The sequence below is a fragment of the Pseudomonas sp. BNK-45 genome, from assembly GCF_047456255.1.
In the GTDB taxonomy this organism is placed as follows: domain Bacteria; phylum Pseudomonadota; class Gammaproteobacteria; order Pseudomonadales; family Pseudomonadaceae; genus Aquipseudomonas.
The window spans coordinates 5,444,856-5,501,468 of the sequence record NZ_CP179909.1 but is presented as its reverse complement, the minus strand read 5'-3'; the positions used below and the strand labels follow the sequence as shown (position 1 = coordinate 5,501,468).

Annotated in this window: 49 protein-coding genes (2 of these 49 running past the window's edge); 30 read left to right on the top strand and 19 right to left on the bottom strand. The window is 61.7% G+C overall.

What is annotated here, in order from left to right; all coding sequences use genetic code 11:
- Positions 1–540, top strand: the 3' end of a protein-coding gene (pdxB, locus tag ACMGG8_RS24805) for a 4-phosphoerythronate dehydrogenase PdxB (RefSeq protein ID WP_414158621.1). The gene continues 603 nt to the left of window position 1, outside the view; only the last 540 of its 1,143 coding nucleotides appear in the window; its start codon lies beyond the left edge, outside the window; its stop codon occupies positions 538–540.
- Between the two features lie 75 nt (positions 541–615).
- On the opposite strand, the gene ACMGG8_RS24800 is transcribed toward pdxB, so the two are convergent.
- On the bottom strand, positions 616–795 hold the full coding sequence (locus tag ACMGG8_RS24800) for a PA1571 family protein (protein WP_011060254.1): 180 nt from the start codon (positions 793–795) through the stop codon (positions 616–618).
- A 259-nt stretch (positions 796–1,054) separates the two neighbouring features.
- On the opposite strand from ACMGG8_RS24800, the gene ACMGG8_RS24795 reads away from it, so the two are divergent.
- Positions 1,055–2,833 (top strand): ABC transporter transmembrane domain-containing protein, encoded by a 1,779-nt coding sequence (locus ACMGG8_RS24795; RefSeq protein ID WP_414158620.1) that lies wholly within the window; start codon positions 1,055–1,057, stop codon positions 2,831–2,833.
- A 123-nt stretch (positions 2,834–2,956) separates the two neighbouring features.
- On the opposite strand, the gene ACMGG8_RS24790 is transcribed toward ACMGG8_RS24795, so the two are convergent.
- The gene (locus ACMGG8_RS24790; protein WP_060838347.1) at positions 2,957–4,885 is read right to left on the bottom strand and encodes a transglycosylase SLT domain-containing protein; all 1,929 of its coding nucleotides are present in this window, start codon (positions 4,883–4,885) and stop codon (positions 2,957–2,959) included.
- A gap of 213 nt (positions 4,886–5,098) precedes the next feature.
- Here ACMGG8_RS24790 and ACMGG8_RS24785 point away from each other — a divergent pair, with 213 nt between their 5' ends.
- Positions 5,099–7,021, top strand: coding sequence for an ATP-binding cassette domain-containing protein (locus tag ACMGG8_RS24785; protein ID WP_060838348.1), 1,923 nt, complete (start codon positions 5,099–5,101; stop codon positions 7,019–7,021).
- Positions 7,022–7,100: 79 nt separating this feature from the next.
- On the opposite strand, the gene ACMGG8_RS24780 is transcribed toward ACMGG8_RS24785, so the two are convergent.
- Complete coding sequence (locus tag ACMGG8_RS24780; RefSeq protein WP_016964862.1) at positions 7,101–7,538, bottom strand: universal stress protein; 438 nt, start codon at positions 7,536–7,538, stop codon at positions 7,101–7,103.
- A gap of 101 nt (positions 7,539–7,639) precedes the next feature.
- Here ACMGG8_RS24780 and ACMGG8_RS24775 point away from each other — a divergent pair, with 101 nt between their 5' ends.
- The 10 genes from ACMGG8_RS24775 (at position 7,640) to ACMGG8_RS24730 (ending at position 18,807) form a co-directional block, all read left to right on the top strand.
- Positions 7,640–8,077 (top strand): hypothetical protein, encoded by a 438-nt coding sequence (locus ACMGG8_RS24775; RefSeq protein ID WP_108544856.1) that lies wholly within the window; start codon positions 7,640–7,642, stop codon positions 8,075–8,077.
- Between the two features lie 562 nt (positions 8,078–8,639).
- Positions 8,640–10,787 carry a fatty acid oxidation complex subunit alpha FadB gene (fadB, locus tag ACMGG8_RS24770; protein ID WP_414158619.1) on the top strand — a complete coding sequence of 716 codons (2,148 nt, stop codon included), beginning with the start codon at positions 8,640–8,642 and terminating at the stop codon, positions 10,785–10,787.
- 28 nt (positions 10,788–10,815) lie between these two features.
- A complete protein-coding gene (gene fadA, locus ACMGG8_RS24765; protein ID WP_016964860.1) occupies positions 10,816–11,991 on the top strand; it encodes an acetyl-CoA C-acyltransferase FadA in 1,176 nt (391 codons plus the stop codon).
- A 99-nt stretch (positions 11,992–12,090) separates the two neighbouring features.
- On the top strand, positions 12,091–12,327 hold the full coding sequence (locus tag ACMGG8_RS24760) for a DUF1653 domain-containing protein (protein WP_019093731.1): 237 nt from the start codon (positions 12,091–12,093) through the stop codon (positions 12,325–12,327).
- 114 nt (positions 12,328–12,441) lie between these two features.
- Positions 12,442–15,054, top strand: a complete 2,613-nt coding sequence (topA, locus tag ACMGG8_RS24755) for a type I DNA topoisomerase (RefSeq protein ID WP_060838351.1) — start codon at positions 12,442–12,444, stop codon at positions 15,052–15,054.
- Between the two features lie 165 nt (positions 15,055–15,219).
- Positions 15,220–15,744 (top strand): DUF6586 family protein, encoded by a 525-nt coding sequence (locus ACMGG8_RS24750; RefSeq protein WP_414158618.1) that lies wholly within the window; start codon positions 15,220–15,222, stop codon positions 15,742–15,744.
- Between the two features lie 50 nt (positions 15,745–15,794).
- A complete protein-coding gene (locus tag ACMGG8_RS24745) occupies positions 15,795–16,838 on the top strand; it encodes a hypothetical protein (RefSeq protein ID WP_414158617.1) in 1,044 nt (347 codons plus the stop codon).
- The gene (locus ACMGG8_RS24740) at positions 16,838–17,854 is read left to right on the top strand and encodes a hypothetical protein (RefSeq protein ID WP_414158616.1); all 1,017 of its coding nucleotides are present in this window, start codon (positions 16,838–16,840) and stop codon (positions 17,852–17,854) included. The genes ACMGG8_RS24745 and ACMGG8_RS24740 overlap by 1 nt, the downstream gene beginning before the upstream one ends.
- 3 nt (positions 17,855–17,857) lie before the next feature.
- Positions 17,858–18,415, top strand: a complete 558-nt coding sequence (locus ACMGG8_RS24735) for a LemA family protein (protein ID WP_060838355.1) — start codon at positions 17,858–17,860, stop codon at positions 18,413–18,415.
- A 158-nt stretch (positions 18,416–18,573) separates the two neighbouring features.
- Complete coding sequence (locus ACMGG8_RS24730; protein ID WP_011060267.1) at positions 18,574–18,807, top strand: hypothetical protein; 234 nt, start codon at positions 18,574–18,576, stop codon at positions 18,805–18,807.
- 107 nt (positions 18,808–18,914) lie between these two features.
- Here ACMGG8_RS24730 and sulA read toward each other — a convergent pair whose 3' ends face one another.
- Complete coding sequence (sulA, locus tag ACMGG8_RS24725; RefSeq protein WP_060838356.1) at positions 18,915–19,388, bottom strand: SOS-induced cell division inhibitor SulA; 474 nt, start codon at positions 19,386–19,388, stop codon at positions 18,915–18,917.
- A 10-nt stretch (positions 19,389–19,398) separates the two neighbouring features.
- A complete protein-coding gene (gene lexA, locus ACMGG8_RS24720) occupies positions 19,399–20,004 on the bottom strand; it encodes a transcriptional repressor LexA (protein WP_060838357.1) in 606 nt (201 codons plus the stop codon).
- Positions 20,005–20,255: 251 nt separating this feature from the next.
- Here lexA and ACMGG8_RS24715 point away from each other — a divergent pair, with 251 nt between their 5' ends.
- Entirely contained in the window at positions 20,256–20,963 is a 708-nt protein-coding gene (locus ACMGG8_RS24715) for a TetR/AcrR family transcriptional regulator (protein ID WP_060838358.1), read from the top strand.
- A gap of 183 nt (positions 20,964–21,146) precedes the next feature.
- Positions 21,147–22,145, top strand: coding sequence for a beta-N-acetylhexosaminidase (gene nagZ / locus ACMGG8_RS24710; RefSeq protein WP_414159981.1), 999 nt, complete (start codon positions 21,147–21,149; stop codon positions 22,143–22,145).
- Positions 22,146–22,197: 52 nt separating this feature from the next.
- On the opposite strand, the gene ACMGG8_RS24705 is transcribed toward nagZ, so the two are convergent.
- The 3 genes from ACMGG8_RS24705 to mfd are packed head-to-tail and all read right to left on the bottom strand — an operon-like array spanning position 22,198 to position 28,926.
- Complete coding sequence (locus ACMGG8_RS24705) at positions 22,198–24,888, bottom strand: DEAD/DEAH box helicase (protein ID WP_414158615.1); 2,691 nt, start codon at positions 24,886–24,888, stop codon at positions 22,198–22,200.
- A gap of 11 nt (positions 24,889–24,899) precedes the next feature.
- The gene (locus tag ACMGG8_RS24700; RefSeq protein ID WP_060838361.1) at positions 24,900–25,466 is read right to left on the bottom strand and encodes a CsiV family protein; all 567 of its coding nucleotides are present in this window, start codon (positions 25,464–25,466) and stop codon (positions 24,900–24,902) included.
- 10 nt (positions 25,467–25,476) lie between these two features.
- Positions 25,477–28,926: a transcription-repair coupling factor gene (gene mfd, locus ACMGG8_RS24695; protein ID WP_016967096.1), complete on the bottom strand. Its 3,450-nt coding sequence runs from the start codon at positions 28,924–28,926 to the stop codon at positions 25,477–25,479.
- Between the two features lie 354 nt (positions 28,927–29,280).
- Between mfd and ACMGG8_RS24690 the strand changes: the two genes are divergently transcribed.
- On the top strand, positions 29,281–30,744 hold the full coding sequence (locus tag ACMGG8_RS24690; protein WP_016967095.1) for a glyceraldehyde-3-phosphate dehydrogenase: 1,464 nt from the start codon (positions 29,281–29,283) through the stop codon (positions 30,742–30,744).
- A 101-nt stretch (positions 30,745–30,845) separates the two neighbouring features.
- On the opposite strand, the gene ACMGG8_RS24685 is transcribed toward ACMGG8_RS24690, so the two are convergent.
- Positions 30,846–32,138: an MFS transporter gene (locus ACMGG8_RS24685; RefSeq protein WP_060838362.1), complete on the bottom strand. Its 1,293-nt coding sequence runs from the start codon at positions 32,136–32,138 to the stop codon at positions 30,846–30,848.
- Between the two features lie 385 nt (positions 32,139–32,523).
- On the opposite strand from ACMGG8_RS24685, the gene ACMGG8_RS24680 reads away from it, so the two are divergent.
- The gene (locus ACMGG8_RS24680; RefSeq protein ID WP_414159980.1) at positions 32,524–33,444 is read left to right on the top strand and encodes an FAD:protein FMN transferase; all 921 of its coding nucleotides are present in this window, start codon (positions 32,524–32,526) and stop codon (positions 33,442–33,444) included.
- 200 nt (positions 33,445–33,644) lie between these two features.
- Complete coding sequence (sthA, locus tag ACMGG8_RS24675; RefSeq protein ID WP_016967736.1) at positions 33,645–35,039, top strand: Si-specific NAD(P)(+) transhydrogenase; 1,395 nt, start codon at positions 33,645–33,647, stop codon at positions 35,037–35,039.
- A gap of 42 nt (positions 35,040–35,081) precedes the next feature.
- Here sthA and ACMGG8_RS24670 read toward each other — a convergent pair whose 3' ends face one another.
- Together ACMGG8_RS24670 and ACMGG8_RS24665 are read right to left on the bottom strand one after the other, a co-directional pair.
- Positions 35,082–35,804, bottom strand: a complete 723-nt coding sequence (locus ACMGG8_RS24670; RefSeq protein WP_016967735.1) for a glycerophosphodiester phosphodiesterase — start codon at positions 35,802–35,804, stop codon at positions 35,082–35,084.
- Positions 35,805–35,855: 51 nt separating this feature from the next.
- Positions 35,856–36,443, bottom strand: a complete 588-nt coding sequence (locus ACMGG8_RS24665; RefSeq protein ID WP_060838364.1) for a PilZ domain-containing protein — start codon at positions 36,441–36,443, stop codon at positions 35,856–35,858.
- Between the two features lie 94 nt (positions 36,444–36,537).
- Here ACMGG8_RS24665 and ACMGG8_RS24660 point away from each other — a divergent pair, with 94 nt between their 5' ends.
- From ACMGG8_RS24660 to ACMGG8_RS24650, 3 genes are all read left to right on the top strand, one after another.
- The gene (locus tag ACMGG8_RS24660) at positions 36,538–37,788 is read left to right on the top strand and encodes a lipoprotein-releasing ABC transporter permease subunit (protein ID WP_060838365.1); all 1,251 of its coding nucleotides are present in this window, start codon (positions 36,538–36,540) and stop codon (positions 37,786–37,788) included.
- 7 nt (positions 37,789–37,795) lie between these two features.
- On the top strand, positions 37,796–38,479 hold the full coding sequence (gene lolD, locus ACMGG8_RS24655) for a lipoprotein-releasing ABC transporter ATP-binding protein LolD (protein ID WP_015634822.1): 684 nt from the start codon (positions 37,796–37,798) through the stop codon (positions 38,477–38,479).
- Positions 38,480–38,550: 71 nt separating this feature from the next.
- Positions 38,551–39,795, top strand: coding sequence for a lipoprotein-releasing ABC transporter permease subunit (locus ACMGG8_RS24650; RefSeq protein ID WP_060838366.1), 1,245 nt, complete (start codon positions 38,551–38,553; stop codon positions 39,793–39,795).
- Between the two features lie 70 nt (positions 39,796–39,865).
- Here ACMGG8_RS24650 and ACMGG8_RS24645 read toward each other — a convergent pair whose 3' ends face one another.
- Positions 39,866–41,227: a heavy metal sensor histidine kinase gene (locus ACMGG8_RS24645; RefSeq protein WP_060838367.1), complete on the bottom strand. Its 1,362-nt coding sequence runs from the start codon at positions 41,225–41,227 to the stop codon at positions 39,866–39,868.
- Positions 41,227–41,907, bottom strand: coding sequence for a heavy metal response regulator transcription factor (locus tag ACMGG8_RS24640; RefSeq protein ID WP_414158614.1), 681 nt, complete (start codon positions 41,905–41,907; stop codon positions 41,227–41,229). The genes ACMGG8_RS24645 and ACMGG8_RS24640 overlap by 1 nt, the downstream gene beginning before the upstream one ends.
- A gap of 154 nt (positions 41,908–42,061) precedes the next feature.
- On the opposite strand from ACMGG8_RS24640, the gene ACMGG8_RS24635 reads away from it, so the two are divergent.
- Both ACMGG8_RS24635 and queF read left to right on the top strand, forming a co-directional pair.
- The gene (locus ACMGG8_RS24635; protein ID WP_414158613.1) at positions 42,062–42,613 is read left to right on the top strand and encodes a plastocyanin/azurin family copper-binding protein; all 552 of its coding nucleotides are present in this window, start codon (positions 42,062–42,064) and stop codon (positions 42,611–42,613) included.
- 68 nt (positions 42,614–42,681) lie between these two features.
- Positions 42,682–43,512, top strand: a complete 831-nt coding sequence (gene queF, locus ACMGG8_RS24630) for an NADPH-dependent 7-cyano-7-deazaguanine reductase QueF (protein ID WP_060838370.1) — start codon at positions 42,682–42,684, stop codon at positions 43,510–43,512.
- Positions 43,513–43,574: 62 nt separating this feature from the next.
- On the opposite strand, the gene ACMGG8_RS24625 is transcribed toward queF, so the two are convergent.
- Complete coding sequence (locus tag ACMGG8_RS24625) at positions 43,575–43,838, bottom strand: DUF4404 family protein (RefSeq protein ID WP_016968042.1); 264 nt, start codon at positions 43,836–43,838, stop codon at positions 43,575–43,577.
- A 122-nt stretch (positions 43,839–43,960) separates the two neighbouring features.
- Positions 43,961–44,581: an HAD family phosphatase gene (locus tag ACMGG8_RS24620; protein ID WP_414158612.1), complete on the bottom strand. Its 621-nt coding sequence runs from the start codon at positions 44,579–44,581 to the stop codon at positions 43,961–43,963.
- A gap of 204 nt (positions 44,582–44,785) precedes the next feature.
- Between ACMGG8_RS24620 and ACMGG8_RS24615 the strand changes: the two genes are divergently transcribed.
- On the top strand, positions 44,786–45,472 hold the full coding sequence (locus ACMGG8_RS24615; RefSeq protein WP_060838372.1) for a VacJ family lipoprotein: 687 nt from the start codon (positions 44,786–44,788) through the stop codon (positions 45,470–45,472).
- 66 nt (positions 45,473–45,538) lie between these two features.
- On the opposite strand, the gene ACMGG8_RS24610 is transcribed toward ACMGG8_RS24615, so the two are convergent.
- Positions 45,539–45,838, bottom strand: coding sequence for a PilZ domain-containing protein (locus tag ACMGG8_RS24610; RefSeq protein ID WP_060838373.1), 300 nt, complete (start codon positions 45,836–45,838; stop codon positions 45,539–45,541).
- Between the two features lie 276 nt (positions 45,839–46,114).
- On the opposite strand from ACMGG8_RS24610, the gene rssB reads away from it, so the two are divergent.
- Positions 46,115–47,296, top strand: a complete 1,182-nt coding sequence (gene rssB, locus ACMGG8_RS24605; RefSeq protein ID WP_414159979.1) for a two-component system response regulator RssB — start codon at positions 46,115–46,117, stop codon at positions 47,294–47,296.
- A complete protein-coding gene (rssC, locus tag ACMGG8_RS24600) occupies positions 47,296–47,778 on the top strand; it encodes an anti-sigma factor antagonist RssC (protein WP_016968051.1) in 483 nt (160 codons plus the stop codon). Before rssB ends, rssC begins: the two co-directional genes overlap by 1 nt.
- A gap of 74 nt (positions 47,779–47,852) precedes the next feature.
- On the opposite strand, the gene tal is transcribed toward rssC, so the two are convergent.
- The gene (gene tal, locus ACMGG8_RS24595; protein WP_108544866.1) at positions 47,853–48,779 is read right to left on the bottom strand and encodes a transaldolase; all 927 of its coding nucleotides are present in this window, start codon (positions 48,777–48,779) and stop codon (positions 47,853–47,855) included.
- A 177-nt stretch (positions 48,780–48,956) separates the two neighbouring features.
- Positions 48,957–49,967, bottom strand: a complete 1,011-nt coding sequence (gene dusA / locus ACMGG8_RS24590) for a tRNA dihydrouridine(20/20a) synthase DusA (protein ID WP_414158611.1) — start codon at positions 49,965–49,967, stop codon at positions 48,957–48,959.
- Between the two features lie 849 nt (positions 49,968–50,816).
- Here dusA and ACMGG8_RS24585 point away from each other — a divergent pair.
- Positions 50,817–52,388, top strand: a complete 1,572-nt coding sequence (locus ACMGG8_RS24585; protein ID WP_060842987.1) for a diguanylate cyclase — start codon at positions 50,817–50,819, stop codon at positions 52,386–52,388.
- A gap of 5 nt (positions 52,389–52,393) precedes the next feature.
- On the opposite strand, the gene ACMGG8_RS24580 is transcribed toward ACMGG8_RS24585, so the two are convergent.
- On the bottom strand, positions 52,394–52,915 hold the full coding sequence (locus tag ACMGG8_RS24580) for an N-acetyltransferase family protein (RefSeq protein WP_414158610.1): 522 nt from the start codon (positions 52,913–52,915) through the stop codon (positions 52,394–52,396).
- 312 nt (positions 52,916–53,227) lie between these two features.
- Here ACMGG8_RS24580 and ACMGG8_RS24575 point away from each other — a divergent pair, with 312 nt between their 5' ends.
- From ACMGG8_RS24575 to ACMGG8_RS24565, 3 genes are all read left to right on the top strand, one after another.
- Positions 53,228–54,052 (top strand): arylamine N-acetyltransferase family protein, encoded by an 825-nt coding sequence (locus ACMGG8_RS24575; RefSeq protein ID WP_108544869.1) that lies wholly within the window; start codon positions 53,228–53,230, stop codon positions 54,050–54,052.
- A gap of 117 nt (positions 54,053–54,169) precedes the next feature.
- Positions 54,170–54,991 (top strand): hypothetical protein, encoded by an 822-nt coding sequence (locus tag ACMGG8_RS24570; protein WP_414158609.1) that lies wholly within the window; start codon positions 54,170–54,172, stop codon positions 54,989–54,991.
- Between the two features lie 310 nt (positions 54,992–55,301).
- Positions 55,302–56,613, top strand: partial view of a nucleobase:cation symporter-2 family protein gene (locus tag ACMGG8_RS24565; RefSeq protein ID WP_060838387.1) — the 5' portion only. It continues 230 nt past the right edge of the window; 1,312 of the gene's 1,542 nt are visible here — the first part of the coding sequence; the start codon lies at positions 55,302–55,304; its stop codon lies beyond the right edge, outside the window.

The window sequence follows — 56,613 nt, the reverse complement described above, 5'->3', positions numbered from 1 at the left end:
CTGATCAATGCCGCCCGCGGTCCGGTGGTGGATAACCGGGCGCTGCGTGAAGTCCTGCTTGAGCGTGAGGATTTGCAGGCGGTGCTGGATGTCTGGGAAGAGGAGCCGACCGTGGACCGCGAACTGGCGGACCTGTGCGTGCTGGCCACGCCCCATATCGCCGGTTACAGCCTGGACGGCAAGCAGCGTGGCACGGCACAGATCTATCAGGCTTATTGCCGCTTCCTCGGTCAGGCCGAACAGGTCAGCCTGGCCAGCTTGCTGCCGGCGCCCTGGGTGCCGCAGGTGAGCCTCAATGCCAATGCCGACCCGGCCTGGGCCTTGGCGATGATCTGTCGGGCGGTGTACGACCCGCGCCGTGATGATGCGGATTTGCGCCGCAGCCTGGTGGACGATGTCGCCCGGCAGCGCAGTGCCTTCGATGGCTTGCGCAAGCATTACCCGGAGCGCCGCGAAGTTGATGGCCTGCAAGTGCGGATTCAAGGGGAGTCGCCGGTGCTGAGCCGGATCGTCAGGGCCCTGGGCGCCAGCCAAGTCTGAACCCGTTCGCAGCCCAGGGCGCGGGCATAAAAAACCCGGCCATAAGGCCGGGTCAAGAGGACGTGAGGCTGTGTGTCAATCTTGCCGAGCAGGCTTGACCAGTCGCTTTTCCAGTTCGCGGCAGGCGTTCTGGATCATGTCTTCAGTAATAGGTACTTCGCGACCCTGAGCGTCGATGATGGCACACCCTAGAGACTGGTTCGGCTGGGTACGGATCACTTGAATCTTGTCATTGCTGCTGTGTTGCAAGGACATGGCCTGTCTCCTCATCAGGTTGTGTGCTTACTTTAGAATGGCCGGGTGACCAAGCTGTTACAGACCGCCACCAGGACTGGCCCGGCCACTTCACTCCACCAGAAATGTCCAGGGAGTGCCAGCCACAGATTAGACCGATAATCTCTAGGCTCTAGTGTCAGCGGTCATAATCAACCTGACTCATTGTGATTTAGCAAAGTTCCTGCGAATTCATCTCGTTGCCGCCGCTGCAGCGGATCAGTCGCCGGCGCGTCAATGGATGAACTGCATGCTCTCTTCTCGTCACCGCCGGGCGCTGCATCTGGCCAGCCGCTTCATTGCTCCTTACCGTTGGCAGGCGCTGGGCGCCTTGCTGGCGTTGATTGTCACTGCCGGCATCACCTTGTCCATGGGGCAGGGCATCCGGCTGTTGGTGGACCAGGGCTTCATGACCCAGTCGCCGCATTTGCTCAATCAGTCCATTGGCTTGTTCCTGCTGCTGGTCCTGGCCCTGGCGGTGGGCACCTTTGTGCGTTTCTACCTGGTGTCGTGGATTGGCGAGCGCTGTGTGGCGGACATCCGGCGCCAGGTGTTCAATCACCTGATCTACCTGCACCCCGGCTTTTACGAGAACAACCGCAGTTCGGAGATCCAGTCGCGGCTGACGGCGGACACCACCTTGCTGCAGTCGGTGATCGGCTCCTCGCTGTCGTTGTTCCTGCGCAACGCGCTGATGGTGCTGGGGGGCATTGTCTTGCTGTTTGTCACCAACCCCAAGCTCACCAGTATCGTGGTGGTGGCCTTGCCGCTGGTGCTGGCGCCGATTCTGATTTTCGGTCGCCGGGTCCGCAGCCTGTCGCGCCTGAGCCAGGACCGGATCGCCGATGTTGGCAGCTACGTCTCGGAAACCCTCGGCCAGATCAAGACGGTCCAGGCCTATAACCACCAGGCCCAGGACGAGCAGCGTTTCGCCGTGACAGTGGAGGAAGCCTTCGATACGGCGCGCAAGCGCATCGTCCAGCGTGCCTGGCTGATTACCCTGGTGATCGTCCTGGTGCTGGGAGCGGTGGGTGTGATGCTCTGGGTCGGCGGCATGGATGTCATTGCCGGGCGCATTTCCGGCGGTGAGCTGGCAGCGTTCGTCTTCTACAGCCTGATCGTCGGCAGTGCCTTCGGCACCTTAAGTGAGGTGATTGGCGAGTTGCAGCGGGCCGCGGGGGCGGCGGAACGCATTGCCGAATTGCTGCGGGCGGACAGCCGCATCCAACCGCCCGACAGCGGGCTGGTGAGCCTGCCGGCGCGGGTGCGTGGTGAGCTGCAACTGGAGGACCTGGGGTTCGCCTACCCGTCGCGACCGGATCGCTATGCCGTCGACGGTTTGACTCTGACGGTGCGGGCCGGGGAAACCCTGGCGCTGGTGGGGCCTTCGGGCGCGGGCAAATCCACTCTCTATGACCTGTTGCTGCGTTTCTACGATCCACAGCGGGGGCGGATCCTGCTGGACGGCGTCCCCCTGACCCAGCTCGACCCGCAGGATCTGCGCCGCTGCTTTGCCCTGGTGTCGCAGAGCCCGGCGCTGTTCTACGGCAGCATCGAAGAGAACATCCGCTACGGCAAGCCTGACGCGACCCTGGCCGAGGTTCAGGACGCGGCGAAGATCGCCTATGCCCACGAGTTCATCGAGCAGATGCCCGATGGCTACCGGACCCATCTGGGAGATGGCGGCTTGGGGCTCTCCGGCGGCCAGCGGCAACGCCTGGCAATCGCCCGGGCATTGTTGGTGGACGCACCGATCCTGTTGCTGGATGAAGCCACCAGCGCCCTGGACGCGCAGAGCGAGCATCTGATTCAGCAGGCTTTGCCCAGCCTGATGAAGGACCGCACCACCCTGGTGATCGCCCATCGCCTGGCTACGGTGAAGAATGCCGACCGTATTGCGGTCATGGATCAGGGCAAGCTGGTGGCGGTGGGTACTCATCAGCAACTGATCGCCAACAGTCCGCTCTATGCGCGCCTGGCGTCCCTGCAATTCAGCGACGGCCCTCAGGCAGCGGTGTAGGAGCCGGCTTGCCGGCGAAAGCGTCCAACAGGCTGGCGCCCAGTTCGACGGTTTCTTCGCGGGCGAGCCAGGAGCTGGCCCAATAAAAAGCCCGCATCGTTGCGGGCTTGTGGAGGGGCGGGGTCACTGGTCGTCGAAGTAGCGCTCATGCCAGTCCACCAGCGGCTGTGGTGAATTGAGCTTCTGCCCATAGATCACCGAGTACGACAGCACGTTCTGTACGTACTGGCGGGTTTCGTCGAAGGGGATGCTTTCCACCCACACATCGAAACTCAGGTGATCGGCGCCCTTGAGCCATTGGCGCACCCGCCCGGGACCCGCGTTGTAGGCCGCGGAGGCCAGCACCCGGTTGCCGTTGAACTGGCTGTGCACCTGGCTCAGGTAGGCGGCGCCCAGTTGGATGTTCTTGTCCGGGTCCAGCACTTGCTGGGGCGAGGCTAGGGGGATGCTGAACTTGCGCGCGGTTTCCTTGGCGGTGCCGGGCATCAGTTGCATCAGGCCGCTGGCGCCGACGTGGGAGCGGGCGTCGTCCATGAAGGCACTTTCCTGGCGGGTGATGGCGAACACCCAGCTGGAATGCAGGCCGCGGACCTTGGCTTCGCGCACCAGGGTGTCGCGGTGAGCCATTGGGAAACGGATGTCCAGGTCATCCCAGTATTGAGCCTGGCTGATGGTACGGATGGCCGGGAAGTACCACTTCAGGTCGTAGGCCAGCCTGGCCTGGGCCACCATTTCGTCGCGGTTGAAGTGTCGGCTGACGTGGTACCACTCGCGGCGCCCGTCGACGATCTGGCCTCTGGCATGAAACTCCAGGGCGCGACGCACGCCCGGGGTATTACGGACTTTGTTGATGACCGCCTGGCTCAGCATCAGCGGTTGGTTGTTCAGCTGATAGGGGGCCTTGGCGTGATCGGCGGCGAGGAAGCCATAGAAGTCCCGCTCCCGGGCCAACCCCTTGAACAGCGCCTGGGCCTGAGGGTTTTGCGGCTGGGCCAGCTCCAGGCTGCGAGCCTGCCAGTAGCGCCAGCGGTTGGTGCTGGCCAGGTCCTGAGGCAGCTTGCGGGTCAACTGATAGGCATCCTCCCAGCGTGCCAGGCGCAACAGCAGGCGCAGGCGCCATTCGGACACGGTGTTGTCGCGCAGCTCCGGGTCGTACTTGGTCATCACGTCCAGGGCGCGGCTGTCGAAGCGCCGGGCCAGGGTCAGGCCGATTTCGCGGGCAATCGCCACTTTTTCGTCGCGGGAGAAGTGCATGCTGCTGGCATAGCCGTCCAGCAGGGCCATGGCCTTGTCAGGGTCCTGGCGTGCCAGTCGGCGCAGGCCGAGGCCGACCACATCGGACATGGCCTCATCGGCCGGCTGGAAGCGCGAGGGCTGGCTCAGCAGTTCGGGTTTTTGCGCCACATCGACCAGCAGGCGACCCTGAGGCGCCAGGCTGGTCATGCTCTTCACCAGGCTGTTGGCCAGAGGATAGTTGCGGGCTTCGGCCGCCAGTTTGGCCCGTTGCCAGCGTTTCTGTTCGGTCAGTTGGCCTTCGGCGGCCCATTGCGCGAACAAGGCGTCACAGGCGGCCGGTTGGGATTTGCCGGTCAGCCAGAGCTTTTCGGTGGCGGCGTAGCCTTCGGCCTTGAGATTGTGTCCCAGCTGGTACTGGCCGTTGAGGCAATCCAGCTCGGTGAAATTGAGTTTCGGGTCGTAGTACTTGGTGAAGGTCGCCCAATCGCCGCGTTCGGCCAGCCAGCGCAACCAGCGCAGTTTCATCCAGTTGGCCTGGGGCAGATCGCCATGTTCGGCGAGGAATTTCTCGATCTCGGCGTTGCTGGCGGATTTCAGCCGGGCAGTCAGCTCGTCATAGGCCAGGTAGGGTTCCAGCGGGTAGTCGCGCAGCGCATCGGCGTAACGGAAGTAGGGGCCGGAATCACCCTTGGCCAGGGCGCGCTTGGCTTCATCGTAATACTGGCGTTGTAGAGTCAGGTCTGCCGCCTGGGCGGATTGGACGGCTGCGGCGGTGAGAAGCAGGCAAGATAAAACACTGAAAAGGCGACTGCGCATGAGACATCCGGGCAGAGAAATCATGACAAGTGCCGACAAGGCCAACACTGATTGCTCACTAGCTTAGCCTTTTGCCAGCAACCGGTGAAAGCTTTGCCGAACCCTTGGCATCAGTTGGCAACAAAAGTGCCTCAGGGGTGGCCGGCGGCGAAATAGCCGGCCTTCTGCGGGCTCAAGTCAGGTAGAATGCGCGCCCGGTTTTTGGAGAAGAACATGACCCTGCTCAAATTCAGCGATGTGTCCCTTGCTTTCGGCGCCATGCCGTTGTTGGACAAGGTGTCCTGGCAGATCGCCCGTGGTGAGCGGGTGTGCATCATCGGCCGTAACGGTACTGGCAAATCCAGCATGATGAAGCTGGTCAAGGGCGATCAGAAGCCCGACGACGGCTCCGTATGGCGCGCACCCGGTCTGAAGATCGGCGAGTTGCCCCAGGAATTGCCGGTGGCCGACGAGCGGACCGTGTTCGACGTGGTTGCCCAGGGCCTGGACGGTGTCGGCGAGCTGCTGGCCCAGTACCACCACCTGAGCCAGAACATCGTCACCGACGCTGATCTGGAAAAACTGATGCACGTCCAGCACGACCTCGAAGCCCGTGACGGCTGGCGCCTGCAGCAACTGGTGGACAGCACCCTGAGCCGTCTGCAACTGCCCGCCGACAAGACCCTCGCCGAGTTGTCCGGCGGCTGGCGTCGTCGCGTGCTGCTGGCCCAGGCCCTGGTGTCCGAGCCGGACCTGCTGCTGCTCGACGAGCCGACCAACCACCTGGACATCGGCGCCATTGCCTGGCTGGAAGAGGCGCTGAAGGATTTCCAGGGCGCGGTCCTCTTTATTACCCACGACCGTTCCTTCCTGCAGAACCTGGCCACTCGCATTCTCGAACTGGATCGCGGTGGCCTGATCGACTGGAACGGCGACTACGCCAGCTTCCTGGTGCACAAGGAAGCCATGCTGGCGGCGGAAGAAACCGCCAACGCGCTGTTCGACAAGCGCCTGGCCCAGGAAGAAGTGTGGATTCGCCAGGGCATCAAGGCCCGGCGTACCCGTAACGAAGGCCGCGTGCGTGCGCTCAAGGCGCTGCGCGTGGAGCGCAGTGAGCGCCGCGAGCGTACCGGCAAGGCCAATATTCAGCTGGAAACCGCAGACAAGTCCGGCAAGCAGGTGATGGTGCTGGAGAACGTCAGCTTCGCTCACCCGGATGGTCCGTTCCTGGTCAAGGACTTCTCCATGGTCCTGCAGCGCGGCGACCGTATCGGCCTTCTGGGCGCCAACGGCACCGGCAAGACTACCTTGCTCAAGCTGATGCTCGGTGGCCTGGTTCCCAGCAGCGGCAAGGTGGAAGAGGGTACACGGATCGACGTCGCCTACTTCGACCAGTTGCGCCACCAGTTGGACCTGGAAAAGACCGTGATCGACAACGTCGCCGAAGGTCGCGACTTCATCGAGATCGATGGCCAGAGCCGTCACGTGCTCAGCTACCTGGGTGATTTCCTGTTCAGCCCGCAACGTGCCCGTACGCCAGTCAAGGCGCTGTCCGGTGGTGAGCGTGCCCGTCTGTTGCTGGCCAAGTTGTTCAGCAAGCCGGCCAACCTGCTGGTGCTCGATGAGCCGACCAACGACCTGGATGTGGAAACCCTCGAGCTTTTGGAGGAAGTGCTGCTGACTTTCCAGGGCACGGTACTGATGGTCAGCCACGACCGGGCGTTCCTCGACAACGTGGTGACCAGCACCCTGGTCTTTGAAGGCGAGGGCAAGGTTCGCGAGTACGTTGGCGGTTATCAGGATTGGCTGCGTCAGGGCGGTTCGCCGCGGTTGCTGGGCGTGACCGAGAACAAGTCCGGCAAGGCCGAGCTGAATTCCGCCGTGGTGGCGCCGGTACAAGCCGCGGCGCCGGCCCCCGCGCAGGAGGCTCCGGCGGCGAAGAAGAAGCTCAGCTACAAGCTGCAACGCGAGCTTGAGGCGTTGCCGGGGCAGATCGAAGCGATGGAGCAGCAGATTGCCGGGGTCGAGGCGGAAATGGCCGATGCCGGTTTCTATCAGCGCCCGGTGGCGGAAACCGCTGCGGTCATCGCCCGGCTGGAGCAGTTGAATGCCGAGCTGGAGCAGATGGTCGAGCGCTGGGCCGAGCTGGATGCCTGAGTGACCGCTGAGCAATAAAAAAAGCCCGACTTCAGAGTCGGGCTTTTTGTCGAGGCCACTGGCGTGCCGGTGGCGGTATTCAGCGCTTGACCAGGTGCACCGCCAGCACGTCACAAGGCGCGCCGTGGAGAACGTCATTGGCGGTGGAGCCCAGTAACAGCGCCAGGCCGTGGCGGCCATGGCTGCCGACCACGATCAGGTCGCATTCCTGCTCCTTGGCCAGGTGGTGAATCTCCTGGCGCGGCTGTCCGTAGGTCAGGTGGCTGTATTCCTTGGTCAGCTCCGGGTACTTGTGGATCAGCCGATCCAGGCGCTCCCGAGCCTGGTCGAACTGTTGCTGCTGCAGTTGCGAAAGGTCCATGGGGACATCGCCGCCGAAGGCCATGGCCATGGGTTCGACGATATGCACCAGGGACAGCTTGGCCCCATTGCTCACCGACAGCTCGCGAGCGCGGTGGATAACAGGATCGCACTCTTCGGTTAGATCTACGGCGACCAGAATATGGTGGTAGGACATGAGGCGCTCCTCCTGAGGATTGCAATAGCTTCAAGTATGGCTGCTTTCAAGCGGGTTGGTTTTGCCCAGGCCCCGCTCATCAAAAAATCGAGAGTACTGATATGACGGTCTGGATAGTGGTGTCAATCCTTGCGGTGGTTCTGAGTCCGCTGGCGTGGTTGCGTCCCTCGCGCCGCCAGAGCGGCCTGATCGCCCTGCGCATGGAGGCGCGGCGCATGGGCCTGGCCATGCAGCTGGCGCCTCAGGAGTGGCCACATTGGCTGGGACAGGAGCCCCCCAATCCGTGCCCGCAGTACCACCGCCCGCGGCGTAGCGCGCAATCGGCCTGCTGGAGTTATTGGCAGACAGCTCCCGGTTGCTGGGTCAATCAATGGCGTGAGCCTTGTGTCGACGAGCTGCTGCTCCAGCACCTGCAGACGTTGCCGTCCGGGGTGTTCAAGGTTGAAGCGGACAAGCAGCTGATTGCCCTGTACTGGAACGAGCGTGGCGAGGTCAGTGTCCTGGAGAACATCGCCTCGGTGCTCAAGGCATTGGCCTGAGGCCTTCGAGGAGCGCGTCCGGGGCAGGGTGGGGCTGGGCGCTGGGCAATAAAAAGCCCGACTCAACATCGGGCGGGATGGCCAGGCAGGCCGGTAATAGGGTTGGAGCCACCTTCGGGTGGCTTTTTGCTGTCTGGGCAGTGGCTTTATTCGATAAATGTTTTCTGGTCATTTCTTCAGATATATCCCCAGCTTAGTCGTACTTGCTCCTTGAGGTCGGGGGATTTAGGGCGATTTTTCTAAATATTGATCCTATGAATGGCCTTGAATGCGGGGCCGTGTTGAAGGTCCGGGGAGCGATGAAGTGACCGCAAAGTCGCGTTTCAAACAGTGTTTTGTACGATTGACAATTGGCGGATTTTCCCTGAATGTGGCGTACCCAAATCAAACGGGCGTATGAAATGAGCGTTTGCATCGCAGGCGGCTCTGTACAGAATCCCGACTATCGCGTTGGCGGGTGTGCCTGGCGGAATGGCGTTAGCATCGACGGTGACGTTAGTGCCAAGCCAGAAGTCAGCGTCCGACGTGTACTGTTCAGCTTCCATATCGTGGAGATCAGTTGATGATTTACGAAGGTAAAGCCATCACGGTTAAGGCTCTTGAAAGTGGCATCGTCGAATTGAATTTCGACCTCAAGGGTGAGTCCGTCAACAAGTTCAACCGTCTAACCCTGAACGAACTGCGTCAGGCTGTTGACACCATCAAGGCAGATGCTTCGATCAAGGGCGTGATCGTCAGCAGTGGCAAAGACGTGTTCATCGTCGGCGCCGACATCACCGAGTTTGTCGATAACTTCAAGCTGCCGGATGCCGAGCTGGTGGCTGGCAACCTCGAAGCCAACAAGATCTTCAGCGATTTCGAAGACCTCAATGTGCCGACCGTTGCCGCGATCAATGGCATCGCCCTGGGGGGCGGCCTGGAAATGTGCCTGGCAGCGGATTACCGCGTCATGGCCGCCAGCGCCAAGATCGGTCTGCCGGAAGTCAAGCTGGGCATCTACCCGGGTTTCGGCGGTACTGTGCGCCTGCCGCGCCTGATCGGTGCCGACAACGCCATCGAGTGGATCGCCGCCGGCAAGGAAAACCGTGCCGAAGACGCGCTGAAAGTCGGTGCCGTGGATGCTGTGGTTGCACCCGAGAAACTCAAGGATGCCGCTCTGGCCCTGGTCAAGCGCGCCATTTCCGGCGAGTTCGACTACAAGGCCAAGCGTCAGCCGAAGCTGGAAAAACTCAAGCTCAACGCCATTGAGCAGATGATGGCGTTCGAAACCGCCAAGGGCTTCGTGGCTGGCCAGGCCGGCCCGAACTACCCGGCACCGGTCGAAGCGATCAAGACCATCCAGAAAGCGGCCAACTTCGGTCGCGACAAAGCCCTGGAAGTGGAAGCAGCCGGTTTCGTCAAACTGGCCAAGACTTCGGCCGCACAAAGCCTGATCGGTCTGTTCCTCAACGACCAGGAATTGAAGAGAAAGGCCAAGGCCTACGACGAAATCGCCAAGGACGTGAAGCAGGCCGCCGTACTCGGCGCCGGCATCATGGGGGGCGGCATCGCCTACCAGTCGGCGTCCAAAGGCACGCCGATCCTGATGAAGGACATCAACGAGCACGGTATCGAGCAGGGTCTGGCGGAAGCCGCGAAACTGCTGGTGGGCCGCGTTGACAAGGGTCGCATGACCGCCGCGAAGATGGCTGAAGTGCTCAACGGCATTCGTCCGACCCTGTCCTACGGCGATTTCGGCAACGTCGACCTGGTGGTCGAAGCGGTGGTCGAGAACCCCAAGGTCAAGCAGATCGTGCTGGCCGAAGTGGAAGCTCAGGTCAAGGAAGACACCATCCTGGCGTCCAACACCTCGACCATTTCCATCAGCCTGCTGGCCAAGGCCCTCAAGCGTCCGGAAAACTTCGTCGGCATGCACTTCTTCAACCCGGTGCACATGATGCCGCTGGTGGAAGTGATCCGTGGCGAGAAGTCCAGCGAGCTGGCCGTTGCCACCACCGTTGCCTACGCCAAGAAAATGGGCAAGAACCCGATCGTGGTCAACGACTGCCCGGGCTTTTTGGTCAACCGCGTGCTGTTCCCGTATTTCGGCGGCTTCGCCAAGCTGGTCAGCGCCGGTGTGGATTTCGTACGCATCGACAAGATCATGGAAAAATTCGGCTGGCCAATGGGCCCGGCGTACCTGATGGACGTGGTCGGTATCGACACCGGCCACCACGGTCGCGACGTCATGGCTGAAGGTTTCCCGGATCGCATGAAGGACGACCGCCGCTCGGCCGTGGACGTGCTTTATGAGGCCAAGCGCCTGGGACAGAAGAACGGCAAGGGTTTCTACGCCTACGAAACCGACAAGAAGGGCAAGCAGAAGAAGGTCGCCGATCCATCGGTACTGGAAGTGCTCAAGCCAATTGTCTACGAGCAGCGTGAAGTCACCGACGAAGACATCATCAACTGGATGATGATCCCGCTGTGCCTGGAAACCGTTCGTTGCCTGGAAGACGGCATCGTCGAAACCGCTGCCGAAGCGGACATGGGCCTGGTCTACGGCATTGGTTTCCCTCCATTCCGTGGCGGTGCGCTGCGCTACATCGATTCCATCGGTGTTGCCCAGTTCGTTGCCCTGGCCGACCAGTACGCCGATCTGGGCGCGCTGTACCACCCGACCACGAAGCTGCGTGAAATGGCCAAGAACGGCCAGAGCTTCTTCGGTTAAGCGCCCACACTAGAGCGAGAGTGAACATATGAGCTTGAATCCTAGAGACGTCGTGATTGTCGACTTCGGTCGTACTCCGATGGGCCGCTCCAAGGGCGGCATGCACCGCAACACCCGCGCCGAAGACATGTCGGCGCACCTGATCAGCAAACTGCTGGAGCGCAACACCAAGGTCGACCCGGCGGAAGTCGAGGACGTGATCTGGGGCTGCGTCAACCAGACCCTGGAACAAGGCTGGAACATCGCGCGCATGGCGTCGCTGATGACCCAGATCCCCCATACTTCGGCTGGCCAGACCGTCAGCCGTCTGTGCGGTTCGTCCATGAGTGCGCTGCACACTGCAGCGCAGGCGATCATGACCGGCAACGGTGACGTATTCGTCGTGGGCGGCGTCGAGCACATGGGCCACGTGAGCATGATGCACGGTGTCGATCCGAACCCGCACATGTCCCTGTACGCGGCGAAAGCCTCGGGCATGATGGGCCTGACTGCCGAAATGCTGGGCAAGATGCATGGCATTACCCGCGAACAGCAGGACGCCTTTGGCTTGCGTTCCCACCAGCTCGCCCACAAGGCGACCGTGGAAGGCAAGTTCAAGGACGAAATCATCCCGATGCAGGGCTATGACGAGAACGGTTTCCTGAAACTGTTCGACTACGACGAAACCATTCGTCCCGAAACCACCCTGGAAAGCCTGGCGGCCTTGAAGCCGGCGTTCAACCCCAAGGGCGGTACCGTGACTGCCGGTACTTCGTCGCAGATCACCGACGGTGCCTCGTGCATGATCGTGATGTCGGCCCAGCGGGCTCAGGATCTGGGTATTCAGCCGATGGCGGTGATCCGTTCCATGGCCGTGGCGGGTGTGGATCCGGCGATCATGGGCTATGGTCCAGTACCGGCCACGCAGAAAGCCCTGAAGCGCGCAGGCCTGGGCATCAACGACATCGACTTCTTCGAGCTCAACGAAGCTTTCGCCGCACAGGCCCTGCCAGTGCTGAAAGATCTGAAAGTGCTCGACAAGATGAACGAGAAGGTTAACCTGCACGGCGGCGCGATCGCCCTGGGTCACCCGTTCGGTTGCTCCGGTGCACGTATCTCCGGGACCCTGCTCAACGTCATGAAGCAGAATGGCGGCACCTTCGGTGTGTCCACCATGTGCATCGGCCTTGGCCAGGGCATCTCGACCGTCTTCGAACGCGTTTAAGCGTTGGGTGGATGGAAGCCGGGGCCCTGTGCCCCGGTTTTTGTTTTTCTGCGGATTTATTTGTTTTTATTTTGAAAAGAATTGCACGAGGGCCAGAGCATGCAGTTACAACCCGGGCTCTATCAGCATTACAAGGGGCCGCAGTACCGCGTTTTCAGCGTGGCGCGGCACTCGGAAACGGAAGAAGAAGTGGTGTTCTATCAAGCCCTGTATGGGGATTACGGTTTTTGGGTACGCCCCTTGAGCATGTTCCTGGAGTCGGTCGAAGTTGACGGCGAGCAGGTCCCACGCTTTGCTTTGGTGCAGGCCGAACCCAGTCTTTTTTCACCGGCATAAGTGCCAGTCGCGCAGTACCCTGCGCTTGACCTCACCTTGTTGCCACTATATATAGCGGGGCCGCGTCAGGCGCCAACCGCCTTTCTCTTCTCGAATTCAGGAATTTTCCGATCCATGGGCAAATCGCTGGTCATTGTGGAATCCCCGGCTAAGGCCAAGACCATCAACAAGTACTTGGGCAACCAATACGTGGTGAAGTCGAGTATCGGCCATATCCGAGACCTGCCCACCAGCGGTTCGGCCAGTGCCGCCAAAGAGCCGGCCGCCAAGCGTGGCAAGGCCGCTGCGGGCGAAACTGCGGCCCTGTCGCCGAAGGAAAAAGCGCGCAAGCAGTTGGTGTCGCGCATGGGCGTCGACCCCGAGCACGGCTGGAAGGCCAAGTACGAAATCCTTCCTGGCAAGGAAAAGGTCATCGAAGAGCTGCGCCGCCTTGCCAAGGATGCCGACACCATCTATCTCGCAACGGACTTGGACCGCGAAGGGGAGGCCATTGCCTGGCACCTGCGCGAAGCCATCGGCGGTGATGACAGCCGCTACAAGCGCGTGGTGTTCAACGAAATCACCAAGAAGGCGATCCAGGAAGCCTTCTCCCAGCCGGGCGAGCTGGACATTCATCGGGTCAACGCTCAGCAGGCCCGGCGTTTTCTTGACCGTGTGGTGGGCTACATGGTCTCCCCGCTGCTGTGGGCGAAGATTGCCCGTGGCCTGTCCGCCGGTCGTGTGCAGTCGGTAGCCGTGAAGCTGGTGGTGGAGCGCGAGCGTGAGATTCGCGCCTTCATTCCGGAAGAGTACTGGGAAGTCCACGCCGACCTGGGCACTGCCAAGGGCTCGAAGGTGCGCTTCGAAGTGGCTCGCGAGAACGGTGAAGCCTTCAAGCCGCTCAACGAAACCCAGGCCATGGCTGCCCTGGAGAAGCTCAAGGCTTCGGCCTACAGCGTCGCCAAGCGTGAAGACAAGCCCACCAGCAGCAAGCCGTCAGCGCCATTTATTACCTCCACCCTGCAGCAGGCCGCGAGCAACCGCCTGGGCTTCGGGGTGAAGAAGACCATGATGATGGCCCAGCGTCTGTATGAGGCCGGCTACATCACCTACATGCGTACCGACTCCACCAACCTCTCGGCTGATGCCGTGGCGATGGCGCGGACCTATATCGAAGACGAGTTCGGCAACAAGTACCTGCCGGCCTCGCCCAACGTCTACAGCAGCAAGGAAGGGGCCCAGGAGGCGCACGAAGCGATTCGTCCGTCCGACGTCAACACCCATCCAAGCAAACTGTCGGGCATGGAACGTGACGCCGAGCGGCTCTACGAGCTGATCTGGCGCCAGTTCGTCGCCTGCCAGATGCTGCCGGCGCAATACCTGTCCACCACCGTCAGCGTGGCTGCTGGGGACTTCGAGCTGCGCGCCAAGGGCCGCATCCTCAAGTTCGACGGCTACACCCGGGTCATGCCGCAGATCAGCAAGCCAGGTGATGACGATGTGCTGCCGGACATGGCCCAGGGCGAAGTGCTGAAGTTGATCAAGCTCGACCCAAGCCAGCACTTCACCAAGCCGCCAGCGCGCTATTCCGAAGCCAGCCTGGTGAAGGAAATGGAAAAACGCGGCATCGGTCGTCCTTCGACCTATGCGGCGATCATTTCGACCATTCAGGATCGCGGCTACGTAACCCTGCACAACCGTCGGTTCTATTCGGAAAAGATGGGTGACATCGTCACCGAACGTCTCTCCGAAAGCTTCTCCAATCTCATGGACTACGGCTTCACCGCCGGCATGGAAGAGAACCTCGATGACGTGGCCCAGGGCGAGCGCGACTGGAAGAACGTCCTTGACGAGTTCTACGGCGACTTCAAGAAGAAACTCGAAGTGGCCGAGGGCGCCGAAAGCGGCATGCGCGCCAACCAGCCGGTCATGACGGATATTCCATGCCTGACCTGCGGTCGGCCGATGCAGATTCGCACCGCCTCCACTGGTGTATTCCTCGGTTGCTCGGGCTACAGCCTGCCACCCAAGGAGCGTTGCAAGGCCACCGTCAACCTGGTGCCGGGCGACGAGATCGCCGCGGACGACGAGGGCGAATCCGAATCCCTGGTACTGCGTGGCAAGCACCGTTGCCCGATCTGCAGCACGGCGATGGACGCTTACCTGCTGGATGAAAAGCGCAAGCTGCACATCTGCGGCAACAACCCGGATTGCGCCGGCTACGAGATCGAAGAGGGCAGCTACCGGATCAAGGGCTACGAGGGCCCGAGCCTGGAATGTGACAAGTGCGGCAGCGAGATGCAGCTCAAGACCGGTCGTTTCGGCAAGTTCTTCGGTTGCACCAACGCCACTTGCAAGAACACCCGCAAGCTGCTGAAAAGCGGTGATGCGGCGCCGCCGAAGATGGATCCGGTGAAGATGCCTGAGCTGAAATGCGAGAAGGTCAACGACACCTACATCCTGCGCGACGGTGCTTCGGGCCTGTTCCTGGCTGCCAGCCAGTTCCCGAAAAACCGTGAAACCCGGGCGCCGTTGGTGCTGGAGTTGATCCCGCACAAGGACGAGATTGATCCGAAGTACCACTTCCTCTGCGAAGCACCGAAGAAGGACCCAGAGGGGCGTCCTGCGGTGGTGCGCTATAGCCGCAAGACCAAGGAGCAGTACGTGCAGACCGAGGTTGATGGCAAGCCTACCGGCTGGCGCGCGTTCTACGACGGTGGCACCTGGAAGGTCGAAGACAAGCGCTAGGCACTGATTGTGTCGAGGGGCTTGCTCCTCGCATTGGCGCCGTACAGGGCCGCATGATTCCGCCGGGAGTCATGCGGCCTTTCTTTTGCCTTGCGGTGCGCGGGAGTGATCCTTGAAACTGTGCCATCCGCATCTGGTTCTCTTCTTGTAGTGGAGGCTGCCTACATGGCCCACGAGCTCTATACCCGTACCAATCAGAAAATCTACTTTGCCGGCCTGGCGCTCGAAGCCCTGGCTCGGGCCGAAGAGGGGCGGGCGATGAATGCCCAGGCGCTGGTCCAGGCGGGGCGCGAGTCGGTGCTGTTCCATCTCTACGGTGCCTTGCTGGGGCTATGCCACGAGATCGCCGGGTTCTACCGTCTGCCACAGGCCAGTGCTGCCCGGGTCGAGCAGATCCTTAATCGTGAGGTGCTGGACAGCATTGCCATTCCCGAACTGGCGGAACTACTGGAGCTGGCGCAGAGTCCACAGGCCTGGCTGGCGCAACTGTTGTCCGCTTACAACGAGCTGTTTCAACCGCCGCGAGCGCCGCACAAGCCCAAGGGGGACGTGACCCAGCCGCTGATTGTGGCGGTCAATCTGGACGAGCCGGAGCCGGCGCCGGAACTGAGTCGGGAAGAACTGGAGAGCTGGCGGCAGAATCTCAAGGCCCTGGCCATTCGTTTTCGAGATGGCTTGAACGAGTGTTGAGCCTGAGCGTCGCTTGATGAGCGGCGCCTTCAATTGATCAAGGAAGATGCATGTTGTTCTTCTTGCGTGACCAGGCGCTGGTACGCCTGCTGGGCGATTGCCAGATGCGAGTCATCAACGCTCAGTCCAAGGCGGACCTGCTAGAGGTGCTTGACCGGCTGGAGGTATTCCCCGGCGGCCTGGCGTTCGATCATGCGCAGTCAATAACGCTTCTGGTGCTGGCGTTTGCTTCGCTTGCGGCTGCGTTGCTGATGGACGGCATGGGCGGGATGTTCTGGGTGTTTGTGGCTCTGTGTTTCTTCAGCTATCGGGTCAGCAAAGGTATCTCTGGGGTATCGACCGATCTGGCGGCGAGCATTACCCGCAAGTGCATGATGCTTGGCAATGACTTGAGGGAATTCGACAGTAGCGCCGACTGGCGCCTGAAGAGACTGGACAATGAGTTCACCGATTACCGTCGGGGCAGCGAGAGTGAGCGGCGCCGTATCCTGGACTCGCTCCAGGGAGTGTATCGAGGAGAGCGACATTCGCTGGCATTCGAGTATCACCAGCTTCGATATGTGATCTCCAGTTGGGAGCGCGGGGCCGGTGGAGACCTCAAGACGGTTTACACGAACTACCAGCGCTACAGTCTGGTGGTGGATTTTCCCTGGGTGAGAGAGCTTGCACTTCGATCCAGCCCTCTGGAAATACAGCTGCCGGGTCAGCCCTTCAAGACCGATCGCGAGGATTTCAATCAGACCTTTGTGCTGCGCGGCAATGACCCGGCCTCTTGTGAACGCTTCGCCACGCCTGCGACGCTGGACCTGCTGCTGGAACTTTCGCGTCAGCTTCATGGGGTCAATCTGGAGTTCTCTGGCCAGGGACGGCTCTGCCTGAGCTTCAACAACGAAGACATCATGGCCCATGCCGATCCGGGGGCGTTGAGTGATCTGACGGTCTTTCGTGAGCGGATCGAGGCGGGCATCGAGTTGCCGAAGCTGTATCCGCTGTTGGGGTTGATAGAGCGACTGGCCTGGCAGCACGACGGTCATGCTGTTGCTGCTGTCGTCCCACAGGTTGTGGACTCCAGCGAATTGATCAAGGAAGAGTGATGCAGTTTCTCAAGCATGATGCCGAGCTGGTCCGGTTGTTGGCCACTTGCGACGCCGAGGTGGCGCGGGCCAGGACCAACGACGACCTGTTGCAGGTCATCGGCAGGCTCCAATCCTTCAAGGGCGGCTTGAAGTTCGATCATGCCCAGCCCCTGGTGCTGGTGATGCTGGCGATTGTTTCAGCGATCCCGGCCATGGCAGGCGTGGTGGTGATGTGGTTCATCGCGGCGTGTTTAGGCGTTGCCAGTCTGATCATCTGGATGAGTCGTAAAGCCGCTGTTGATGAGTTGCCTAAGAGGATCGCTCGTCGATGTTCATTCCTCAGTAATGGCCTTTCGGACCCGGGTGGAACAGCTGAAGAGCGTTTCACGCAGCTGAGCGGCGAGTTCGAGGACTATGAACGCGGTAACGACAGCCGCCGCATCGTGGACTCCGCCGCGGGAACCTACCAGGGTGCGCGCCATCAGTTGCCCTTTGTCTTTCACCACTTGCGTTATGTGAATTCCCACTACAAATCCAAATCCGATGGCGAAAGTGAACGGGTTTACGAGAGCTTCGATCGTTTCAGCCTGGTGGTGGATTTTCCCTGGGTCACGGGCGTGATGGTGTGCAGTGATCTGCCGAAGAAAAAGCGTACAAAGCGTAAAGTCTTCGAGACCACTTCTGATGACTTCAACAGAAGCTTCACTTTCACCGGTGACAGTGAGCTGGCCTGTGCCAAGTTCGCGACCCCTACCACCCTGGCTTTTTTGCTGAGGCTGTGCCGGCGGCTGAAGAAGGTGAACCTGGAATTTTCCAATGAGGGGCGTCTGTGCCTGAGCTTCGATGACGCCGAGGTCATGGCCTACAAAGATCCTGGGACCTTCGAGGACTTATCGGGGTTCTACGCCAATATCAAGCAGGGACTGGAGTTGCCAGGTCTGTTTCCGGTGCTGGCGCTGGTGCATGAACTGGCGGAATTGCATGACAACAATTTCGACCTTCCGATGAAGGTCGCTGATGAAATGGAGCAATAGGGTATGGAGTTGTTGTTGGTCATTGCGATCGCCTTGGGCGTTCTGGCCTATGTGCACTACAACAAGATCGTCAGCGCACACAACCGCGCCCAGCGAGCCTGGTCGGACGTGCTGACCTACCAGCGGCAGCGAATCAAGGTGCTGGATCTGCTGGAACCGCAAGTGGCCGGTTTTCAGGCGTATGAGAGCCAACTGCTGGAGAAGATCGTTGGCTTGCGTAGCGCCATTGGCAGCTTGCCATCTGCTGCCGATGGCGATGCGTTGAAGTCGGTCGACGAGGGCAGCAAAGCCCTGTTGGGGGGCTTGAACCTGGCGTTTGAGGCCTATCCGGATCTCAAGTCCGCCACCCTGTTGAGCAACCTGATGCGTGAGGTTGCCGAGCAGGAAGGCAATATCGGTGGAGCCATCACTCTGTTCAACCTGAATGTGGAGCATTTCAACAACTCCATTCAGATGTTCCCCGGTTCCTTGGTTAATCGGTTGAGCTTGAACAAGTCGTTGATCACGCCATTTTCCGACAGCCAGGCTTCGGCGGGTTTTGAATACAAGCCGAATTTCTGAGGCGGGCTGGCACGGTGTTTTGAGGGCTGCAGTGCCGCATTTCTTAATGGGAGCAGGTGCTCGTGCCTGTTGAACAGCGCCACGTCTGGTGCAAGATCCTGAGCGGGGCGGGGGTGATGACTGATATAATCCCCGCCTTTCGTGGAGATCAGACCTTTATGCCAACGTCCTTTCTAGAAATTGTCGAGTTGCCAGACGGCCGTATTGAGCTGCGCAGAGCTGAGGACGAGGGTTCTCTGGTTACTTTGGATTTCTCCGAGGATGCCAAAGCCTTTTTGCAAGGTCAGCATGTCGAGGTGGCCAAGGCCATGTTGAGCGTCGGTGTGCAGATGGCCGGACGCCTGGTGGAGGGTGAAATCGACAAGGAAGACGGTCCGCGGGTTCTTCACTAAGCCCGTTTATCGGTTTTCTTCCGGTTGTTCGTCATATTTTTCTCGGCTTCTCAATCCTGGAGAAGCCTCGTGCTTTTCAAGCGCATTGTGTAGTGACTTCCCGGTGTTTATCCCAGGCGAATATTCAGGCTTTGCGCATCGCCCGTGCGTGCGGCGCTGATCAACTGTTGCCGTGCGCTAGTGCTCAATGGGTTCAGCCAACTGACCACTGTGTGGCTGCGCCCCAGGCGCAGGGCCTCGCAAGCCAGTTGCTGTGGGCTCTGAGAGCCTCGGGGGTGAAGCAGCAGGATGCGTTCGCGATTCAGGCCAGCATCCCGCAGCCAGCTTTGGGTCAGGCTTGAGGGCGGGGCGATCAAGGTCAGCCACCGGGCGTCCTGCTCCTGGCTCAACTCTCTGAGGATGGGTGCCAGGAGGTTCAGGCAGTTCCCGGCGGCGCCGCGTAACGACAGTTCGCTGAAAGCCTCTGGATCTTTATTCCAGGGCGACTCGGCCACTTCTTTGAGCGCAGGCGCCAATGGCTGGGCCAGGAACGCTTCAAACAACGGCAGTTGGGCTTGCTGTGGTGTATGGGGGAACTGCATGGAGCCTCCTTTAGCGGCGAATGACGCCGACACTCAAGCCTTCGATCACCAGCTCCTGATCTTTCAGGTTGACTTCGATGGGGGCGAAATCAGGGTTTTCGGCGATCAGCCAGACTTTGCTGCCTTCGCGCTTGAAGCGCTTGACCGTGACTTCATCGCCGATGCGTGCCACCACCACCTGGCCGTTGCGGGCCTCGCGGGTGGTATGCACTGCCAGCAGGTCACCGTCGAAGATGCCAATGTCCTTCATGCTCATGCCGTTGACCCGAAGCAGGTAGTCGGCGCGCGGATGGAAGAAGGTCGGGTTGATGTTGCAGGATTCTTCAATGTGCTGCTGGGCGAGGATGGGGGCGCCAGCGGCAACGCGGCCGATGATGGGCAGCGTGTCGTCGGGCTTGGCTTCGAAGCCCGGGATGCGGATGCCGCGAGAGGCTCCAGGGGTCATCTCGATGGCGCCTTTGCGGGCCAGGGCCTTGAGGTGTTCTTCGGCGGCGTTGGGCGACTTGAAACCCAGCTCCTGGGCGATCTCGGCGCGGGTGGGCGGATAGCCGTTGTCTTCAAGGCAGCGTTTGATAAAAGCCAGAATCTCAGCTTGGCGTGGCGTCAGTTTTAGCATGTCGATCGCTCTGTCTTTTTATACAGTGACTGGGATTATATACAGTGAACGTCGCTTGGCAATCCTCCATTTGCCGTGGTCAGCCGGGCGGTTGTCATTGCGGGGTAGCAATCCAGCACTCAAGGCTGGCTACAGACCGCGGCAGGTATGATTAAATAGCGCGCCGGACGGCCTTCGCAGGGGCGCGCGGACTTGACATTGATGAGCCTGAAACGTATGTTTCAAACAAGTGTTTGTCAGGCGGAGTAGCCATGGCCCAGTCGGAAACCGTTGAACGCATTCTCGATGCTGCCGAGCAGTTGTTCGCGGAAAAAGGTTTTGCCGAAACCTCGTTGCGGCTGATTACCAGCAAGGCCGGGGTCAACCTGGCAGCGGTCAACTATCATTTCGGTTCCAAAAAGGCCCTGATCCAGGCGGTGTTCTCGCGCTTCCTCGGGCCGTTCTGCGTCAGTCTCGATCGTGAGCTGGAGCGGCGTCAGTCCAAGCCGGACAGCAAGCCGAGCCTGGAAGAACTACTGGAGATCCTGGTCGAGCAGGCGTTGGTGGTGCAGCCACGCAGCGGCAACGACCTGTCGATTTTCATGCGTTTGCTGGGGCTGGCTTTCAGCCAGAGCCAGGGGCATCTGCGGCGTTATCTGGAAGACATGTACGGCAAGGTGTTTCGCCGCTACATGCTGCTGGTCAACGAGGCGGCGCCACGTATTCCGCCCATCGAATTGTTCTGGCGTGTGCATTTCATGCTGGGTGCCGCGGCGTTCAGCATGTCCGGAATCAAGGCGTTGCGGGCGATTGCCGAAACCGATTTCGGGGTCAACACCTCCATCGAACAGGTGATGCGCTTGATGGTGCCTTTCCTCGCTGCCGGCATGCGTGCCGAAACTGGCGTCACCGACGAAGCCATGGCCAGCGCCCAGCTCAAGCCGCGCAGCAAAACCGCTCCGGCAGCTGCCAAGGCGTGATCCCACGGGTGGGCGCGACTGCTTACATCCGCTAAGCTAGCCGCCCATGCCGATTCTCGTTTCATATCCCCGTGCCTTCCTTGTGCCGACGCTGCTTGCCCCGGCCGCATCCCCGTGGGTGTGGCCTCGTCGGCGTTGCCTGGAAGGCATCGTAGTGCTTAAGGAATTTCTATGACCGCTGGCCTGCAAGGCTCCTTGATGGTGGACGTCGCCGGTACCTGGCTGACGGCTGAAGATCGCCAACTCCTGCGTCAGCCGCAGGTGGGCGGGCTGATCATTTTCGCTCGGAATATCGAGCACCCACGCCAGGTGCGCGAACTGAGCGCGGCGATCCGGGCGATCCGCCCGGACCTGCTGCTGGCGGTGGATCAGGAAGGTGGTCGGGTGCAGCGATTGCGTCAGGGCTTTGTCCGTCTGCCGGCGATGCGTGCCCTGGCCGACAACCCGAATGCCGAGTACCTGGCCGAACAGTGTGGCTGGATCATGGCCACCGAGGTCCTGGCGGTGGGCCTGGACCTGAGCTTTGCCCCAGTCCTGGATCTGGATCACCAGCGCAGCGCGGTGGTGGGCAGCCGGGCTTTCGAGGGCGATCCGGAGCGCGCGGCGCTGTTGGCCGGTGCCTTTATCCGCGGCATGAACAGCGCCGGGATGGCGGCCACCGGCAAGCATTTCCCCGGGCATGGCTGGGCCGAGGCCGACTCCCATGTGGCGATTCCCAATGACGAGCGCAGCCTGGACGAGATCCGCGCCAAGGACCTGCTGCCGTTCGCCCGCTTGAGCAAGCAGTTGGCGGCAGTGATGCCGGCCCATGTCATCTATCCGCAGGTCGACCCGCAGCCGGCCGGTTTCTCCCGACGCTGGCTGCAGGACATCCTGCGTGGCGAGTTGCAGTTCGACGGGGTCATCTTCAGCGACGACCTGTCCATGGCCGGTGCCCATGTCGTCGGCGATGCGGCAAGCCGGATCGAGGCGGCCCTGGCGGCCGGTTGTGACATGGGGCTGGTGTGCAACGATCGCGCCGCGGCCGAGCTGGCCCTGAGCGCCGCCCAGCGCCTGAAGGTGCAGCCGTCGCCACGCCTGGCCCGGATGCGCGGCCAGGCGTTCGCCAATCTCGAATACAAGCAGGACCCGCGCTGGCTCGCGGCTCTTGAAGCGCTGAAGACTGCGCAGTTGATCGATTGAGGCGGTATGGCACGGCACCGCATGTTGCTCGGTGCCCGTGCATTGACCGGCCTCAACGGCCGGTTTTCTTGTCCGGCAAGGGCGCGAACAGGGCTTCGATGTCTTCGCTCTGCAGCTTCCAGTCGCCGGCCGTGCGCCCGTCCAGCACGCCTGCCGCCAGGTCCGATTTCTCCTGTTGCAGGTGTTGGATCTTCTCTTCCACGGTGCCGCGGGCGATCAGCTTGTAGACGAATACCGGCTTTTCCTGGCCAATGCGGTAGGCGCGGTCGGTGGCCTGGCTCTCGGTCGCCGGGTTCCACCACGGATCGTAGTGGATCACGGTGTCGGCCTCGGTCAGGTTGAGACCCACGCCGCCAGCCTTGAGGCTGATCAGGAAGATCTGCAGCTTGCCGCTCTGGAAATCCCGCACCGGCGTGCGCCGATCCCGGGTCTGGCCGGTGAGCAGGGCGTAGGCAACGTTGCGTCGTTTCAGTTCGGCCTCGATCAGGCTCAACATCGAGGTGAACTGGGAAAACAGCAGAATGCGTCGACCTTCCTCAAACAGCTCCTCGAGCATCTCCATCAGGCTGTCCAGCTTGCCCGAGGAGCTGCCGCGCGCCGGTGGCGAGTCATTGACCAGGCGCAGGTCGCAGCACACCTGGCGCAGTTTGAGCAGGGCTTCGAGGATGATGATCTGGCTGCGGGCCACGCCCTTGCGGGTGATTTCGTCGCGGACTTTCTTGTCCATGGCCAGGCGCATGGTTTCGTAGACGTCCCGTTGCGCCTCGTTGAGTTCGACCCAGTGGATGATCTCGGTCTTGGGCGGCAGCTCAGTGGCCACTTGCTCCTTGGTGCGGCGCAGCAGGAAGGGTTTGATCCGGCCGTTGAGGTGTTGCAGGCGCACGTCGCTGGCGTGCTTTTCGATCGGCACCCGGTAGTCGCGGTTGAAGCTCTTGGCATCGCCAAGCCAGCCCGGCAACAGGAAGTGAAACAGTGACCAGAGCTCCCCCAGATGGTTTTCCAAAGGCGTGCCGGACAGGCATAGGCGCTGCCGGGCATTGAGTTCGCGAGCGGCCTGGGCGGCCTTGCTCGACGGGTTCTTGATGTACTGCGCCTCATCGAGAATCAGCACGTGCAAGGGTTGCGCGGCCAGCAGTTCGACGTCCTTGGGCAGCAGCGCGTAGGTGGTCAGCAGCAGGTCGTAGTCGGCCAGTTGCGCGAAGTGTTTCTTGCGCCCCGCGCCATACAGCGCCAGAACCTTGAGTTGCGGGGTGAAGTGCGCCGCCTCGTCCAGCCAGTTGGGAATCAGGCTGGTGGGCATCACCACCATGCACGGCCGGTCCAGGCGCCCGGCATTCTTCTCGCTGAGGATGTGTGCCAGGGTCTGCAGGGTTTTGCCCAGGCCCATGTCATCGGCGAGGATGCCGCCCACTTCCAGTTGGCGCAGGGACTGCATCCAGCTCAAGCCTTCCTGCTGATAGGGGCGCAGGGTGGCATTCAACCCTTCTGGCACCGGCGCCGAGTAGTCCTTGATGTCGCGCAGGCGCTGGGCAAAGGTGCGGATATGCTCGCCACCTTCCCAGAGCAGCGGCAGGTCCTGCAGCGGGTTGAGGCGGGTGGCGTCGGCGCTGCTCAGGCGCAGGGTGGTTTCGCCGGGCTCTTGCAGGTAGAACTCCCCCAGAGTGGCCAGCACCGGCTTCAGGCGCCCATAGGGCAGCGCCACTTGCAGCGGGCCGTGCAAGGAGTTGGGGCGGTGGGGAATGTTCACCAGGATCAGCTCGTCGTCGCGGCGCTTGGCCAGGCGTTCACGGTTGAGGATCTCGGTGTGGGAGCGCATCAGGTTGAGCAGGATCGGCAGCAGGCTCAGGCGTTCGCCATTGACGATGATCCCCAGTTCCAGATCGAACCAGTCGCGCCCGGGGGCTTCGTCGACGCTGGCATACCAGTCGTCCACTGCGGTCAGGTCGAAGCCGAAGCCATCGTCGATCTGCAGTTCCCAGCCCTGGCTGCGCAGTTTGGGCAGTTCATTCAGGGTGAAGGTCAGCCAGGCGCTGTCGTTGACCATCTCGAACAGTTCGCCGGCGCTTTCCGGCAGGGCCTTGCTCTGCCGGGTGGCGATCTTGAAGCCCAGGCTGCGCAACTGTTCGCGCCAGCCTTGCTCCAGTTCTGGCTGGCGCTTGATGCGCAGGCTCTGGTGTTCCTGGCGGATGATCACATCGGCATTCTTCGGGCCGCTGACGTACTCGCCCCCGTAGTTGAACGACAGCGCGGCGCGGTGCTGGATGTAGCGCTGCATCTTGCCGTTGCGCGGTTCGAAGGCACTGAACTCGATGCTGGCCAGCCACAGGCGCGGTACTGGACGCACGTCCTCCAGCAGCACCTGGGGCAGGGCGGCGGGGCGACGGCTGTCGAGCACGGCAGAGAGTTTCTCCAGCAGCTCGGCGTCCTTGGCTGCCGCCGGGTAGGCCAGGGTTTCTTCCACTTGCAGCAAGACGGCGACCACATGTTTGCAGTTGCTGCGTACCGGGCAGGTGCAATGGGTGTCGATCAGCAGCAGGCTGCCCTTGCTCGACTCGCGCAAGTTGATGCTCTGCCGGTAGACATTGCCACTGGAACCCTCGCAGCTGGCGGTGATAGCGCTGTCTGCGGCGCTGACGATGCGCACGCGCTTTTCCAGGGCATAACGCCGGCCGCGCTCCAAGGTTTGTTCCTTGAAGCGGTTGACCCAGGACGGGGCCAGGGGTTTGGTCAGGGGCGGGCTCATAGGGACTTCGATCAGTCCGGTATTTCAGTTGGAGCGGGGCGAGGTGCCGGTGCGGTGAGCGAGGTGATCTTGATCAGCAGGGCCAGATGGCCGTTGTCCAGGTAGTTGAGCTGGCCGTTCTTGGTGTGGCTTTGCTGTTTCAGGCGTTCGCTGCGGGTGACCAGGCCATTGCTGTCGATCTGGTTGATCCAGAAGTCCGCGTCGACATCGGTGAAGCGCCCGAGCTTGAGGTTCAGAGTGCCTTCGATGGGGAACTGGCCGAACTGTTCCGGACCGTCGCTGAGGGCCACCTTGACCGGGGTTTCCCCTAGTGTCTGCTGCCAGGCCTTGTGCAGCAGCACGCTGTAGTTGCCACTGGCGTTGAGCTTGTCGACGATCCCGCCCAGGGCGGGCGTGCGCTGGCTGTCGGGGCTCAGGTGTTGAGCGCCGGCGGCCCAGTCTTCGGGAGCGGCGCGGCTGAGGATCTGCGGCTCGGCGTTCTGCCGGACAAGGATCATTTCCACCTGATACAGGTCGTCGGCAAACGCCATGGGCGCGACCAGGGTCAGGAGCAGGGTCAGGGAGCGGAACAGGCGCATGGGGCGTCCTTCAAGCAGTTTTCGGGGTGAGGCGTTCAAACAGTGCCTCCAATGTATTAAAGCGCTCTTCCGGGCGCTCCATCGGCACCATGAACTTGAACAGGGTTGCGCCTTCGAATTTGTAGCGTTTGGGTTGGCTCTGGATCAGCTTGATCAGCGCCAAGGGGTCTACCGGAGTGTCCGCGGCGAATTCGATACGCCCGCCTTGCGGGCCGCCATCGACCTTCTTGATCCCCAGGGTCTCGGCCTGGAGCTTCAGCAGGGTCAGGCGGATCAGGTTCTTGGTCGGCTCGGGCAGCAGGCCGAAGCGGTCGATCATTTCCACCTGCAGGTCCTTCAGGCCGTCTTCGTCGGTGGCGGAGGCGATGCGCTTGTAGAGAATCAGGCGCGCGTGCACATCCGGCAGGTAGTCCTCGGGAATCAGCGCCGGCAGGCGCAGGTTGATTTCCGGCCCGCCGCCCAGGGGCTGGTCGAGGTTCGGCTGTTCGCCCTTGCGGATGGCTTTTACCGCGCGCTCGAGCATCTCCATATAAAGGGTGAAGCCCACCGCCTGGATCTGCCCGCTCTGGCCGTCGCCCAGCAGTTCGCCGGCGCCGCGGATCTCCAGGTCGTTGGTGGCCAGGACAAAGCCGGCCCCCAGGTCCTGGGTATTGGCGATGGCTTCCAGGCGCTTTTCCGCGTCCGGGGTGATCTGCTGGCGCGGTGGCGTCAAGAGGTACGCGTAGGCCTGGTGGTGGCTGCGTCCGACCCGGCCGCGCAACTGGTGCAGTTGGGCCAGGCCGAACTTGTCGGCGCGCTCGATGATGATGGTGTTGGCGCTGGGTACGTCGATCCCGGTCTCGATGATGGTCGAGGCGATCAGCACGTTGAAGCGCTTGTGGTAGAAGTCGCTCATCACCTGTTCGAGTTCGCGTTCGCGCATCTGCCCGTGGCCGATGCCGATCCGGGCTTCGGGCACCAGTTCGGCCAGCTCGGCGGCGCATTTCTCGATGGTCTTCACGTCGTTGTGCAGGTAGTACACCTGGCCGCCACGCAGCAGTTCGCGCAGAAGGGCCTCTTTGACCGTGCTCTTGTTCTGCTCCATGACGAAGGTCCGCACCGACAGGCGGCGGGCCGGCGGGGTGGCGATGATCGACAGGTCGCGCATGCCCGAGACCGCCATGTTCAGGGTCCGCGGGATCGGCGTGGCGGTCAGGGTGAGGATGTCGACTTCGCTGCGCAGGGCCTTGAGCTGTTCTTTCTGGCGCACGCCGAAACGGTGTTCTTCGTCGATGATCACCAGCCCCAGGTTCTTGATCTTCACATCGTCCTGCAACAGCTTGTGGGTGCCGATGACGATGTCGATCTTGCCTTCGGCCAGGTCCGCCACCGCGGCGTTCACTTCCTTGGCAGACTTGAAGCGGCTCATCACTTCCACGGTCACCGGCCAGTCGGCGAAGCGGTCGCGGAAGCTGTTGTAGTGCTGTTGGGCGAGCAGGGTGGTGGGCACCAGGATCGCCACCTGCTTGCCGCCGTGGACCGCAATGAACGCGGCGCGCATGGCCACTTCGGTCTTGCCGAAGCCGACGTCGCCGCACACCAGGCGGTCCATCGGCTTGCCCGAGAGCATGTCCTCGCGCACCGCTTCGATGGTGCTCTGCTGGTCTGGGGTTTCCTCGAAGGGGAAGCCGGCGCTGAAGGTGGCGTAGTCGGCCTTCGGATCGGCGAAGGCGTAACCTTCGCGGGCGGCGCGGCGGGCATAGATGTCCAGCAGCTCGGCGGCCACATCGCGGACTTGCTCGGCGGCCTTGCGCTTGGCTTTCTGCCAGGCTTCCGAGCCCAGGCGGTGCAACGGTGCCAGGGCGTCGTCGCTGCCGGTGTAGCGGGCGATCAGGTGCAGGTTGGCCACGGGCACGTAGAGCTTGGCGCCCTCGGCGTACTCCAGGGTCAGGAACTCGGCGGCCTGGTTGTCGATCTCCAGGGTCGCCAGGCCCAGGTAGCGGCCGACACCGTGGTCGATGTGCACCACCGGCGCGCCTTCACGCAGCTCGGTGAGGTTCTTGATCACTGCATCGTTATTGGCGTCGGCGCGTTTTTCCCGGCGCCGGCGCTGCATCACCCGCTGGCCGAACAGTGGGCTCTCGGCCACCAGGGCCAGGGCCGGATCGTCCAGCACCAGGCCTTCGTCCAGGGGCGCGATGGTGATCGCCAGGCGTTCCTTGCTGGCGACGAAGTCCGGCCAGCTGTCGACGGTCTTGGGGCGCAGCTTGAGGCGTTCCAGCAACTCCAGCAGCACTTCCCGGCGGCCGGCGGATTCGGCAGTGAACAGCACCCGGCCGGGGAACTCGTCGAGGAAGCCCGAGAGCGCCGCCAGCGGCTGGTTGGCCTTGGCTTCGATGGCCAGGTTGGGCAGTTCGTGGGCCGGAAAGCGCTCGCGACCGACGCCGGTTTCGATGTCCTGCTGGCTGGCCACCACCCGTGGCCAGTTCTTCAGGCGGGCGAAGCAGTCTTCTACCGGCAGGAACAGTTCGGCCGGCGGCAGGAGCGGGCGCGAAGGGTCGACGCGGCGTTCTTCGTAACGGTTGCGTACATCGTTCCAGAAGTTTTCCGCGGCCTGTTCGATGCCCGGCAGGGAGAACACCTGGGTGTCCTGGGGCAGGTAGTCGAACAGGGTCGAGGTCTCTTCGAAGAACAGCGGCAGGTAGTACTCGATACCGGCCGGGGTAATCCCGCTGCTCAGGTCCTGGAAGATCGGGCAGCGGCGGAAGTCCACGTCGAAGCGTTCGCGAAAGCGTGCCTTGAAACGGGTTACCGCTTCTTTCTGCAGGGGGAATTCCTTGGCCGGCAGCAGGCGCACCGAGTCGACCTTGTCGATGGAGCGCTGGTTCTCCGGGTCGAAGGTGCGCAGGGTTTCGATTTCGTCGTCGAACAGATCGATGCGGTACGGCAGCTTGCTGCCCATGGGGAACAGGTCGATCAGCGCGCCGCGCACGGTGAATTCGCCGTGCTCGTAGACCGTGTCGACGTAGCGGTAGCCGCTGGCCTCCAGGCGCGTACGCATCTGTTCCACATCGAGCTTCTGGCCGACATCCAGCACCAGGCTGCTGCCCAGCAGGAACTGGGTTGGCGCCAGGCGATGCAGGGCGGTGGTAATCGGCACCACCAGCACGCCGTGCTCCAGCTCCGGCAGCCGGTAGAGGCTGGCGATGCGCTGGGAGATGATGTCCTGGTGCGGCGAGAACAGGTCGTAGGGCAGGGTTTCCCAATCGGGGAAATGCAGCACCGGCAAGTCCGGGGCGAAGAAGCTCAGCTCCTGTTCCAGCCGGTCAGCGCTTTGGCTGTCGGCGGTCAGCAGGAGGGTAAAGCGCTTGGCAGCGCTGGCGGCTTCGGCGATGGCCAGGCTCAGGGCGGCACCGGGCAGGTTGCCCCAATGCTGTTTACCGGCGGCGGCGGGGAGTAGCGGTAGACGCAGGACGGGCACGGACGGTCAAGCTCCAAGCGTTGCGACGAAAGTCGGTAATTGTAACGGCCCCGGGTGGCCACTGTCAGTGGCTGATGCGTCTATTACGCCGGTCCGGGCAAATGTAGTGGCTATGACAACAAAATGTGCTTTTTGGGCGCAAATGTAGTGCCGAATCCGGCTGGTGTTACGGAGGGTTACAGACAGCCTGTTGAACTGTCCAAAAAATTGACGCTGCTGGAAGCCGCGGTTTTACTGGCCTCCAGCACAGTGGTGTTTTTTTGCAAGGGCTTTTTGTTACGTTCCGCACGACAGGCGCGCATTGCTACGACAAGAACAGGGCGGCATAATGTAGCCCCTTTTTTCTGCCCCTACATGTGGAAGGTTCCCGTGACTCAGAAGCCCGACCAGTGTCTTGGTGAATGGATCGACCGTGAAGCACTCGCAGAAGCGATGATTCCGCTTATCGGTCAGCTCTACCGCAATAACAATGTGGTGAGCTCGATCTATGGCCGCAGCCTGATCAACCAGTCTGTCATCGCGATTCTCAAGGCTCATCGCTTTGCTCGCCATCGCTCCTCCGACGACAGCGAACTCTCCGTCCACGAAACATTCCCACTGCTCAAGGCCATGAGCGAGCTCAAGCTCGGCGCGGCTTCGGTAGACCTGGGCAAGTTGGCGTTCAAATTCCGCAACGAAGGCAATGGCCGCAGCGCCGAGCAGTTCGTTCGCGAAGAAATGGCTGATGTGGTTGGCCAGCAAAACGCTTCGGCCCGCAAAGGTACTGACGTTGTCCTGTACGGCTTCGGTCGTATCGGCCGCCTGCTGGCGCGCATCCTGATCGAGAAAACCGGTGGCGGCGACGGCCTGCGCCTGCGGGCCATCGTGGTGCGCAAAGGCGCCGAAAACGACCTGACCAAGCGCGCCAGCCTGCTGCGTCGCGACTCGGTGCACGGTTCGTTCAACGGCACCATCACCATCGACGAAGAAAACAACACCATCACTGCCAACGGCAACCTGATCCAGGTGATCTACGCGAAGAACCCGACCGAGGTGGACTACACCCAATACGGGATCAAGAACGCGCTGCTGGTGGACAACACCGGTGTATGGCGTGACGCCGACGGCCTGGGCCAGCACCTGGCCTGCCCGGGTATCGACCGCGTGGTTCTGACCGCGCCTGGCAAAGGCAAGCTGAAGAACATCGTTCACGGTATCAACCACAACGAAATCACCGCTGAAGACAAGATCGTGTCCGCCGCTTCCTGCACCACCAACGCCATCGTGCCGGTGCTCAAGGCTGTGAATGACAAGTTCGGCATCATCAACGGTCACGTCGAAACCGTTCACTCGTACACCAACGACCAGAACCTGATCGACAACTTCCACAAGGGCGATCGCCGTGGCCGTAGCGCCGCGCTGAACATGGTCATCACCGAAACCGGCGCTGCCACTGCTGCTGCCAAGGCCCTGCCTGAGCTGGCCGGCAAGCTGACCGGCAACGCGATCCGCGTTCCAACGCCAAACGTGTCGATGGCCATTCTCAACCTGAACCTCGAGAAAGCCGCCACCCGTGAAGAGATGAACGAGTACCTGCGCTACATGGCGCTGCACTCCGACCTGCACAAGCAGATCGACTTCGTCAATTCGCAGGAAGTGGTCTCCACCGACTTCGTCGGTTCGCGTCACGCCGGTGTGGTCGACGCTGAAGCCACCATCGTTCAGGACAACCGCGTTGTTCTGTATGTCTGGTACGACAACGAGTTCGGTTACAGCTGCCAGGTCGTGCGCGTGATGGAAGACATGGCCGGGGTCAACCCGCCAGCGTTCCCACGCTAAGCGATAGCTGAAATGAAAACGCCCCGACTCGTCGGGGCGTTTTTGTTTGTGGCTTTTGCCGGTCAGCCGGGGTGGCACCGGCTTGCCGGCGACGCGTTGTCTCAGGCGCCGCCAGCCGCTTGCGCGGTACGCAGTTCGTGGCGGTTGCCACGGAACAGCACCAGGGTGGCGATCAGTCCCAGTACCGCCGCGCCGCTGAGCCAGATGCCCGGAGCTGCCTGGTTGCCCAGGACGTGGATCAGGTAGGTACAGGCTGCCGGGGTGAAGCCGCCGAAGGTTGCGGTCGCCAGGCTGTAGGCCAGGGAGAAGCCCGTGGTGCGCACTTCCACCGGCATGATCTCGGTCAGGGCCACCACCATGGCGCCGTTATACGAGCCATAGAGGAAGGACAGCCACAGCTCGACGATCAGCAGGTGACTGAAGCTGGGGTTGGCCACCAGCCAGGACAGCGCCGGGTAAGCGGTGAAGATCGCCAGGATGGTTGCACCCAGCAGCAGCGGCTTGCGCCCGACCTTGTCCGACAGCGCGCCCATCACCGGCAGCCAGAAGAAGTTCGACAGGCCGATGCACACGGTCACCAGCAGGGCGTCGAAATCCGACAGGTGCAGCTCGGCTTTGCCGAAGGTCGGGGTGTAGGCGGTGATCAGGTAGAAGGACACGGTGGTCATGACCACCAGGGCCATGCCGGCGATGACGATGCCGAAGTTCTGACCGATGGAGCGAACGATCTCCTGCAGCGAAGGGCGATGCTTGCGGGCCTGGAACTCCGGGGTTTCCTCCAGGGAGCGGCGGATGATGAAGATCGCCGGAACAATCATGCAGCCCACCAGGAACGGTACGCGCCAGCCCCAGTCACCCATCTGCTCGGGGCTCAGCCAGTGGTTCAGGCCCACACCCAGCAAGCCGGCGAACACCACCGCCGCCTGTTGGCTGGCCGACTGCCAGCTGACGAAGAAGCCCTTGCGGCCCGGAGTGGAGATTTCGGCCAGGTACACCGATACCCCACCCAGTTCGACGCCCGCGGAGAAGCCTTGCAGCAGCCGGCCCAGCAACACCAGCAGGGGCGCGGCCACGCCGAGGGTGGCGTAGCCCGGCACGCAGGCGATCAGTACGGTGCCTGCGGCCATCAGCGCCAGGGTGATGATCAGGCCCTGGCGACGACCGTGGCGGTCAATGTAGGCGCCGAGGAAGATCGCTCCCAGGGGGCGCATCAGGAAGCCGGCGCCGAAGGTCGCCAGGGACAGCATCAGCGAGGCGAAGGCACTGTCGGCAGGGAAGAAGGTCTTGGCAATTGCCGTGGCGTAGAAGCCGTAGACCATGAAGTCGAACATCTCGAGGAAGTTGCCGCTGACAACGCGAAAGATCGCCTTGCCTTTGCCCGTGGTCGTGGACATTTTTTTCACTCACTTTGGCTGTCTTGTTAGCAATCCCTGGTCGTTATGCGTCCCTTACTGCAAAGTCGGGGCACGAGGCTGCACGCTGAACAGTTTTGTAACGATATGTGTATGAAGGCTGTCAGGCAACTAAATCTCTTGGTTGGGCCGCGCAGGCTCTGGAACGGGGCTCTGGCCGTGAGCGAGACGGGGCTCCGGGTGGGTGGGCGGCCGTCGTCTGTCACATAATGGCGTTTTGCATCGCGACGTAGCCCTGCGGGGCACTTGATTGGGAGAGTGGATTGTGTGGGCAAGCCATTTCTGGCGGGGCGCCGGGTTGTGGGCGGCGACAGCGCTGTTGGCCGGTTGTGGGGGCGAGCGCGTGGAGAGTGTTTCCGGGCCGACCATGGGCAGTACCTATTCGGTGCAGTATGTGCGGCACGCCAATGGCCCGACGGCGTCTCGGGTCAAGAGCGAAGTCGAGGGCATTCTCGCCGAGGTCGATCGGCAGATGTCCACCTATCGCGCTGACTCGGATATCGAGCGCTTCAACGATTTGCCGGCCAACAGCTGTCAGCCGATGCCCGAACCGGTACTGCAGTTGGTGCGTGTGGGGGAGCAGTTGTCTCGTGACAGTGATGGCGCCTTTGATCTGACCGTGGAGCCGCTGCTCAATCTCTGGGGCTTTGGTCCCCAGGGACGCGAGGAAAAGGTGCCGAGCGCCCCGGCGCTGGCGCAAGTGCGGCAGCGGGTCGGGCATGGCCACCTGCATATCGACGCTGGGCAGTTGTGCAAGGACGCGGCAGTGGAGGTGGATTTCAACAGCATCGCCGCCGGCTATGCCGTGGATCGTATTGCTGCCCGGCTGGTGCAATTGGGGGTCGACAGTTTCCTGGCTGAGGCCACCGGCGAACTCAAGGCAGTGGGGCGCAAGCCGGACGGCTCACCTTGGCGCATCGCCCTGGAAGAGCCCCGGGATGACCGGCAAGTGGCCCAGCGGGTGTTGGCGCTGGATGGTTATGGTGTATCCACGTCCGGCGACTACCGTAACTACTTCGAGCAGGATGGGCGGCGCTACTCCCACACCTTCGACGCGCGAATCGGCAGGCCCATAAACCACAGGCTGGCGTCGGTGACGGTGATTCATCCTTCGGCGCTCATGGCCGATGGCCTGTCGACGCTGTTGCTGATTCTCGGCCCCGAGGCGGGTTGGGAGTACGCGGAAAAACATCGGATCGCCGCATTTTTTGTGATGCGTGCCGATACAGGCTTCGTCACACGCAGCAACCCGGCCTTCGATGCGTTGTCGGCGGGGGCAAAACAATAAACCGGCACGCTTCACGAACGCTGTAGTGCAGGCAAAAGTAGCCTACGACGCGACCAAGGGTTAATGTGCGCGGCGTTGACGCTTCTATAGACTGTGCCCGGGTTCGTAACCGAGCCAAATTGATCCTTCATGCCGCTGGCCGCGGCATGATTTAGCCGGAGATGCCAGAAGGGCATCTCGGCCTGTTCTGAGGAGTACGCATGGCTGTCTACAACTACGACGTAGTGGTGCTGGGCTCGGGCCCCGCTGGAGAAGGTGCGGCGATGAACGCCGCGAAAGCAGGACGCAAAGTGGCGATGGTCGATAGCCGTCGCCAGGTCGGCGGCAACTGCACCCACCTGGGTACCATTCCGTCCAAGGCCCTGCGTCACTCGGTCCGGCAGATCATGCAGTTCAACACCAACCCGATGTTCCGGGCCATCGGCGAGCCGCGCTGGTTCTCCTTCCCGGACGTGCTCAAGAGCGCCGAGAAGGTCATCTCCAAGCAAGTGGCTTCGCGCACCGGCTACTACGCTCGCAACCGGGTCGACGTGTTCTTCGGCACTGGCAGCTTCGCCGACGAGCAGACCGTGGAAGTGGTCTGCGCCAACGGCGTGGTGGAAAAGCTGGTCGCCAAGCACATCATCATCGCCACCGGCTCGCGCCCCTATCGCCCGGCGGACATCGATTTCAGCCACCCGCGTATCTACGATAGCGACACCATCCTCAGCCTCGGCCATACCCCGCGCAAACTCATCGTTTACGGCGCCGGGGTCATCGGCTGCGAATACGCCTCGATCTTCAGTGGTCTTGGGGTGCTGGTGGAGCTGGTGGACAACCGTGGCCAGTTGCTGAGCTTCCTGGACTCGGAGATTTCCCAGGCCCTGAGCTACCACTTCAGCAACAACAACATCACCGTGCGCCACAACGAGGAATACGACCGGGTTGAAGGCGTCGACAACGGGGTGATCCTGCACTTGAAGTCCGGCAAGAAGATCAAGGCCGACGCCTTGCTCTGGTGCAACGGCCGGACTGGCAACACCGACAAGCTGGGCATGGAGAACATCGGGGTCAAGGTCAACAGCCGCGGCCAGATCGAGGTCGACGAGAACTACCGCACCTGCGTGCCGAACATCTACGGTGCCGGTGACGTGATCGGCTGGCCAAGCCTGGCCAGTGCCGCCCATGACCAGGGACGCTCGGCCGCCGGCAGCATCGTCGACAATGGCAGCTGGCGCTTCGTCAACGACGTGCCGACCGGGATCTACACCATTCCGGAGATCAGCTCGATCGGCAAGAACGAGCAGGAACTGACCCAGGCCAAGGTGCCCTATGAAGTGGGCAAGGCGTTCTTCAAGGGCATGGCCCGCGCGCAGATCGCCGGCGAGCCACAAGGCATGCTGAAGATCCTGTTCCACCGGGAAACCCTGGAAGTCCTCGGCGTGCACTGCTTCGGCTACCAGGCTTCGGAGATCGTCCACATCGGCCAGGCGATCATGAGTCAGCCGGGTGAGCACAACACCCTGAAGTACTTCGTCAACACCACCTTCAACTACCCGACCATGGCCGAAGCCTATCGGGTAGCGGCATACGACGGCCTCAACCGGCTTTTTTGAGCGGCTCCGGCCGGTGGCCTGAGCCGGCCGGGGAGACCGATTTCAGTAATTCTCGAGAGTGGCGCTGGCCAAACCGGGAAAGTCTGTAATCAGGCTATCTACGCCGAAGTCGGCGAGCCTGCGCATCAGCGCGGGCTCGTTGACCGTCCACACCGACACATGCAGGCCCTGACGCTGCGCTCGCTGCAGACGCTCCGGGGTGCACAGGGTCCAGTTCAGCGCAAGAATCTCGCAGCCGTAGCTCTGGGCGACCTTCAACGGGTCGAGCCAGGCGTACTCGGCGACCAGTCCGCGAGACAGGTCCGGGGTCAGCTCGACCGCCGCTTTCAGCACTTCCCGCGAGCTTGAGGTCACGGTGACCTTGTCCAGCAGGCCGAAGCGCTGGGCCATTTCCCGAATCGCCAGCACGGTCGTGGCGGCGCGAGTGCGCGAGGCGCTCTTGACTTCCAGCTGCCAGTGCTCGAAGTCGCATTTCTCGAACAGCTCTTCAAGGCGTGGAATGGGGCAGGGGCTGACCCAGCCCGGGCCGCCCTTGCGCGCGTCGTAGGTCACCAGCTCGGCGGCGGAATGCTCCACCACCTTGCCGCGCCGGTCGGTGGTGCGCTTGAGGGTCGGGTCGTGAATCACCATTAACTCGCCGTCCATGGACAGGTGCAGGTCGAGCTCGCAACGGCGCACGCCGTGCTTGAGACATTCCTGAAAGCTGGTCAGGGTGTTTTCCGGTGCTTCGCCTTTAGCGCCGCGATGGCCATAGATCAGGGTCACAATTGCTCCTTCACGGATGTTGTTTCACAAGAGGTGGGGCGGGCGTGTTGCTCAACCGGCGGCGGGGTCGCTCTGCTCCCGGGCCTGGCGGCGTTGCTGGGCCTGTTTTTGCAGGATATAGCGTGCCAGCAGCTGGCGTTGGGCGTCGGTCAATGCTTCGAATTCGGTGCCGATCTCGAAGGTACCGAAACTCTGGGGCTCGCAGTGGATGACCTTGGCCCGCAGCAGCAGGCCCAGGGCCTGGGGCATCAGCAGCAGTTTCACGGCCAGGTGGCTGCCCTTGGCGTAGCTCAGATGGTGGTTGAACTCGATGCCACCCTCGGAAAGGATCACCCGCTGTGGTTCGCCGAACTTGCCGAACACGGTCTGCGCCACCACTTGGCTGAGCAGGTCGATGCGCTTGTTCATGGCCTTGAGGTAGCTGGCCAGGGTGCGATCCCGCTCGCTGACCTGGCGCAGCAGGTGCTGGGATTCGAATTCGCTCAGATGCAGTTCGCTGAGCAGATTGAACAGCGGGGACTCATCCTGCAACACTTCCTTGCTCGCCGCGTCGTGGGCGGACAAGGGGCTAATTTCCAGTGCGATCGCGTCCTCGATACGGTAGTATTCGCGGCGATCTTCTTCATCTAATGTCGACATGGCGAACCCATGGTAGAGGCAGTGGTCTGAGTGTAAAGCTGCTTACCAGGCCCCGCCACAAGGACGTCTTCTTTTCCTCTGCACAAGCCCCGACATGTTCAGACCTCTGTTTGCTTTTATCGGCACGCGTTATACCCGTGCAAAGCGTCGCAATCATTTTGTGTCATTCATTTCCCTGACCTCGATGATCGGACTCGCCCTTGGCGTGATCGTGATGATCGTGGTGCTGTCGGTGATGAACGGCTTCGATCATGAAATGCGCACCCGCGTGCTGGGCATGGTGCCCCACGCCACCATCGAGTCCGGCGAGCCCATCAGCGACTGGCAAAGCCTGGCCGACAAGGTCAGGCAGAACCCGAAAGTGCTGGCGGTGGCGCCATTCACTCAGATGCAGGGGCTGCTGACCAACAACGGCCAGGTGCAGAAAGTGCTGCTCAATGCCATCGACCCCGCGCAGGAACGGCAGGTGTCGATCATCGACCACTTCATGCAGCAGGGGCAGCTGGATGCGCTGGCGCCCGGCAGTTTCGGCATCGTCATCGGCGACAAGGCGGCCGCCAAGCTGGGCGTCGGCCTCGGCGACAAGCTGACCTTCGTCGCGCCGGAAGTCACGGTGACCCCGGCTGGCATGTTCCCGCGCATGAAGCGCTTTACCGTGGTGGGCATCTTCCACGTCGGCGCGGGCGAGATCGACGGCTACCTGGGCCTGACCAACCTGGAAGACCTGGGCCGCCTGCACCGCTGGAAGCCGGATCAGGTCCAGGGCCTGCGGCTGAAGTTCGACGACCTGTTCCAGGCCCCGCGCACCGCTTGGGAAATTGCCCAGCAGCTGGGGGAGAACCATTTCTACGCCCGCGACTGGACCCGTACCCACGGCAACCTGTACCAGGCCATCCGCATGGAAAAAGCCATGATCGGCCTGTTGTTGCTGCTGATCGTCGCGGTGGCCGCGTTCAACATCATCTCGACCCTGGTGATGGTGGTGAACGACAAGAAGGGCGACATCGCCATCCTCCGTACCCTGGGTGCCACTCCGGGCACCATCATGGCGATCTTCATGGTCCAGGGCACGGTGATCGGCGTGGTCGGCACCCTGATCGGCGCGGTGCTGGGGATGCTCGCAGCGTTGAATGTCAGTGCCGCGATCTCCGCCCTCGAAGGCCTGATCGGCCATAAATTCCTGAATGCCGACGTGTACTTCATCGACTACCTGCCGTCGCAACTGATGGCCGAGGACGTGTTGATGGTCTGCGGCGCGGCATTGGTCCTGAGTTTCCTCGCCACCCTGTATCCAGCCTGGCGTGCGGCGCGCACCCAGCCTGCGGAGGCGCTACGTTATGAGTGAGTTGGGCATGAGTGAAAAAGCAATCCTGAGCTGCCGTGACCTGGGCAAGTCCTACGAGGAAGGCCCGGAATCGGTGGTGGTCCTGTCCGGCCTGCAACTGGAACTGCATCCGGGGGAGCGAGTGGCCATCGTCGGTACGTCCGGCTCCGGCAAGAGTACCTTGCTCAACTTGCTGGGCGGCCTGGATACGCCGTCCAAGGGCAGCGTCTGGCTGGCTGGCGAGGAGCTCTCGGCGCTGGGCGAGAAGGCTCGCGGTCAGTTGCGCAATCGCGCCCTGGGCTTCGTCTACCAGTTCCACCACCTGCTGCCGGAGTTCACCGCGCTGGAGAACGTCTGCATGCCGCTGCTGATCGGCCGGACACCGATTCCCGAAGCCCGTCAGCGTGCGACCGCGCTGCTGGAGCGGGTCGGCCTTGGCCATCGCCTGGAACACAAACCGGCCGAACTGTCCGGTGGCGAGCGCCAGCGGGTGGCCATTGCCCGGGCCCTGGTGAACAAGCCGGGGCTGGTGATGCTCGACGAGCCCACCGGCAACCTCGACTCGCACACCGCCCAGGGGATTCAGGACTTGATGCTGGAACTCAGCACGTCGATGCGTACCGCCTTCCTGGTGGTGACCCACGACATGAACCTGGCCCGGCAGATGGACCGCGTCCTGCACCTGCAAGAAGGTCACCTGGTCGCCATCTGATGCGGCCGCACGCGGCGTTGGCGGCTGGCCCGCCGACGCCGGGTCATTAATTTTTCCAGGGTGCCTTGCCCATGTTCAGACCCTTATCGATCTTTATCGGCACGCGCTACACCCGCGCCAAGCGGCGCAATCGTTTTGTCTCGTTCATTTCCATGACCTCGATGATCGGCCTCGCCCTGGGCGTGCTGGCGATGATCGTGGTGCTGTCGGTGATGAACGGCTTCCAGCGGGAGATGAGTTCGCGGATTCTCGGCATGGTGCCGCACGCCACCATCGTCGGGGTCAAGCCCATCGACGACTGGCAGCCGGTGGCCGCAGCGGCCCTGAAGAACCCGGAAGTTACCGCGGCAGTGCCCTTCACCGAGATGGAAGGCATGCTCTCCTACAAGGGCGCGATGCAACCGATCCAGATCAGCGGCATCGACCCGGCTCAGGAAGGCAAGGTCTCCATCGTCACCCAGCACATTGTCCAGGGCAGCCTGCAGGACCTGAAGCCCGGTGAGTTCGGTGTGGTCATTGGCGAGATCACCGCCCGGCGCTTTCGTTTGAATGTCGGCGACAAACTGACCCTGATCGTGCCTGAGGTGAGTAGCGCGCCAGGAGGCATTACCCCGCGCATGCAGCGTCTCAACGTTGTCGGTGTGTTCAAGGTCGGTGCCGAGCTGGATGGTTCCATGGGCCTGATCCACGTGGCCGATGCCGCCGAGATGCAGCACTGGCAGCCGAACCAGGTGCAGAGCGTGCGCCTGGCGGTCAAGGACCTGTATGCCGCGCCGCAGGTTTCGGCGGACATCGCCAAGGGCCTGGGCGCGGATTTCCGCGCCGATGACTGGACCCACACCCAGGGCAGCCTGTTCAGCGCGATGAAGATGGAAAAGACCATGATCGGCCTGCTGTTGCTGATGATCGTTGCAGTGGCGGCGTTCAACATCATCGCCACCCTGATCATGGTGGTGAACGACAAGGGCGCGGATATCGCGATCCTGCGTACCATCGGCGCCACACCGCGGCAGGTGATGGCGATCTTCATGGTCCAGGGCACGGTGATCGGGATTGTCGGCACCCTGATCGGCGGGGTGCTGGGGGTGATTGCGGCGTTGAACGTCAGCGAACTGGTGGGTTGGCTGGAGCGGATCAGCGGTCAGCAGATCTTCAGCTCCGACGTGTATTTCGTCAGCAACCTGCCTTCCGAGTTGCAGGGCGGCGATGTCGCCTTGATCTGCGGCGCCGGCTTTGTCCTGAGCTTCCTGGCCACCGTGTATCCAGCCTGGCGCGCATCCAAGGTCGAGCCGGCCCACGCCTTGCGCTACTCCTGATATTCGCTGTCGCCGGCAAGCCGGCTCCTGCCTGATGAGTGTAGGAGCCGGCTTGCCGGCGAACAGGCCCTCAATCTCTTTTCGGCAACTCGATCACAAAGCGCGTCCAACCGAGCGCCGATTCGCAACGAATCTGCCCGCCATGGGCGCGAATGATCGATTGCGTGATCGCCAGTCCCAATCCCGCATGTTCGCTGCTGCCTTCGCGCCGCGCCGGGTCCGCCCGGTAGAAACGGTCGAACAGGCGTGGCAGGGCCTCTTGGGCAATGCCTTCGCCGCTGTTCTCGACACTCAGGCTGACGTACTGGGCGCTGTCGTCGATCCGCACCTTGATCGAGCCTCCGGCCGGGGTGAAACGCAGGGCGTTGTCCAGCAGATTGGACAGCGCGCGGCGCAGCATGCTGCGGTCGCCGGCAAAGCCGGCATGGCCTTCGCGGGTCAGTTCGACCTGGACGTCTTCGGCCAGCGGCGCATAGAACTCCAGCAGCATGTCGATCTCCTGAGCCAGCTCCAGCGCTTCGCGCCTGGGGTTCAGCAGGCCGTGGTCGGCCTTGGCCAGATAGAGCATGTCGTTGACCAATTGCGCCATCCACTGCAGTTCTTCGAGGTTGCTGTGCAGGGCTTCGCGGTAATCCTCAAGCGGCCTGGGTCGGGTCAGGGTGACCTGGGTGTGGGTCAGCAGGTTTGACAGCGGCGTGCGCAGTTCATGAGCAATGTCGGCGGAAAACGCCGAGAGGCGCTGGAACGACTCTTCGAGGCGCGCGAGCATGGCGTTGAAACTGCTGGCCAGTTCAGCCAGTTCGGCGGGCATCTGTTCCTGGGGCAAGCGTTGGGTCAGGGAGTTGGCCGATACGCCGGCGGCCACCGCGCTCATGCGCCGCAATGGCCGCAGGCCGCTGCGGGCCGCCCAGGCGCCCAGCAGGGCAGTGGCCAGGGCCGACAGGCCAACGGTGAGCCAGATCAGGTACTGCATGCGCTGCAGGAAGTGCTGATGGTGGGTGATGTCCAGCAGCAAGGTCAGTTGCGGCGAGTCGCTGCGCTCGGGCCTCAGCGCTACTTCGTAGACTCGGTAGGCGGCGTCGCCCCGGCTCAGGCTGTGCAGGCCCTTGGTGTCTGCCGGGGCGGCGGGCAGGCCGGGGGCGCTGTCGAACCAGAGTTGGCCGTCGGCGCCGTGGATCCGCAACGCCAGGTCCGGCTGCCGGCTCAGTTCGTGGTGCAGTCGGCCCTGCAGCCGGGGGAAGTCCGCGGCCTGCTGGACATCCTGCAGCACACTGCGCAGGGCGATCAGTTTGCTGTCCAGCAATTGCTGGTCCAGTTCGATGAAGTGGGCCTCGCTGGCCCGGCTGAACAGTACGCCGGCCACCAGCGACACCGCCGCGGTGCAGGCGGCGAACAGCAGCGCCAGGCGTCCGCTCAGCGACAGGCGGCGCATCAGGCCTGGCGCTCTTCGAGCACGTAGCCCATGCCGCGCACCGTGTGGATCAGCTTGTTCGGGTATTCGTCATCGACCTTCAGGCGCAGACGGCGGATTGCCACTTCGATGACGTTGGTGTCGCTGTCGAAATTCATGTCCCAGACTTGGGAGGCGATCAGCGATTTGGGCAGCACTTCGCCCTGGCGCCGCAGGAGCATCTCCAGCAGGGCGAACTCCTTGGCGGTCAGGTCGATGCGTTGGCCACCGCGTTCCACCCGACGGCGGATCAGGTCCAGGCGCAGGTCCGCCAGTTGCAGGGCGGTTTCCTGGGCGCCGCTGCTGCCGCGCCGCAGCAGGCTGCGGACCCGGGCCAGCAGTTCGGAGAAGGCGAAGGGCTTGACCAGGTAGTCGTCGGCCCCCAGCTCCAGGCCATGCACCCGGTCTTCCACGGCATCTCGGGCGGTCAGGAACAGCACCGGGATTTCCAGGCCGGCACCGCGTACCGCCTGAAGGATCTGCCAGCCGTCGCGCCCTGGGAGCATCACGTCGAGAATCAGCAGGGCGTAGTCCCCGGTCAGCGCCAGGTGCTGGCCGGTGTCGCCATCGGCCACCAGTTCGACATTGAAGCCGGCTTCGCTCAGGCCCTGGCGCAGGTAGTGGCCGGTTTTCGGTTGGTCTTCGACGATCAGCAGTTTCATGGCGCGACTCATGGCTTATGGAACCCGGGCTTTATACCGTGCAGGGAGGCCGGGCAGGTCAAGCTGACAAAGTTGTAATCTGGCTGTCAGCTGACTGGCAGCGGTGGCTCGCCAGAGTGTGCCATATGCTCAAACCGGTTTTTGGAGTCTGATAATGAAAGCGCAAAATCTGCTGTTGCGAAGCCGCTCGATTCTCGGCGGCTGCCTGATGTTGTTGAGTGCGCCGCTCTGGGCCTCGCCGGCGGGGTCCTATGATTTTGGGCGGCCGGCAGCGGCAGCCACGGCCACCCGCACCGTCGAGGTGGTGATGGGCGATATGTCGTTCAGTCCCAAGGCTCTGGCGGTCAAGGCGGGCGAAACCGTGCGTTTTGTGTTGATCAACAAGGGCCAGTTGCTGCACGAGTTCAACCTGGGTGATGCGGCAATGCATGCCGAGCACCAGCAGGAAATGCTCAAGATGCAGCAAAGCGGGATGCTCACGCCCACCGCGATGCAGGCGATGGATCACTCTGCCATGGCGCACGGTTCGATGGCGGGCATGGAGCATGGAATGCAGCATGATGATCCCAACAGCGTGCTGGTGGAGCCGGGCAAGCAGGCCGAGTTGACCTGGACCTTTACCAAGAGCGGCAGCCTGGAGTTCGCCTGCAACATTCCCGGGCACTATCAAGCCGGGATGGTCGGCAAGCTGACGGTCACTCCCTGAGGTTCGGGGGCTCAAAGGCGGGAGCAAAGGCTGGTAGAATCCGCTGATTCTTCAGTCAGGTTTCCGCCATGCATCCCGCAGCCGAACATTCGCCGCTGGGCAAGTCCAGTGAATACGTCTCCACATACACTCCGTCCCTGCTGTTCCCGATTCCTCGGGCGGCGAAATGGGCCGAGCTGGGCTTGAGCGCCGATACCCTGCCTTATAAAGGTGTGGATTTCTGGAATTGCTTCGAGTTGTCCTGGCTGCTGCCGTCGGGCAAGCCGGTGGTGGCCATCGGTGAGTTCAGTATTCCTGCGGATTCGCCGAATATCATCGAGTCCAAGTCCTTCAAGCTTTACCTCAATTCGCTGAACCAGACGCCGTTCGTCGATCGGGCGGCGCTTGAAGCGACCTTGCGCGAGGACCTTTCCGCCGCGGCAGGCAAGCCGGTGGCTGTGCGTATCCGCAGCCTGGGTGAGGTCGAGGCGGAAGGTGTGGTGGCTCTGCCAGGGGTGTGCATCGACGACCTGGACATCAGCGTCGACAGCTATGAGCATCCGCGTCCGGAGCTGCTGCGGTGTGATGCCTCGCGAGTGGTTGAGGAAAGCGTGCACAGCCATCTGCTCAAGTCCAACTGTCCGGTGACCAGCCAGCCGGACTGGGGCAGCGTGGTGGTGGAGTATCGGGGAGCGGCCTTGGATCACGCCAGCCTGCTGGCCTATCTGGTGAGCTTCCGTCAGCACTCGGATTTCCATGAGCAGTGCGTGGAGCGGATTTTCCTGGACCTGCAACGTCTGCTCAAGCCGGAAAAGCTCACTGTCTACGCGCGATACGTGCGTCGTGGCGGGCTGGATATCAACCCGTACCGCAGCACTGAAACGGCGGATTTCGCCAATCAGCGACTGGTTCGCCAGTAAACAGAAGCCCCGCACACCGTGCGGGGCTTTGGTTTCAAGGGGAGGGTGTTATCGGGCGCTGCTCAGATGCCGATGTTGCCCAGGGTCTGGACGATGTTGCGCAGGGTTCCGGCGATGGCCGGGTGTTCCAGCTCGAAACGCTCCACCGCCAGATTGACGCCGTCAGCGAGGCTGGCGTCATGGGTGCTGGTCTCCAGCTTGAGTTGCAGCTCGATCTGCTGCATCAGGTCATGCAGGTTGGCGCGCTCGGCTTCCGAAAGCGGTGGGTTCTGCTCCAATTGCTCGCGCAGGGTATCGAGTTGTTCTTGCAGTTCGCGGGCAGGCATGGCGTTCTCCCTTCATTGATAGGCACAGGGATGGACCGCGCGATTGAAGCAAAGATCCATGCCCACGGCTTAGAGTAATCCACTACCAGGCGCTGTGCATGATCCTGATCAACAGGCTTATGTCAGGGCTTTTCACCCTTGAGTCGACGGTGTTCGATGTCCGCCAGGCAGGTCTGCAATTCCCCCAGGTGGTCAATCACCGAGTGCACGCCCAGGCCGAACAGCTGCACCGTGGCCTTGCCCCGTTTGAACTCGCGCTCCTGTTGGCTCAGTGCCTGCCATTCGCTGGGCGTCATGCCGCACAGCGAGCCACAGGAGGCCAGGCCTATGGTCCAGAGGCCGGCGTTGAGCCCCGACTGCAGCAGCAGTGGTTCGCCGCTGACCAGCACGCAGCCATCAAGGCGCGACACCTTGAGCGACATCAGCGCCTGCCAGCAGGCATCGGGTGCAGGCCAGTGAGAGGGGACGGCAGGGGTGGGCTTGATCCAATCCGGCAGGGCTGCGGCTAGCTCGCGGGTACTGGCAGGCGGTAGCTGCTCCAGCCATGCGCAGGGAATGCCTTGCTGTTGCAGGTGCTGCAGGGTTGCCAGGGCGCCCGGTGTTGCTTGGGCCTGTTCCGGGCCGGGCCTGTTGGAGCTGTGCAGGCGCGTATGAGCGCCAAAATCCACCAGGCAGCCGCTGAGGCCGAAGAGTACGGCGGTCAAGGGCGTGGCAATCTGGGGTGAGGCGTCGGCTTGGGGCATATCAACGTCCTTGAAATACCCGGCGAGGCTAGCGGGACAAGATGACATGCAGGTGACAGTCGGGTGAACGTGAGCGGCACTGGCGGTCCGGCGCGTTCAGCCGGATTGCAGTGATGCTGCCTAAACCGGCGTATCCGATTTATACTCCCGAGCCTAACCTCAGGGCATAGCCCCAAGAGAGAACAACCCAAGGAGTTTCCTGCTATGCGCTGGAGCCGTTATCTAGTTCCGCTATGTATGAGTGCCGGTGTGACGCTGGCTCCCCTGGTCGCCCAGGCGGCTGAAGAGGATCCGTGGGAGAGCATCAACCGTCCCATCTTCACCTTCAACGATACCCTCGACACTTATGCCCTGAAGCCATTGGCCCAGGGCTACCAGGCAGTCACGCCGCAGTTTCTTGAAGACGGCATCCACAACATGTTCCGCAACCTCGGTGACGTCGGCAACCTGGCCAACGACATCCTTCAGGCCAAGCCGCGTGCAGCCGGTGTGGATACGGCGCGCCTGTTGATGAACACCACCCTGGGAGTCGCGGGTTTTTTTGACGTTGGCACCAAGATGGGCCTGCAGCGCAACGATGAAGATTTCGGCCAGACCCTCGGTTACTGGGGCTTGGGCAGCGGCCCTTACGTGATGCTGCCGTTCCTGGGCCCAAGCACCTTGCGTGACGCGCCAGCCAAGTATGTCGACAGCTACACCGAACCCTATCGCTACATGAATGATATTCCTGCGCGTAACACCACTATTGGCGTGGACATCATCGATACCCGTGCCAGTCTGCTGTCCGCGGACAAGCTGATACGTGGCGACAAGTACACGTTCATTCGTAATGCCTACCTGCAGAATCGTGAATTCAAGGTCAAGGACGGTAAGGTCGAAGACGATTTCTGATCAAGCAGCTGTCCGGTAGCAACTAAAAAGGCGGCCATTGGGCCGCCTTTTTCATGGGTGAGATTTTTACTTCATTTTAAGGATTGTAAGCCCAAGTTTCTGACCGCCTCCCTCCAGCCCATTGACCCAGACCACTTCGGTCTCTGCTTCCAGTCCTCTCAAGGCTGCATGTTCGGAGTCGATACGCACGCTCAAGCGATCACCGACCTGGAATGAGCGGGGCGCCTGAACCTGCATGCCGCTGCTGGAAAGGTCGATACAGACCGCTTCAATCACCTGTCCCTGGTGGATTAGCGTGACCTCGGCATCCACCCGCATCCGGATGTAATCGCGCTTTTCACTGTAGTCACGCTGGTTTTGATTCATGGGTTCCATCCTGCGATTGAGTTGCGGTTTTGGCGGTTTTTATAACTCCCGGTGATTTGCGATGTAAAGACGTCAGGCGACCATCGGCATGAGCTTGAAACGCCCCGCGGATGGGAGTACCGTCTGCGCCTTAGAAGGGCACCTCTGGTAGGCGGGCGTGCAGGGCTGAAGGTCCTGGCTGCATTTCCAGAGTGGCTAGAAAGCGAATCCAGTAGCGTGCGCCAGGCCCCAGGCCAAGCCAGCTACGCCAACCTAATTCTGGCGCCGTTTGCCCACATGCAAAAAACCAGTGCCACGCTGCTGATAATCGATGACGACGAAGTAGTACGCGCAAGTCTCGCGGCCTATTTGGAAGACAGTGGCTTCAGCGTACTGCAGGCTGCCAACGGCCAGCAGGGTCTTCAGGTATTCCAGCACGACCATCCCGATCTGGTGATCTGCGATCTGCGCATGCCGCAGATGGGCGGTCTCGAACTGATCCGTCAAGTTACCGAGCAGTCTCCGCAAACCCCGGTGATTGTTGTTTCGGGCGCGGGCGTGATGAACGATGCAGTCGAAGCCCTTCGTCTGGGGGCGGCTGACTACCTGATCAAGCCGCTGGAAGATCTGGCCGTGCTCGAGCACTCTGTGCGCCGGGCCCTTGATCGAGCGCGCCTGCTCCTGGAAAACCAGCGTTATCGGGAAAAGCTCGAAGCCGCTAATCGCGAACTTGAAGCAAGCCTCAATTTGCTTCAGGAAGACCAGAATGCCGGTCGCCAAGTGCAGATGAACATGCTGCCCACCAGCCCCTGGTCGATCGACGAATTCAATTTTGCGCACCAGATCATCCCGTCGCTGTACCTGTCGGGAGATTTCGTCGACTACTTCCGTGTCGATGAGCGTCGCGTCGCCTTCTATCTGGCGGATGTTTCCGGCCATGGCGCCTCATCAGCCTTTGTCACCGTGCTGTTGAAGTTCATGACCACGCGGCTGTTGTTCGAATCCAAGCGCAACGGCACCTTGCCGGAATTCAAGCCTTCGGAAGTGCTGGGCCATATCAACCGTGGCCTGATCAGCTGTAAGCTGGGCAAACACGTCACGATGGTCGGTGGAGTCATCGACGAGGAGACCGGTTTGTTGACCTATAGCATTGGCGGGCATTTGCCGTTGCCGGTGTTGTACACCCCGGACAGTGTGCGTTATCTGGAAGGGCGTGGTTTGCCGGTGGGCCTGTTCAACGAGGCGACCTATGATGACCATGTTCTGGAGTTGCCGCCGGTGTTCAGCCTGACGCTGATGTCCGACGGGATTCTGGACCTTTTGTCCGAGCCTACACTCAAAGAAAAAGAAGCGGCCTTGCCCGAACGGGTGAGAGCGGCGGGCGGCAGCCTGGATGGCCTGCGGCAAGTTTTTGGATTGGCCACGCTAGGGGAGATGCCGGATGATATCGCCCTGTTAGTGTTGAGCAGGAACCTTTAATGAGTACCGGTAGAATCCAGTTCGCCGAGCAGGATGGCACCTTCGTCCTGAAGTTCATCGGTGAAGTGCGCCTGACCCTGTGTTCGGCGCTGGATGCGACTATTGAGCGGATTTTCACTGCGCTGAATTTTTCGGCGATCGTCATCGATCTGACCGAAACCCGTAGCATCGACAGCACCACCCTGGGCCTGCTGGCCAAGCTGTCGATCCTGTCACGGCAAAAAGTCGGTCTGTTGCCCACTGTCGTCACCACCCACGAAGACATTACCCGGCTGTTGCAGTCCATGGGCTTCGATCAGGTGTTCAACATCGTCGATCGTCCGATACCTTGCCCGGAATGCCTGACCGACTTGCCGTCCCAGGACCAATCCGAGGAAGTGGTGCGGATCAAGGTCCTGGAGGCGCACAAGATCCTCATGGGCCTCAATGACTCCAATCGCGAAGCGTTCCATGATCTGGTGAACGCTTTGGAGCGTCATTGATCGACTGAGGCGCTCGCGCATGAAAAAAGGGCGAACCTGTGAGGGTTCGCCCTTTTTGCATTGCTGCGAAGCTATCAGAACTTGGCTGCCAGCAGGGCTTCGAGCTTCTCCTGGTCGCGGGCGAACTGGCGAATGCCCTCGGCCAGTTTTTCGGTGGCCATGGCGTCTTCGTTGGAAGCCCAGCGGAACTGCGCTTCGTTCAGGCTCTGACGGGCCTCACCGGTCTTGCCCGGACTCAACTTGCGCTCCAGCTTGCCGGTGTCGGCGGCCAGCTTCTCGATCAGGTCCGGGCTGATGGTCAGGCGATCGCAGCCAGCCAGTTGCTCGATCTGGTTCAGGTTGCGGAAGCTGGCGCCCATGACCACGGTCTTGTAGTCATTGGCCTTGTAGTAGTTGTAGATGCGGGTAACCGACTGCACGCCAGGATCGTCGGCGCCGAGGTAATCGTTGCCGGTGGCTTTCTTGTACCAGTCGTAGATCCGTCCCACGAATGGCGAGATCAGGAACACGCCGGCTTCGGCGCAGGCAACGGCCTGGGCGAAGGAGAACAGCAAGGTCAGGTTGGTTTGGATGCCTTCGCGCTCCAGTTGCTCGGCGGCGCGGATGCCTTCCCAGGTGGAGGCGATCTTGATCAGTACCCGGTCGCGACCCACACCGGCTTTCTCATAGAGTTCGATCAGGCGATGGGCACGCTTGAGCATGGCCTCGGTGTCGAACGACAGGCGGGCATCCACTTCGGTGGAAATGCGGCCGGGAATGACCTTGAGGATCTCTTGGCCTACCGCTACGCCAAAGCGATCGCTGGCCAGGCCGACATCGCCTTTGCAATCGCTGACGCAGGCGTTCAGCAGATCGGCATAGCCAGGAATGGCCGCGGCCTTGAGCAGCAGCGAGGGGTTGGTAGTGGCGTCCACCGGCTTGACCCGGGCAATGGCCTCGAAGTCGCCGGTATCGGCCACCACGGTGGTGATTTTCTTCAGTTGTTCCAGCTTGGAAGTCATGAGCGTGCTCTGTCCTATGGGTCTGGTGACATTACCCGAGCGCTGGCAGGCGCTCAAGGGCGCGAAAGGCTTGTGGTGCCGCCGGGTGCGGCGACCTGAAAACAGCTGTCTGAATGCGGGACAGATTTCAGGTTATTCAGATATCAAAAGCCGCATCAGGTTCAATCCGGTTGACGGTTAACGTCCCTCAAGCAGTTGCCCGGCCTGCTCCAGCAGGCCCAAAGGGTCCTGGGTCTTGTGGATATCCACCGACAACAACTGGCGGAACTTGCGTGCTCCGGGGAAGCCGGTCCCCAGTCCCAGTACATGGCGAGTGATGTGATGCATGGCGCCGCCGCTTGACAGATGTTCGGCGATATAGGGCCGCAATTGCGCCAGCGCCTCGGCACGGGAAATCACCGGCGCGCCGCTGCCGAACAACTGTTGGTCCACCTGGGCCAGCAGGTAGGGATTGTGATAGGCCTCACGCCCCAACATCACCCCGTCAAAGGTCTGTAGATGCTCATGGCAGGCCTCCAGGGTCTTGATGCCGCCGTTGAGTATCACCTCCAACTGCGGGAAGTCCGCCTTCAATTGCGCAGCCACATCGTAGCGTAGCGGCGGAATATCCCGGTTTTCCTTGGGCGACAGCCCCTCAAGGATCGCAATGCGCGCATGCACGGTAAAACTGTTGCAACCAGCCTCATGGACCTGGCCGACGAAATCACACAGCTCGGCATAACTGTCACGGCCGTTGATGCCGATCCGATGTTTGACCGTCACTGGAATCGACACCGCATCGCGCATGGCCTTTACGCAATCGGCCACCAGAGCCGGGTGCCCCATCAGGCAGGCGCCGATCATATTGTTCTGCACCCGATCGCTAGGGCAGCCGACATTCAGGTTGACCTCGTCATAGCCATGTTCCTGGGCCATTCGTGCACAGGCCGCCAGATCCCCCGGAGTACTGCCCCCCAATTGCAGCGCCAACGGATGCTCGCTCTGGTGGTAGCGCAGAAAACGCTCGTGATCACCATTGAGCAGCGCACCGGTGGTGACCATTTCGGTATAGAGCAGGGTGTGCTTGGACAACAGGCGCAAGAAGTAGCGGCAGTGGCGGTCCGTCCAATCCATCATGGGTGCAACGCTAAATCGCCGGGACAGCGTAGGGCTTGAGATTACTGGGGCTGTAGCTGAATTCTGGACCATTTTGCTCTACGTGTTTAAGGCGTGTTCTAGGAGTAAGTGGGCGCTTTCTGAAGGGCGTTGGTTCAAACGGCAATGGCTTTGCGCTTGTATCACCAGGCGATTGTCATGATCAGGGGCGCCAACGCACCGATGGCCGCGTCGGCCATTCGGTACAGTCAAGTGTGGTTTGCTATGGGCGCGAGTTTACCAAGAGACTCAAACCTTCGCCCGAAAACCGGCCGTTGAGGTTGTTTGTGTCGGGGACGTGCGATTTAGGTTGCTTGCCATCTCATTCCGGAGCGCCATGTCACCAGTCCATGGCTGGACTGTGGGCGTTTGCGTATGCCTTGAGTCTCTGCTTTTTCTTCATGCGGGCCTTTACGGCACGGAGGGCTTGGTCGTACTAACTGTTTAGCCGCGCGTCCAGTGGTAATGCCATTGAAAAGCAGTCGTGTATTTGTCGCCTAGCTTACGACTAGGCTCTTCTGCGGACATTCGGCGTGGGGGGCTATCAGGCTTCGCGGTGCTCCCCCATGGCGGCTGGCCGGGTTTTGTCCGAGTAATATCGCCGCCGCTGTCCGATGCCCGGTTTCGCGCGTTCAGGGGGCTCAGGGCGGATCGGGCGCTGATGGCGGTCCTGTGTCGGCGAATTATCGAATGTTGTTGCAGTCGACGTTGCGCGCTTCATGCATCGCCCTTTGCGGCCGATAACCCCTGCGTGGGGCAGGCTACATGCACTTGCGTCGGAGCCTTGCCTGTGTTCAAACGTCACGCAAATGATGCTTCGCAGGGTGCTGGCCGTTGCGCCAGTCTCGAAAACAATCCGGGATGTGCCTTGTTGCAAAGGCCTTTCCCGTCAGGAAGACACTATTGCCTGTCCCCATCTACGATCCTCAGCATGCCCCCGGTGGCAACCTCAAGCGTCTGCCGCTGCTCAAGGCCGCGGTCGCCTTCATTGCCACGGTATTCCTGTGCCTGTGCGGTTTGCTGTTCCTGCAGTTGGAGCAGTCCTGGCGTCATGACCTGGCTCAGGCCGAGGTCAACTCCACCAACCTGACCCGGGCCATTGCCCAGCAGGCCGAGGACACCTTCATGGAGGCCGACCTGGTGTTGATGAGCCTGTCCGAGTGGATCCAGGCCCTGGGGGACGGGCCCCGGCAGCGCCCGCGCCTGCAGCAGATCTTTGCCCGGCGGGTACAGGCCCTGACCCAGTTGAGCGGGGTCTTTCTCTACGACAAGCAAGGCCAGTGGGTGGTCAGTTCGTTCAACGATTCGCCCCACGGCAAGGATGTTGCCGATCGCGACTACTTCCGCTTTCACCAGCAGAACGTCTCGCTGCAGGCTCATATCAGCCCGGCGATTCGCAGTCGCGCCAACGGCGAGTGGATCATCCCCATCTCGCGCCGGATCAATGACCGCGACGGCAATTTCCAGGGCGTGCTGATGGCCGGTATCAAGCTGGCGTACTTCGATCAGTTCTTCAAAAGCTTCAATATCGATGAGCAGGGCGCGATGTTCCTGGCCCTGTCCGATGGCACCCTGATTGCGCGGCGGCCATTCGAGGAGCGGCAGATCGGCGCGTCCCTGTCCCGCGGCGAGATCTTCAGCAAGTACCTGCCCGAGGCCACTTCCGGCAATGCCATGATCACCTCGATCGTCGATGGGGTGACACGCCTGTACGGCTATCGCCAGTTGCAGGCCTACCCGCTGGTGGTGGCTGCGGCAAACTCCAAGGATTCGATTCTCAGGGGGTGGTACGCCTCGGCCTATCAATCCTCGGCCATCGTCGCTCTGGTGCTGTTGGGGGTGGGGCTGTTCGGTTGGGTGTTCGTCAGTCAGGTGCGCAACAACGAGCGGATCGAGACGGACCTGCGCAATGCCCAGGAGGCGCTGGAGGTGATCGCCACCCATGACAGCCTCACCGGCCTGGCCAATCGACGTTTGTTCGAGCGCTCCCTGATGATCGAGTTCGGCCGGGGTGCCCGGCAACACAGCCCGTTGAGCCTGATCATGGTCGATATCGATTATTTCAAGCGCTACAACGATACCTATGGCCATGTGGCGGGCGATCACTGCCTGATGGAAGTGGCCCAGGCCCTGAAGGGCTGCTGCCAGCGCAAGGCCGATCTGGCTGTGCGCTACGGCGGTGAAGAGTTTGCGGTGTTGCTGCCCGATACCGATATCCATGGCGCGCTGGCCATGGCCGAGCAGATTCGCTGCAGTGTCATGCAACGCGACATTGCCCATTCCGGGTCCCCGGTGGGGTGCGTGACGGTCAGCCTGGGCTGTTATTCCTTCGTGCCCACCGGGCGCGACAGTATCGAGATGTTTATCGAGCGCGCGGACGAGGCGCTCTACCAGGCCAAGGCCATGGGCCGCAACCGTGTCATGGCCTTGCCAGCGGAGCGCGCCGGGGAGCTCTTGCAGCGCTCCGATCGTTGAGGGGGCTAGAAACGCTTGCAGAACACCTGATTGGCGTAGGCGTTGCCCGCAAACTCGTAGGCGGTGTGGCCGACGCAGGCATATCCCTGGGCTTGATAAAAGGCCTGTGCCCGGTGGTTCTCTGACCACACGGCGAGCCACAGGCAGGGGGTATCGCTGTTTTTCACCAGGCTTTCCACCTGTTGCAGAAGCGCCTGGCCAACGCCTTGCCGGTGAGCGTGACGTTGCACGTAGAGGCGCACCAGTTCCACGGCATCGGATAACTCGGGGAGCGGCGCTCGGGCCTGGCGGCTGAATTCGGCGAACCCCAGCAGGTGCTCGTTGCGCTCAGCCAGCAAGAGGGTCCTGGCGGGATCTTCGAGGCGCTGGCGGAACTGCTCCGGGGCGTAGACGCTCAGGGCTTCCTCGGCCAGGTCGCTGCGCATGCCATCGGTGGCGTAGGTGTCGAGAAAGACCTGGGTGGCCAGGCCGCTGATGCACAGCGCATCCCCGCGCTCAGCGTGGCGTAGAGTGAAATCGACCGGCATGGCTACATCCTTGTAAACGGGGCTGGATTGAGGGTTCAGGATCGGTTGAGGCGTTGTTGCAGGTGCTGGCGGAGTGTCGTCACTGGGGCCATGTGTGCAAGGGCATGGTGGTGTTGAAGAAGCTGCGCTGCCTCACCAAGGGGCCTATTACAGGGGCGTTCCAGGCGCCTGGCAAGGGCCAATCCACGGCCAATGCAATAAAAAATATCGAGCGAATTCATTGTCTGGATTCCCCGCTTCTGGCTTATACATAACCCCGACCTGCCAGGGTTGGTTGTGGCCCTGGGCGACCCTCATTTCAAGGATTTGTGCATGAGCCAGCCGCACCTGATGAACTTTGACCTGTACCTGCAGCAACTCGGTTACCTGCGCGCCCCGGCGCCGACCCTGGAAAGCCTGCGGGAGCTGCAATGGCGTCATGTCTGTCGTTTTGCCTTCGAAAGTCTTTCGACCCTGTTGCGGGTGCCGGTGCCCATCGATCTGGCATCCGTGGAGCGCAAGATTCTCCACGAGGGCCGCGGCGGCTACTGCTACGAGCTCAACCAGAGCTTCCTGGCATTGCTGCAACACCTGGGCTACGAGGCCCGGGGCATCACCGGGCGGGTGGTGATGGGAGGGCCGGAGGATGCGCTCACCGCTCGCAGCCATCGGCTGACCCTGTTGCATCTGGACGGGCAACGCTACATCGCCGACGTCGGCTTTGGCGGCATGGTACCCACCACGCCTTTGCTGCTGGACACCGAGGCAGAGCAGGCCACGCCCCATGAGCCCTATTGCATCACCCGGCGTGAGGGCAGTTACACCCTGCGCGCCAAGGTCGCGGAGCAATGGCGGGCTCTCTATGTCTTCGATCTGCAGGTGCAGGGCGACGTGGATTACGAGATGGGCAACTGGTATGTCTCCACCCACCCGGATTCACCCTTTCTTGGCCAACTGAAGGTGGCGCTGATAGGGCCGGGGGTGCGCCGCACGCTGAACAACGGCAGCTACGCCCTGCATCGCATGGGACAGCCCAGCGAGCGACGGGAGATCACCGAGGCCGGGGAACTGATGAGCCTGCTGCAGGACGAGTTCGCCTTGCGCCTGCCCAACCATCCCGAGTTGCCGCGGGTGATCGGGCAATTGCTCGAGTCCTGATTTTCCCGGCTTTGCAGTGCCCGCCAGGGCCGCTGCGGAATCGATTCCCGGTTAAATATGCAGGGTCCTGCTCCTTAGACTTCACCGGCAAGCCGGTCATTTCTCAAGGAGAGAATCATGCACAAAACACCCCGTTCAAGCCTGTTCGACAGCACTGGTGCCGCACTGAGGCGATTCCAGGCAGGGCTGCTCGCAGCCCTGCTGGTCGTGCTCGGCCTGTGTTCCAGCGCCAGCTACGCCGTACCCAATCCCGACGGCACCTACAACCTGAGCATGGACGCCCGTGCCGGCTCACCCTATCCACCGTCGAACAACTACAACGCCGATCTCACGGCTTCCGGTGTTGGAGCGGCGTACACCGTCCCGGTCAGTCGCCATCACATCATTGCCTACAACCAACTGCGGGATTTCTACATGTCCGTGGTGCAGCGCGGGCACCTCAAGGAGCTGAAAGGGTTCTGGGACGGCTTTGGCGGGCGCTTGCCCAGCTATGGACGGGACAACCAGGTCAATGTCACCCCGGCGGTACAGGCCGGCTACGACCAGGCCAAGACCCTGCTTGAAGAGATCGGCCGGGGCGTGGTACGGGCCAACGCCGGCGTGCCGCCACGGCCCCTGGGTTGGGACACTTTCCACGGCTTCTACACCTGGATGCCGTGGAACCTGTTCCTCGGGCCAAACGGCCGCAATGATGACCCGGGCGAGGCGTTCGAACGCAACGCCCAGTACATCATCAACAACGCGGACACCTGGAACACCATCGTCAATCTGCGGGACAACATGCTGAGCTATACGCGTGATGGCAACGTCAAGACCCTGGCCACCATCAACTCGCAATTGCTGCGCCTGTCGGCGCGGACCAAGGTCTATCCACTGGTCAGTGATCAGTGGGTTCGTGTCGCACCCAATGTGTACAAGATCCGGGTTCCGGCCCAGTAATTGTTCCTCGGGTGCGAGGCCCGAGCCGATCCGGCCAGCGGATCGGCTTTTTTCATGCTGTTTTTCAATCCCTGGAACGGCGTGAAAAAAGCCTGCGAGCGGACGCCGCTCCTGGCCGGCGCTGAGTTGAGCGACGGCTCTGGGGCGGCTTTTCAGGCGGGTGGAGGGGCGGCGGTCGAGGGCTTTGCGCGGGTTGCCCGTTGACGGGGGCGGCGGAAATCCTGAAGGGCAAACTGTATACAATCCTATGGACAGTTGTCTTGGATGTTGCATACAGTGTGCGCATAACAAAAACAGGGAACCCCACACCATGAATACGCCCCAGGTTTCACAGCAACGGCCCGAAGATGAAAATTTGGGTATTGGCGCGAATATGGCTTATGGCCTGCAACACGTGCTGACCATGTACGGCGGTATCGTTGCAGTGCCCTTGATCATCGGCCAGGCGGCCGGTCTGTCGCCGGCGGAGATCGGCCTGCTGATTGCGGCCTCGTTGTTCGCGGGGGGGCTGGCTACCTTGCTGCAAACCCTCGGCGTGCCGTTTTTCGGTTGCAAGTTGCCGCTGGTGCAAGGGGTGTCCTTTGCGGGTGTTTCAACCATGGTGGCGATTGTCACCAGTACTGGGGAAGGCGGCTTCCAGTCGGTGCTCGGGGCCGTGATCGCCGCCTCGCTGATCGGTCTGCTGATCACCCCGGTGTTCTCCCGGATCACCAAGTTCTTTCCTCCCCTGGTGACCGGCATTGTCATCACCACCATCGGCCTGACGCTGATGCCGGTCGCGGCGCGCTGGGCCATGGGCGGCAACAGTCGCGCGGCGGACTTTGGCAGCATGTCGAACATCGGCCTGGCGGCCCTGACGCTGGCCCTGGTGCTGCTGCTGAGCAAGATCGGCAGTGCGGCGATTTCCCGGCTGTCGATTCTCCTGGCCATGATCATCGGCACCGTGGTCGCGGTGTTCCTGGGCATGGCGGACTTTTCCGGCGTCACCCAGGGGCCGATGTTCGGGCTGCCCACGCCTTTCCATTTCGGCATGCCGACCTTCCATGTCGCGGCGATCCTGTCGATGTGCATCGTGGTCATGGTGACGCTGGTGGAAACCTCGGCGGACATCCTTGCGGTAGGTGAAATCATCCACACCAAAGTCGACTCCAAGCGTTTGGGCGACGGCCTGCGTGCCGACATGCTGTCGAGCATGATCGCGCCGATCTTCGGCTCCTTCACTCAGAGCGCCTTTGCCCAGAACGTCGGGCTGGTGGCGGTCACCGGGATCAAGAGCCGGTTCGTGGTCGCCACTGGTGGGCTGTTCCTGGTGGTTCTCGGTCTGCTGCCGTTCATGGGGCGGGTGATTGCCGCGGTGCCGACCTCGGTGCTGGGCGGGGCCGGTATCGTCCTGTTCGGCACTGTGGCTGCCAGTGGCATCCGCACCTTGTCCAAGGTCGACTACCGCAACAACATGAACCTGATCATCGTTGCCACCTCGATCGGCTTCGGCATGATCCCGATTGCCGCACCAAGCTTCTACGACCATTTCCCCAGCTGGTTCGCGACGATCTTCCATTCGGGCATCAGCTCCTCGGCGATCATGGCGATCGTGCTCAACCTGGCGTTCAACCACTTCACTG

What these genes read in the sequence shown, in the direction of transcription:
- ACMGG8_RS24705 (WP_414158615.1), bottom strand. Translation starts at nt 24,888, where the DNA reads ATGAGCCCGCCCCTGACCAAACCCCTGGCCCCGTCCTGGGTCAACCGC.
- rssB (WP_414159979.1), top strand. Translation starts at nt 46,115, where the DNA reads ATGCAAAAAACCAGTGCCACGCTGCTGATAATCGATGACGACGAAGTA.
- ACMGG8_RS24800 (WP_011060254.1), bottom strand. Translation starts at nt 795, where the DNA reads ATGTCCTTGCAACACAGCAGCAATGACAAGATTCAAGTGATCCGTACC.
- ACMGG8_RS24690 (WP_016967095.1), top strand. Translation starts at nt 29,281, where the DNA reads ATGTGGAAGGTTCCCGTGACTCAGAAGCCCGACCAGTGTCTTGGTGAA.
- ACMGG8_RS24740 (WP_414158616.1), top strand. Translation starts at nt 16,838, where the DNA reads ATGCAGTTTCTCAAGCATGATGCCGAGCTGGTCCGGTTGTTGGCCACT.
- ACMGG8_RS24715 (WP_060838358.1), top strand. Translation starts at nt 20,256, where the DNA reads ATGGCCCAGTCGGAAACCGTTGAACGCATTCTCGATGCTGCCGAGCAG.
- ACMGG8_RS24760 (WP_019093731.1), top strand. Translation starts at nt 12,091, where the DNA reads ATGCAGTTACAACCCGGGCTCTATCAGCATTACAAGGGGCCGCAGTAC.
- ACMGG8_RS24790 (WP_060838347.1), bottom strand. Translation starts at nt 4,885, where the DNA reads ATGCGCAGTCGCCTTTTCAGTGTTTTATCTTGCCTGCTTCTCACCGCC.
- ACMGG8_RS24745 (WP_414158617.1), top strand. Translation starts at nt 15,795, where the DNA reads ATGTTGTTCTTCTTGCGTGACCAGGCGCTGGTACGCCTGCTGGGCGAT.
- ACMGG8_RS24775 (WP_108544856.1), top strand. Translation starts at nt 7,640, where the DNA reads ATGACGGTCTGGATAGTGGTGTCAATCCTTGCGGTGGTTCTGAGTCCG.
- ACMGG8_RS24700 (WP_060838361.1), bottom strand. Translation starts at nt 25,466, where the DNA reads ATGCGCCTGTTCCGCTCCCTGACCCTGCTCCTGACCCTGGTCGCGCCC.
- ACMGG8_RS24610 (WP_060838373.1), bottom strand. Translation starts at nt 45,838, where the DNA reads ATGAATCAAAACCAGCGTGACTACAGTGAAAAGCGCGATTACATCCGG.
- ACMGG8_RS24730 (WP_011060267.1), top strand. Translation starts at nt 18,574, where the DNA reads ATGCCAACGTCCTTTCTAGAAATTGTCGAGTTGCCAGACGGCCGTATT.
- fadA (WP_016964860.1), top strand. Translation starts at nt 10,816, where the DNA reads ATGAGCTTGAATCCTAGAGACGTCGTGATTGTCGACTTCGGTCGTACT.
- ACMGG8_RS24645 (WP_060838367.1), bottom strand. Translation starts at nt 41,227, where the DNA reads ATGCGCCGCCTGTCGCTGAGCGGACGCCTGGCGCTGCTGTTCGCCGCC.
- ACMGG8_RS24685 (WP_060838362.1), bottom strand. Translation starts at nt 32,138, where the DNA reads ATGTCCACGACCACGGGCAAAGGCAAGGCGATCTTTCGCGTTGTCAGC.
- ACMGG8_RS24665 (WP_060838364.1), bottom strand. Translation starts at nt 36,443, where the DNA reads ATGTCGACATTAGATGAAGAAGATCGCCGCGAATACTACCGTATCGAG.
- ACMGG8_RS24625 (WP_016968042.1), bottom strand. Translation starts at nt 43,838, where the DNA reads ATGCCTGCCCGCGAACTGCAAGAACAACTCGATACCCTGCGCGAGCAA.
- dusA (WP_414158611.1), bottom strand. Translation starts at nt 49,967, where the DNA reads ATGGTCCAGAATTCAGCTACAGCCCCAGTAATCTCAAGCCCTACGCTG.
- ACMGG8_RS24785 (WP_060838348.1), top strand. Translation starts at nt 5,099, where the DNA reads ATGACCCTGCTCAAATTCAGCGATGTGTCCCTTGCTTTCGGCGCCATG.
- ACMGG8_RS24650 (WP_060838366.1), top strand. Translation starts at nt 38,551, where the DNA reads ATGTTCAGACCCTTATCGATCTTTATCGGCACGCGCTACACCCGCGCC.
- ACMGG8_RS24640 (WP_414158614.1), bottom strand. Translation starts at nt 41,907, where the DNA reads ATGAAACTGCTGATCGTCGAAGACCAACCGAAAACCGGCCACTACCTG.
- ACMGG8_RS24750 (WP_414158618.1), top strand. Translation starts at nt 15,220, where the DNA reads ATGGCCCACGAGCTCTATACCCGTACCAATCAGAAAATCTACTTTGCC.
- ACMGG8_RS24635 (WP_414158613.1), top strand. Translation starts at nt 42,062, where the DNA reads ATGAAAGCGCAAAATCTGCTGTTGCGAAGCCGCTCGATTCTCGGCGGC.
- sulA (WP_060838356.1), bottom strand. Translation starts at nt 19,388, where the DNA reads ATGCAGTTCCCCCATACACCACAGCAAGCCCAACTGCCGTTGTTTGAA.
- tal (WP_108544866.1), bottom strand. Translation starts at nt 48,779, where the DNA reads ATGACTTCCAAGCTGGAACAACTGAAGAAAATCACCACCGTGGTGGCC.
- sthA (WP_016967736.1), top strand. Translation starts at nt 33,645, where the DNA reads ATGGCTGTCTACAACTACGACGTAGTGGTGCTGGGCTCGGGCCCCGCT.
- ACMGG8_RS24680 (WP_414159980.1), top strand. Translation starts at nt 32,524, where the DNA reads ATGGGCAGTACCTATTCGGTGCAGTATGTGCGGCACGCCAATGGCCCG.
- ACMGG8_RS24795 (WP_414158620.1), top strand. Translation starts at nt 1,055, where the DNA reads ATGAACTGCATGCTCTCTTCTCGTCACCGCCGGGCGCTGCATCTGGCC.
- ACMGG8_RS24735 (WP_060838355.1), top strand. Translation starts at nt 17,858, where the DNA reads ATGGAGTTGTTGTTGGTCATTGCGATCGCCTTGGGCGTTCTGGCCTAT.
- lexA (WP_060838357.1), bottom strand. Translation starts at nt 20,004, where the DNA reads ATGCTAAAACTGACGCCACGCCAAGCTGAGATTCTGGCTTTTATCAAA.
- ACMGG8_RS24620 (WP_414158612.1), bottom strand. Translation starts at nt 44,581, where the DNA reads ATGCCCCAAGCCGACGCCTCACCCCAGATTGCCACGCCCTTGACCGCC.
- ACMGG8_RS24575 (WP_108544869.1), top strand. Translation starts at nt 53,228, where the DNA reads ATGAGCCAGCCGCACCTGATGAACTTTGACCTGTACCTGCAGCAACTC.
- ACMGG8_RS24570 (WP_414158609.1), top strand. Translation starts at nt 54,170, where the DNA reads ATGCACAAAACACCCCGTTCAAGCCTGTTCGACAGCACTGGTGCCGCA.
- rssC (WP_016968051.1), top strand. Translation starts at nt 47,296, where the DNA reads ATGAGTACCGGTAGAATCCAGTTCGCCGAGCAGGATGGCACCTTCGTC.
- ACMGG8_RS24660 (WP_060838365.1), top strand. Translation starts at nt 36,538, where the DNA reads ATGTTCAGACCTCTGTTTGCTTTTATCGGCACGCGTTATACCCGTGCA.
- fadB (WP_414158619.1), top strand. Translation starts at nt 8,640, where the DNA reads ATGATTTACGAAGGTAAAGCCATCACGGTTAAGGCTCTTGAAAGTGGC.
- topA (WP_060838351.1), top strand. Translation starts at nt 12,442, where the DNA reads ATGGGCAAATCGCTGGTCATTGTGGAATCCCCGGCTAAGGCCAAGACC.
- queF (WP_060838370.1), top strand. Translation starts at nt 42,682, where the DNA reads ATGCATCCCGCAGCCGAACATTCGCCGCTGGGCAAGTCCAGTGAATAC.
- ACMGG8_RS24580 (WP_414158610.1), bottom strand. Translation starts at nt 52,915, where the DNA reads ATGCCGGTCGATTTCACTCTACGCCACGCTGAGCGCGGGGATGCGCTG.
- ACMGG8_RS24615 (WP_060838372.1), top strand. Translation starts at nt 44,786, where the DNA reads ATGCGCTGGAGCCGTTATCTAGTTCCGCTATGTATGAGTGCCGGTGTG.
- ACMGG8_RS24780 (WP_016964862.1), bottom strand. Translation starts at nt 7,538, where the DNA reads ATGTCCTACCACCATATTCTGGTCGCCGTAGATCTAACCGAAGAGTGC.
- lolD (WP_015634822.1), top strand. Translation starts at nt 37,796, where the DNA reads ATGAGTGAAAAAGCAATCCTGAGCTGCCGTGACCTGGGCAAGTCCTAC.